The organism is Pseudomonas sp. X10, from assembly GCF_054889225.1.
The window spans coordinates 3,695,001-3,750,198 of sequence record NZ_CM142677.1 but is presented as its reverse complement, the minus strand read 5'-3'; the positions used below and the strand labels follow the sequence as shown (position 1 = coordinate 3,750,198).

Here is a 55,198-nt window from a genome sequence, read left to right as displayed (position 1 = left end):
TGTGCCAGCGCGTGCAGGCCGTGCTGCATGGGCGTACCTTCCGTGTCTACGCCAGTGCCGATCGATTTGGTGTAGAGCTGGGTGGCGCGCTGAAGAACGTCTACGCCATCATGGCTGGCATGGCTGCGGCCATGGGGATGGGTGAGAACACCAAGAGCATGCTCGTTACCCGGGCCTTGGCCGAGATGACCCGGTTCGCCGTCAGCCAGGGCGCCAACCCGATGACCTTTCTCGGGTTGGCCGGGGTCGGTGACTTGATCGTCACCTGCTCCTCGCCCAAGAGCCGCAATTACCAGGTTGGCCATGCCCTTGGGCAGGGGCTGAGCCTGGAAGAGGCAGTCAACCGCCTGGGTGAGGTGGCCGAAGGGGTCAACACCCTCAAGGTGCTCAAGGCCAAGGCCCAGGAACTGCAGGTGTACATGCCCCTGGTGGCGGGCCTGCATGCCATTCTCTTCGAGGGCCGCACCTTGAACCAGGTGATCGAGTTATTGATGCGCGCCGAGCCGAAGACTGATATCGACTTCATCCCCACCAGCGGTTTCAACTGACGTACAGGAGCAACACATGAGCGACTCCCCGAACCGCGCCCAGCGCGAATCGATCATCTTGCGCGTCCTGTGGATGCTGGTGTTCCTGGTGGTCTGGCAACTGGCCGAGCTGCTGCTCGGCGGCCTGGTGCTGGTGCAGTTGATCTATCGCCTGGTCTATGGCGCGCCGAGTGCCAGCCTGATGAACTTCGGCGACAGTCTCAGCCAGTTCCTCGCTCAGATCGGCCGGTTCGGCAGCTTCCACACCGATCAGAAGCCTTGGCCCTTCGCTGACTGGCCGACCCCGCGTACGCCTGAAGGCGAGGCGCCGCACCGCGTGGCCCCGGCCGAGCACCCGGTGCGTGACGAGGAGCCCAAGCTGTGAAGCTTTGGGTATTGCGCCACGGCGAGGCCGAACCGCATGCCAATAGCGATGCACAACGGCGCCTGACCGCCCACGGCCGCGAGCAGGTGCTGCGCAGTGCAGCACGCCTGCTCGGCCAGCCCTTGCAAGCGATCGTCGCTAGCCCCTACGTGCGCGCCCAGCAGACCGCCGCGTTGGTGCATGAGGTGTTGGGCCTCGCCGAGCCAGTGCGTACTGTGCCGTGGCTGACCCCCGAGACCGATCCACTGCAGGTGATTGCCGAGCTGGATCGGTTGGGCCTGGAGCAGATTGTGCTGGTCAGCCACCAGCCATTGGTAGGGGCCTTGGTAGGATTCCTCGAGCACGGCCACTACCAGGCTCCTGCCGCCATGAGCACCGCCACCCTGGCGGAGCTCGAAGGCGATTGGCCGCTGGCGGGGTTGATGACACTGGCTGGTCTTTACGCGCCCTGAGCGGTCTGGCGAAGGGTGTGTGAGGGCCTGTCGTTTGACCTGATCACCCTCACCGATGGCTTATCCGGGCATTGCCGGGGTAAGCCGGCGTGCCGACAATGGGCCATCATTTCCTCATCGGACCGGACGGTCATGTCGCAGCAGATCTTCTTCGCCCATGCCAACGGCTTCCCCTCGGCCACCTACGCCAAACTGTTCGCCGCTCTGGCGCCGGACTACGAGGTCCGGCATTTGGCCCAGCATGCCCATGACCCTCGGTTTCCGGTCAACGACAACTGGCAAAGCTTGGTTGACGAACTGCTCCATCACCTGCAGCAACAGGCCGAGCCGGTCTGGGGGGTAGGGCATTCGCTCGGTGGTGTGCTGCACTTGCATGCGGCCATGCGCTGCCCCCAGTACTACCGCGGCGTGGTCATGCTCGACTCACCGGTACTGACCCGGGCCGACCAGTGGTTGATCCGTACCGCCAAGCGCTGGGGTTTCATTGACCGTCTCACCCCAGCGGGGCGCACCCTCGGGCGGCGCGAAGCGTTTCCTGATCGCGAGACCGCCCGTGCCTACTTTGCCGACAAGACCCTGTTCCGCCATTTCGACCCGGATTGTTTCGAGGCCTACCTCGAACATGGCCTGCAAACTGTCGATGACGGCCTGCGCTTGAGTTTCGACCCTGCTACCGAGATCAGCATCTACCGGAGCCTGCCCCATGTCAGCCCTGGGCCTGTGCGGCAGTTGCAGATCCCACTGGCCATGGTGCGTGGCAGCCAGAGCCGGGTGATCCGCCGACATCATGCCTACGCGGTGCGTGGCATACCCAAGGGCGAATACCACAGCCTGCCGGGCGGCCACATGTTCCCGTTGGAGCGGCCGACGGACACTGCCAGCCTTATCAAGGGCCTGTTCGACCGCTGGAGCCAAGCATGAACGCCCAAGTTGAGGAGGTGCGCCTGAGCCTTGGCCATATCGAATTGGCTGCGCACCTGTTCGGGCCGGCCGACGGCCTGCCGGTGATCGCTCTGCACGGCTGGCTGGACAATGCCAACAGCTTCGCCCGTCTGGCGCCACACCTGAAGGGGTTGCGCATCGTCGCCCTGGACCTCGCCGGGCATGGTTATTCCGAGCACAGGCCGATCGGTGCCAGCTATGCCCCGGCCGATTATGTACACGATGTGCTGCGGGTGGCCGAGCAGCTCGGTTGGCAACGCTTCGGTCTGCTCGGGCATTCGCTGGGGGCCATCATCTCGGTACTACTGGCGGGCGCCTTACCGGAGCGGATCAGCCACTTGGCATTGATCGACGGCGTGATTCCACCCACCGGCGGCCCGCAAGACGCCGCTGAGCGCATGGGCATGGCCCTGCAGGCGCAGTTGCGCCTGGATGGCAAGCGCAAGTCTGTGTACGCGACCCTGGAGGAGGGGGTGCAGGCGCGCATGAAGGGCATGGTCGCGGTCAGTCGCGAAGCCGCCGAGCTGCTCGCCCAACGCGGCCTGATGCCGGTGCCGGGCGGCTACAGCTGGCGCAGCGACAGCCGCCTGACCTTGCCGTCACCCACTCGCCTGAACGAAGACCAGGCCCTGGCTTTCGTCCGCCGGGTGAGTTGTCCGGCGTGTCTGGTGGTGGCGGCTGACGGCATGCTGGCTCGCCACACAAGCCTGCTCGAGCAGCTACCCTTTGAGCAGGTAACCCTGCCCGGTGGCCATCATCTGCACCTGAATGATGAACAGGGCGCAGCGCTTGTTGCAGACTGTTTCAATCGCTTCTTTGGCTTTTCTTGACTTGCGTCGGGCAAGTGTCGAGGCTTGGCGGGTTGAACAGGGAGACAACCGATGAACATGCCAGACACCCATGACCTTATTCTTGATGTGAGCGGCCGATGAGCATGCATGGTCCTATTCGAAATGCCATGGCCGCGTGCCTGTGCCTAGCCAGCCCGTTGCTTTGGGCTGCCAGTCTGCCTTTACCGGTCGATGCCAAAGTGGTCGACGAACGTCCTGCCGTGGAGCAGGAACGCCTCTATCCGATGGGGCCGCTGCGCAAGATCAGTGGCCGCCTGCGGCTGGAAGAGAAGGTCGAGAGCCGCGGCCAGGTCAGTTCCACTACCTATGAGCTGCCCCGTGAACGTACTGCTCGCGAGGCGTTCACCAGCGCCCGCGAAGCCTTGCAGCGAGAGGGTGGCTATCCTTTGTTCTGGTGCCAGGGGCGTGACTGCGGCGAGGCCAGCCTGTGGGCCAACGATATCTTCGGGAACGCCCGTCTCAATGGTGGCGACGAGCAGCAGGCTTTTATCCTCCTGCGCCGTTCCGGCGAGCAGAGCAATACGCTGGTGTCGCTATACAGTGTGACCCGGGGCAACAAGCGGGCGTACCTGCATGTGGAGGAGTTCGTCGCCGACAGCCCGCTGGGCACGGTGTTGCCGACAGCGGCGACCGTCCTGCGCGAGTTGCGCGACACGGGCAAACTCGACTATCCGGACCTCGCTGAACCTCAGGAGGACTGGGTGAACTTGCTCGGACGCAGCCTGAACTTGGACAGCACCTTGCGCGCCAGTCTCAGCGGCGCTCAGGCTGAAGGTTGGCGTGAGCAACTGGTTCGCACCGGGGTGCGCAGTGCTCGCCTGGAAGTGGGGGCGGTATCGACCGAAGGCCTGCATCTTGAACTGATCCCCTGAGTGAGCCCAATCATGCCCAACAATGACCGTCTGCTGGTCCAGATCATCTTGCTGGCGCTGTTGGGCGCCGGTCTGTGGGTGATGGCGCCGTTTATTTCGGCGCTGCTCTGGGCGGCGATCCTGGCCTTCGCCAGTTGGCCCCTGATGCGCCTGCTGACGCGTCTGCTCCGTGGGCGGGAGAGCCTGGCCGCGGGCCTGCTTACGGGGGTTTGGATGCTGTTGGTAGCCTTGCCGCTGGTCTGGCTGGGTTTCAACCTGGCGGATCACATTCGCGATGCCACTGCTTTCGTCCGTGATGTCCAGGTCGATGGCCTGCCCGATGCGCCAGATTGGCTGGGGGGGATTCCATTCGTGGGCGAGCGCCTGGTCGGTATGTGGAACACGCTGGACCAGCAGGGCGCGGCGTTGTTGGCCTCGGTCAAGCCCTACCTGGGCCAGGTCGGCAACTGGCTGCTGGCGCGCAGCGCGCAGATCGGCAGTGGCATCCTCGAGCTGACCCTGAGCCTGGTGTTCGTTTTTTTCTTCTACCGTGACGGGCCGCGCCTGGCGGCCTTTGTCCTGCGTCTGCTGCAGCGGCTGATGGGCGAGCGTGCCGAGTACTACCTGGGTCTGGTGGCCGCCACCGTGCAACGGGTGGTCAACGGGGTCATTGGCACCGCTGCGGCCCAGGGGCTGCTGGCACTGATTGGCTTTCTCATCGCTGGGGTGCCAGGAGCGCTGGTGCTGGGGCTGGTCACTTTCATGCTCAGCCTGATCCCCATGGGGCCGCCGTTGGTCTGGATACCGGCCACGGGCTGGCTGATCTGGAAGGGCGAGTACGGCATGGCGGTGTTCCTGGGGATCTGGGGGACTTTTATCATCAGCGGCGTGGACAACGTGCTCAAGCCGTATCTGATCAGCCGGGGCGGTAACTTGCCGTTGGTGATCGTGTTGCTTGGGGTGTTCGGGGGCTTGCTGGCGTTCGGATTCATCGGGTTGTTTATCGGGCCGACCCTGTTGGCGGTGGCTTATAGCTTGTTGCTGGATTGGAGTCGGAGTGCGGGGCCGCCGCCGGTTCAGCGATGAGGGGCTTTTGGGGTTGGCTTTACGTTGCGCAACTTCGGCTGACGCCGAAGGTGCTGCACACTAGTCCTTCCACGATACCTCCGCTCGGCCCTACTGGTTAACGGGGCGGGTGGGTCAAAAGCAAGATCAAAGGCGCAATGCGCTTCGCTGTTGCAAGAGCGAGAGAGGCAGGAGGCACCGCGTCGCTATTGCGGCGCGGTGTTGGCGCAGTCGTTGTCGAGGAATGCCGCTTCCAGTAGTTGCCGGGTGTAGGCGTGTTGTGGCGCATGGAAGATCGCTTGGGCATCGCCTTGCTCCACGACGTGACCGTGTTTGATCACCATGAGCTGGTGGCTGAGCGCTTTGACTACGGCGAGGTCATGGCTGATGAACAGGTAGGTTAGGTTGTACTTGCTCTGCAATGAACGCAGCAGTTCCACGACTTGGCGTTGTACGGTGCGGTCCAGTGCCGAGGTCGGTTCGTCGAGCAGGATCAGTGCCGGCTTGAGTACCAGGGCGCGGGCAATGGCGATGCGTTGGCGCTGGCCTCCGGAGAATTCGTGGGGGTAGCGGTGGCGGGTGCGTGGGTCGAGGCCGACTTCCTCGAGGGCGGCGATGATCGCGGCTTCCTGTTCCTGCGCTGTGCCGATGCGGTGGATGCGCAGGCCTTCACCGACGATGTCGGCCACGCACATGCGTGGGCTGAGGCTGCCAAAGGGGTCTTGGAACACCACCTGCATTTGCCGTCGCAGGGGGCGCACGTCTTTCTGGTTCAGGCTTTCCAGCGGCTGGCCCTGAAAGCGGATGCCGCCCTGGCTGGAGATCAACCGGAGGATGGCCAGGCCAAGGGTCGACTTGCCCGAGCCACTTTCACCGACGATGCCCAGGGTCTGGCCCTGGGGCAGGCTGAAGTTGATACCGTCGACCGCCTTGACGTGGTCGACGGTGCGCCGCAACAGGCCCTTTTTGATCGGGAACCAGACGCGCAGGTCGTCGACTTCGAGCAGGGGCGCACCGACCGGGTTATCGGCAGGGAGGCCGCTGGGTTCGGCGCCGATCAGCATTTGTGTGTAGGGGTGCTGGGGGCTTTGGAACAGGGCGTCGCAGTCGGCCTGTTCGACGATCTGTCCGTGTTGCATCACGCAGACGCGGTGGGCGATGCGCTTGACCAGGTTGAGGTCGTGGCTGATCAGCAGCAGGGCCATGCCCAGCCGCGCTTGCAGGTCCTTGAGCAGGTCGAGGATCTTCAGCTGTACGGTCACGTCCAGGGCTGTGGTCGGTTCGTCGGCGATCAGCAGTTCCGGCTCGTTGGCCAGGGCCATGGCGATCATCACCCGCTGGCGTTGGCCTCCGGAGAGTTCATGGGGCAGGGCCTTGAGACGCTTGCGCGGCTCAGGGATGCCAACCAGTTCCAGTAGCTCCAGGGTGCGCGCAGTGGCTTCCTTGCCGGTCAGGCCCTTGTGCAGCAGGAGGATCTCGTTGATTTGCTTCTCGATGCTGTGCAAGGGGTTCAGCGACGTCATCGGTTCCTGGAAGATCATCGCGATGCGGTTGCCACGAATGCGCTGCATGGGCTTTTCGCCCAGTTGCAGTAGGTCCTGCTTGTCGTAGTGGATGCTACCGCTGGGATGGCGGGCCAAGGGGTAGGGCAGCAGACGCAGGATCGAATGCGCGGTGACCGACTTGCCCGAGCCGCTTTCGCCGACCAGAGCCAGGGTCTCGCCCTTGCGGATGTCGAAGCTGATGCCATCGACCACGCGGTTGACCTGCTCACCAGTGACGAACTCGACCGCGAGATCACGGATTTCGATCAGGTTGTGTTCGCTCATGTCATTTCCTCGGGTCGAAGGCATCACGGGCGGATTCGCCGATGAACACCAGCAGGCTCAGCATCAGGGCCAGTACGGCGAAGGCACTGATGCCCAGCCAGGGCGCCTGCAGGTTGGACTTGCCCTGGGCCACCAGCTCACCCAGCGATGGTGCGCCTGGCGGCAGGCCGAAGCCGAGGAAGTCCAGGGCGGTCAAGGTGCCGATGGCACCGGTGAGGATGAAGGGCATGAAGGTCATGGTCGAGATCATCGCATTGGGCAGGATGTGCCGGTACATGATCGCGCCATTGCGCATGCCCAGGGCGCGGGCGGCGCGCACGTACTCCAGGTTGCGGCCGCGCAGGAACTCGGCGCGCACCACATCCACCAGGCTCATCCAGGAGAACAGCAGCATGATGCCCAGCAGCCACCAGAAGTTTGGCTGGACGAAGCTGGCGAGGATGATCAGCAGGTAGAGCACCGGCAGGCCCGACCAGACCTCCAGGAAGCGCTGGCCGACCAGGTCTACCCATCCGCCGTAGAAACCCTGCAGGGCACCTGCGATGACACCGACGATGGAGCTGAGCACGGTCAGTGTCAGGGCGAACAGCACCGACACGCGGAAACCGTAGATCACCCGGGCCAGCACGTCACGTCCCTGGTCATCGGTGCCTAGCCAGTTGTCTGCGGAGGGCGGGGCCGGGGCCGGGACTTTGAGGTCGTAGTTGATGCTTTGGTAGCTGAACGGGATCGGCGCCCAGAGCACCCAGCTGTCCTTGGCCGCGAGTAGTTCGCGGATGTAGGGACTCTTGTAGTTGGCCTCCAGGGGGAACTCGCCGCCGAAGGTGGTTTCCGGGTAGCGTTTGAACGCCGGGAAATACCATTCGCCGTCGTAGCGCACGGCGATCGGTTTGTCGTTAGCGATCAGTTCGGCCCCCAGGCTCAGCCCGAATAGGATCAGGAACAGCCAGAGCGACCACCAGCCACGCCGGTTGGCCTTGAAGCGCTCGAAGCGCCGACGGTTCAGAGGAGACAAGGCCATGTCAGTGCTCCCGGCTGGCGAAGTCGATGCGAGGATCGACCAAGGTGTAGGTCAGGTCACCGATCAGTTTCACCACCAGCCCCAGCAAGGTGAAGATGAACAGGGTCCCGAAGACCACCGGGTAATCGCGGTTTATCGCCGCTTCGAAGCTCATCAGGCCGAGGCCGTCGAGTGAGAAAATCACCTCGATCAGCAGGGAGCCGGTGAAGAAGATACCGATGAAGGCTGAGGGGAAACCGGCGATCACCAGCAGCATGGCGTTGCGGAACACGTGCCCGTAGAGCACCCGCGGCCGGCTCAGGCCCTTGGCCTTGGCGGTGACCACGTATTGCTTGTTGATCTCGTCGAGGAAGCTGTTCTTGGTCAGCAGGGTCATGGTGGCGAAGTTGCCGATGACCAGCGCGGTGACCGGCAGCACCAGGTGCCAGAAATAGTCGAGGACCTTGCCGGTGGTGCTCAGCTCGTCGAAGTTGTTCGAGGTCAGGCCGCGCAAGGGGAACCAGTCGAAGTAGCTTCCGCCGGCGAACAGTACGATCAACAGGATGGCGAAGAGGAACGCGGGGATGGCGTAGCCGACGATGATCGCCGAACTGGTCCAGACGTCGAAGTGACTACCGTGGCGCACCGCTTTGGCGATCCCCAGGGGGATCGACACCAGGTACATGATCAGGGTGCTCCACAGCCCGAGGGAAATGGATACCGGCAGCTTTTCAGCGATCAGGTCGATGACCTCGGCATCACGGAAGAAGCTTTCGCCGAAGTCCAGCTTGGCGTAGTTCTTGACCATGATCCACAGGCGTTCCGGGGGCGATTTGTCGAAGCCGTACATGCGTTCGATCTCGGCGATCAGCGCCGGATCCAGGCCTTGGGCACCACGGTAGTTGGAGCCAGCCACCGAAACCTCGGCCCCCCCACCAGCGATGCGGCTGGTGGCGCCGTCGAAGCCTTCGAGCTTGGCGATCATCTGCTCGACCGGGCCGCCGGGGGCGGCCTGGATAATGATGAAGTTGATGACCAGGATGCCGAACAGGGTCGGGATGATCAGCAGCAGGCGCCGCAGGATATAGGCGAGCATGTCAGTTCGCCTCGTCCTTGGTCGGCGCTTCTTGCGCCGGCGCCTGCGGCACCACCGGGGCTACGTCGGGCTTTATCCACCAGGTATGGATACCGATGTCGTACTTGGGTGATACCTCAGGATGGCCGATGTGGTTCCAGTAGGCTACGCGCCAAGTCTTGATGTGCCAGTTGGGAATTACGTAGTAGCCCCACAGCAGCACTCGGTCCAGTGCCCGGGTATGGGCGATCAGGCTCTGCCGCGAGTCGGCATTGATCAGGCTTTCAACCAGGCTGTCGATGGCCGGGTCGCGCAGGCCGATGAAGTTGCGGCTGCCGGGGTTGTCGGCGCTGCTGCTGGACCAGAACTCACGCTGTTCGTTGCCCGGCGAGTTGGATTGCGGGAAGCCGCCGACGATCATGTCGAAATCACGTGAACGCAGGCGGTTGATGTACTGTGAAACGTCCACCCGACGGATGTTCAGGTCGATGCCGAGGTCGGCCAGGTTGCGTTTGAAGGGCAGCAGGATGCGTTCGAATTCGGTCTGTGCGAGGAGGAATTCGATCGAGACCGGCTTGCCCTGGGTGTCGACCATCTTGTCGTCGACGATCTTCCAGCCGGCTTCTTGCAGTAGCCTGTAGGCCTTGCGCTGCTGGTCGCGGATCATGCCGCTACCGTCGCTGACCGGGTTGGCGAAGGCCTGGGTGAAGACCTGTTCGGGAATCTTGCCACGCAGGGGCTCGAGGATCTTCAACTCGTCGGCGTCCGGGAGTTCGCGGGCGGCCATCTCCGAGTTCTCGAAGTAACTGCCGGTGCGGGTGTAGGCACCATTGAACAGCTGCTTGTTGGTCCATTCGTAATCCAGCAGCAGGCTCAGTGCCTCGCGTACCCGGATGTCCTGGAACAGCGGGCGACGCAGGTTGAAGATGAAGCCCTGCATGCCGGTGGGATTGCCGTTGCGTAGCTCTTCGCGGATCAGGCGCTTCTCTCGCACCGCTGGCACGTTGTAGGCGGTGGCCCAATTCTTCGCGCTCGTTTCCAGCCAGTAGTCGAACTGGCCTGCCTTGAGCGCCTCCAGGGCGACGGTATTGTCGCGGTAGGAGTCGTAGGTCAGCACATCGAAATTATAGAAACCGCGATTCACCGGCAGGTCCTTGGCCCAGTAGTCCTTGACCCGCTCGTAGCGTATCGAGCGCCCGGCCTTGACCTGGGCCACCTTGTAGGGGCCGCTGCCCAGTGGGATTTCCAGGTTGCCGCGGCCGAAATCGCGGCCTTCCCACCAGTGTTTAGGCAGCACCGGCAACTGGCCGAGGATCAATGGCAGCTCCCGGTTGTTCTTGTGCTTGAAGGTGAACAGCACCCGCAGCGGGTCTTCGGCGACCACTTCGGCGACGTCGGCGTAATAACCGCGGAACAGCGGCGCGCCTTGCGTGATCAGGGTGTTGAAGGTGAACACTACGTCGTCGGCGCGGATCGGATGACCATCATGGAAACGCGCTTCCGGCCGCAGGTAGAAGCGTACCCAACTGTTGTCCGGGGCCTTTTCGATCTTGCCGGCGACCAAGCCGTACTCGGTAAAGGGCTCGTCCAGGCTCTGGGTCATCAGGGTGTCGTAGATCAGGACGACATCCTCTGCCGCCACACCTTTGCTGATGTATGGGTTGAGGCTGTCGAAGCCGCCGAAGCTGGATTGGCGGAAGGTGCCCCCCTTGGGGGCGTCGGGGTTGACGTAGTCGAAGTGCTTGAAGTTCGCCGGGTATTTGGGCGGCTCGTCATACAGGGTCAAGGCATGCTGCGGGGCAGCCAGCGCTGGGACGCTCAGGCAGGCGAGCAACAGGCTGCCGGCCAGACGGCGCAGTCGGTGCGTTGGCATCATTTGGCGTTCTCCGAAGTCTTGAGCCACCAGCTGTTCAGGCCCAGGGTGTAGGGCGGCGTGGTGACGAAGGCGAACCGGTTACGGTAGGCCAGGCGGTGATTATCGAGATACCAGTTGGGAATCATGTAGTACTGCCACGACAGCACCCGGTCCAGGGCGCGGGCGGCGGCGACCTGGTCGTCGCGGGTGCGAGCGGCGAGCAGGGTGTCGAGCAGGTGGTCGACGACCGGGTCTTTGATGCCAGCATAGTTCTTGCTGCCCTTGACGTCGGCCTGGCTGGAGTGGAAGTACAGCCATTGCTCCAAACCGGGGCTGATGGGCTGGTTCAGGGTCATCAGAATCATGTCGAAATCGAACTGGTCCAGGCGCTGTTTGTACTGGGCCCGGTCCACGGTGCGCAAGCGTGCGTCGATACCGATGCTGGCCAGATTCTCGACATAAGGTTGCAGGATGCGTTCGAGGTTCGGGTTGACCAGCAGTAGCTCCATCCTGAACGGGCGGCCCTTGCTGTCTTGCAGGCGCTGGCCGTTGAGCGTCCAGCCGGCCTGGGCGAACAGACCCAGTGCCTGGCGTAGGGTGTGACGGCTGATGCCGCGTCCGTCTGTGTGACTGACCTGGTAGGGCTCCTTGAACAGAACCGCGGGCAGTTGGTCACGATAGGGCGCCAGTAACAGCCACTCTTTGCCTTGCGGTAGGCTGCTGGCGGTGAACTCGCTGTTGGGGTAGTAACTGGTCGAGCGGCGGTATGCGCTGCTGAACAGGGCGCGGTTGGTCCACTCGAAATCGAACATCAGGCCGAGGGCCTGGCGCACCCGCGCATCACTGAAGTTGGCCCGGCGGCTGTTCATGAACAGGCCTTGGGTTTGGGTTGGGATCTTGTGCGGGATCTGGGCCTTGATCACCTGGCCACGGCGTATCGCCGGAAAGTTATAGCCATTGGCCCAGTTCTTCGCCTGGTGCTCGATATAGATGTCGAACTCGCCGGCCTTGAAGGCTTCGAAAGCGACCGTCGAATCTCGGTAGAACTCGTATTCGACACGGTCGTAGTTGTACTTGCCACGGTTGACTGCCAGGTTCCTGCCCCAGTAGTTCTTCACCCGCTCGAATACCAGGCTGCGCCCGGGGCGAACTTGGGTGATGCGGTATGGGCCGCTGCCCAGGGGCGGCTCGAAAGTAGTGGCCTTGAAGTCACGGCCTTGCCAGTAGTGCTTAGGCAGTACTGGCATTTCGCCCAGGCGCAGGATCAGCAGCGGGTTGCCGGCGCGCTTGAAGACAAAGCGGATGCGCAGTGGCCCGAGGACATCGACCCGTTTCACCTCCTGCAGGTTGGTGCGGTAGATCGGGTGTCCTTCCTTGAGCAGGATGTTGTAGGAAAACGCCACATCGGCGGAAGTGATCGGCTTGCCGTCATGGAAGCGGGCTTCCGGGCGCAGGTTGAAGACTACCCAGCTGCGGTCCTCGCTGTACTCCACCGAGCGGGCAATGAGGCCGTAGCTGGAGGTCGGCTCGTCGCCAGACGGGTCGTACTGGCCGGTACCGACCATCAGAGGCTCGTTCAATTCGCTGACGCCGTACTGCAGGAAGTTCGGCGTGGTCACCGGGCTGCTGCCCTTGAAGGTGTAGGGGTTGAGGGTGTCGAATGTGCCGAACGCCATGGCCCGCAAGGTGCCACCCTTGGGCGCCTGCGGGTTGACCCAGTCGAAGTGGGTGAATGTAGCCGGGTACTTGAGCGTGCCGAACTGGGCGTAACCGTGGCTTTCGCTGACCGTTGCGCCTGCGGGAAAGCTCAAGGCCAGGCTGAATGTCAGCAACAGGAGGGGACGTATCAAGTCAGTGATCCGATCCAGGCGGCTTGGGCTTTGTTCGAGCTACAGTAACAGCTTGTATCGGATGGAAAAAGAGTGCTGCGCAGGCAGTGTCGCTGGGCCTGCGCAGAGGGCATCAATGCGGCAGGTAGACGGTCAGGGTCTGGCCAGGCCTGAGGGCGTGGCCGCTGCGCGGGTTCCAGCGCTTGAGATGCTTCATTTCGACGTTGAAGCGCTTGGCCACCAGGTACAGGGAGTCGCCCTTGCGTACCTTGTACTGGGTCGAGCGCTGTTTGTTGGCGGCAAGCCTGTTGGCGCTCGCCGGGACTGTACCACCGCGCAGGGCCAGGACCTGGCCAGCCTTGATGTGGGAGCCCGAGAGGCGGTTCCAGCGTTGCAGGTCCCTGACCGAGACGCGGTGCGCCCGGGCGATGCTGCTCAGGTTGTCGCCACGCTTGACCCGGTAGCTACGGTTGCCGCGAGCCGGTGCGGAGGCTTCGGCGAGGGCGGCCTCGAACACGGCCTTTTGCGGCTGCAGGGTGAGCAGCTCTTCTGGCTTGAGGTTCGATAGGCTGCTGGACAGCAACTGGGCTTTGGCAGTTGGGACCAGCAATTGCTTTGGCCCATCCACCGTCATACGTTTCTTGAAGGCGGGGTTGAGCTGGATCAGCTCGTCTTCGTCGATCTCGGCGAAGGCGGCGACCCGCGACAGGTCGAGGCGGTCCTTGATCTCGACCGCGGCGAAGTAGGGTTCGTTGGCGATCGGGTTGAGGTTCACGCCGTAGGCTTGGGGTGTCATCACCACCTGTGACAGGGCCAGCAGTTTGGGCACGTAGTCACGGGTCTCCTGCGGCAGGGGCAGGTTCCAGTAGTCGGTGGGCAGGCCGAGCTTTTCATTGCGCTCGATGGCGCGGCTTACCGTTCCTTCACCAGCGTTGTAGGCGGCCAGGGCTAGTAGCCAGTCACCGTTGAACATATCGTGCAAGCGGGTGAGGTAGTCCAGCGCGGCATTGGTCGAGGCGGTGATGTCGCGGCGGCCATCGTAGAAGTTGGTTTGGCGCAGGTTGAAGTAGCGGCCAGTGGATGGAATGAACTGCCACAGGCCGACCGCGTGGGCGCGCGAGTAGGCCATCGGGTTGTAGGCGCTCTCGATGGCCGGGAGCAGGGCCAGTTCCAGCGGCATGTTGCGCTCTTCGAGGCGCTCGACGATGTAGTGGATGTACAGGCTGCCGCGGTCGCTGGCGTTTTCCAGGAACGATGGGTTGCTGGCGAACCACAGGCGCTGCTGCTCGATGCGCGGGTTGACGCCGATGTCATCCTGCAGGGCGAAGCCCAGGCGCATGCGTTCCCAGACGTCCTGGGGCGCCTGCTCGACCGGTTTGGCCGGGACAATGACGGGCTTGCGCTTGATCCGTACTTGCGTCTGGTAGTTGTGCGCGCGAACGCTGTCGGTTTCGTCGAGCTGACGGGTGCTCTGGCAGCCCACCAAGGTGGCGGCCAAGGCCAGGGCGCTGGCTTGGGCCAGGCGCGTCAGGGCGACGGAATGGAAGGTTCTGCGGCTAGGAGACGACATTGGCTGGGACAAAGTTCCGGGCGAAAATGTCGGGCGATTCTAGGAAGCACCCCCCGCCTGGTCAACCTTTGACCGTATGTCCAGATATATCCTGCTGTTATCAGAAGCTGTCTTTCCAGCTGCGCAAGGCAGCAAAAACAGCGCTTGGGCTGCTGCTGGAATGCCCTTTCCGTTCGTCTGCTTTTTGTTTCACTGATGTTTCAGTCGTGCGAAGAAAGGGGTTGGTGAGCTTCTCCAGGCTCAGCGTGGATGGCAAGGTGATGCGATCCTCGGCACGCAACTGGGTAACGTCGGCGAAACGCTGGGCAATGTATGGGTTGTTCGGTTCCACGGCACATGCGAAGCGCAGGTTGCTCAGTGTGTATTCATGGGTGCAGTAGACCAAGGTTGCGGCCGGTAGGGCCGCCAGGCGCTCGAGGGAGTGGTGCATCTGCTCGGGCGTTCCTTCGAACAGCCGGCCGCAGCCGGCGGCGAACAGGGTATCGCCACAGAAGAGTAGCGGAGTCGGCGTTTGCGCAGTGTAATAGGCGATATGGCCCAAGGTATGTCCGGGTACCGCCAGTACCTGGAAGACCAGGCCGAGAACACTGACTTGCTGGCCGTCGTCCAGGGCTAGGTCGCGTGCCGGGATGCGCTCGTTGGCTGGGCCGCAGACGCGGGCCCCGGTGGCACGCTTCAGGGCTTCGACGCCGCCGACATGGTCATGGTGATGATGGGTCACCAGGATGTCTTCCAGAGCCCAGCCCGGGTTCGCCTGCAGCCACGCCAGCACGGGGCCGGCATCGCCCGGATCGACCACCGCGCAACGGCGTTTGGCAGTATCCTGTAACAACCAGATGTAGTTGTCGGAGAAAGCGGGCAGGGCATCGATCTGTATCATGGTGCGAATCGCCAAGCGTGGGACATGTGGGCATCTTAGCCGCGATGGCGCGCGCAGAGAACCTTCGAGGAGAGCGCAATGACTGACAAAGCCTTCGCCCAGGCCGACCCGGATTGGGTCGAACTGATCAGCCTGGCCCGCGACTGGTTCGAAGGGCCGTTGGGGCAACTGATGCTGCAGGAAGAGCAGAAACTGCTCGAAGAGGAACTGGGCCGCTATTTCGGTGGCTTCCTGGTGCATTATGGCCCATGCGCCGAAGCGCCGCCTGGCGCGCCCCAGGTGCAGCGCAACGTGCGCCTCGGCGCGCCTCTGCCGGGGGTCGAGATCGTCTGCGAGGAACAGGCCTGGCCACTGAGCGAACACGCCGCCGACGTGGTGGTGCTGCAACATGGCCTGGACTTCAGCCTCTCGCCCCATGGCTTGTTGCGTGAAGCCGCCAGCAGTGTGCGCCCTGGTGGCCATCTGCTCATTATCGGTATCAACCCCTGGAGCAGCTGGGGTGTGCGGCATTTCTTCGGCCATGGTGCCTTGCGCAAGGCACGCTGTATCTCGGCATCGCGGGTGGGTGACTGGCTCAACCTGCTGGGTTTTGCGCTGGAGAAACGGCGGTTCGGGTGCTATCGTCCGCCGCTTGCCTCGCCGGCCTGGCAACAACGCCTGGCGGGTTGGGAGCGGGTGGCCGGGGGCTGGCAGAGCGCCGGCGGCGGTGTCTACCTGCTGGTGGCGCGCAAGATGGTGGTCGGCCTGCGGCCACTGCGCCTGGAGCGCCGCGAGCCGATGGGCAAGCTGCTGCCGCTGCCGATGGCCAAGGTCAACCGGCGCAACACCGAGTCTTGAGCTGCGCGTCAGCGAGCGATTATCTGAAGAACTGAAGGCGGTACATGAGCGATAGCGTCGAGATCTACACCGATGGTGCCTGCAAGGGCAATCCTGGCCCGGGCGGCTGGGGCGTGCTGTTGGTCTGCAAGGGCATCGAGAAGGAATTGTGGGGCGGCGAGCGCGAAACCACCAACAACCGCATGGAGCTGATGGCTGCTATCCAGGGCCTGCAGGCGCTCAAGCGCGAGTGCGAGGTGCTGCTGGTCACCGACTCGCAGTACGTGATGAAAGGCATCAACGAGTGGATGGTCAACTGGAAGAAGCGGGGCTGGAAGACCGCCGCCAAGGAGCCGGTGAAGAACGCCGACCTGTGGCAGCAGCTCGACGCGCAGGTGGGCCGGCACAAGGTGACCTGGAAGTGGGTGCGCGGGCACATCGGCCATCCCGGCAACGAACGCGCCGACCAGTTGGCCAACCGCGGTGTCGACGAGGTGCGCGGGTTGCGTTGAGCTAGGGTACAATGTCCGGCTTTGCAGAACACGTACACACGGAGACCACCGACGTGGAGCAACCCAACAGTCGCTATGTAGTCCTCGACACCGAAACCACCGGCATGCCGGTCAACGACGGCCACCGGATCATCGAGATCGGTTGCGTCGAGGTGATCGGTCGGCGCCTGACTGGGCGCAACTTCCACGTCTATCTGCAGCCTGACCGCGAAAGCGATGAAGGTGCCATTGGCGTCCATGGCATCACCGACACCTTCTTGATCGGCAAGCCGCGTTTTGCCGATGTTGCCGAAGAGTTCTTCGAATACATCCAGGGTGCGCAGCTGGTCATCCACAACGCAGCGTTCGACGTTGGCTTCATCAACAACGAGTTCGCCTTGCTTGGTCAGCACGACCGGGCCGATATCTCGCAGCACTGCACCATCCTCGACACCCTGATGATGGCCCGCGCCCGCCACCCAGGGCAGCGCAACAGCCTCGACGCCTTGTGCAAACGCTACGGCATCGACAACTCGGGCCGCGAACTGCACGGCGCCTTGCTTGACTCGGAGTTGCTGGCAGACGTCTACCTGGCCATGACCGGCGGGCAGACCAGCCTGTCGCTGGCCGGGCACGGGGCCGATGGTGACGAAGACGGTAAGGAGCGCGGTGGCAGCGAGATCCGCCGCCTGCCGGCCAGCCGTCAGCCGGGGCGGGTCATCCGCGCCACACCGGAAGAACTGGAAGCCCATGTGGCACGTCTCGAAGTTATTGCCAAGTCGGCCGGCGGCCCGGCCCTCTGGGAGGCCTTGAACTAGTGGTCATAAAGGCCGCCAGAGTCTGCTGAGGCAAAAGCGCGCGGTGCCTGCGGGCAGCTTCTACCCTGAAAGGACGGACCTGTCCCGCAGAGGAAGTGGTTGCCCATGTACAAGGACCTCAAGTTTCCCATCCTGATCGTCCATCGCGATATCAAGGCCGACAGTGTCGCCGGCGAGCGTGTGCGCGGTATCGCCCAGGAGCTCAGTCAGGATGGCTTTTCCATCCTGCCGGCGGTGGACCATGCCGAAGCCCGCCTGGTCGCCGCGACCCACCATGGGCTTGCTTGCATGCTGATCGCGGCCGAAGGTGCCGGCGAGAATACCCACCTGCTGCAGAACATGGCTGAATTGATCCGCCTGGCGCGCTTGCGCTCGCCGCGCCTGCCGATCTTCGCCCTAGGCGAGCAGGTGACCCTGGAGAACGCTCCCGCCGAGGCCATGGGTGAGCTGAACCAACTGCGCGGTATTCTCTATCTGTTCGAAGATACCGTGCCTTTCCTGGCCCGCCAGGTGGCGAGGGCGGCGCACAATTACCTGGATGGCTTGCTGCCGCCGTTCTTCAAGGCCCTGGTGCAGCACACCGCACAATCCAACTATTCCTGGCATACGCCCGGCCACGGGGGCGGCGTGGCCTATCGCAAGAGCCCCGTGGGGCAGGCATTCCACCAATTCTTCGGCGAGAACACCCTGCGTTCGGACCTCTCGGTATCGGTCCCTGAATTGGGCTCGCTGCTCGATCACACAGGACCGCTGGCCGAGGCCGAGGCGCGCGCTGCGCGCAATTTCGGCGCCGATCACACCTTCTTCGTCATCAATGGCACTTCCACCGCGAACAAGATTGTCTGGCACTCGATGGTCGGGCGCGACGACCTGGTGCTGGTGGACCGCAACTGCCACAAGTCGGTGGTCCACGCGATCATCATGACCGGTGCCATACCTTTGTACCTCTGCCCGGAGCGCAACGAACTGGGCATCATCGGGCCTATTCCGTTGAGCGAGTTCAGCCCCGAGTCGATCCAGGCGAAGATCCAGGCCAACCCGCTGGCCCGTGGGCGCGAGGCACGGATCAAGCTGGCGGTAGTGACCAATTCCACCTATGACGGGTTGTGCTACCACGCCGGGCAGATCAAGCAGATGCTGGGGGGCAGTGTCGAGGTGCTGCACTTCGACGAGGCATGGTTCGCCTACGCGGCCTTTCATGACTTTTTCAACGGCCGCTATGCCATGGGCACGCAGCGCAGTGCAGACAGCCCCTTGCTGTTCAGCACCCATTCGACTCACAAACTGCTGGCGGCATTCAGCCAGGCCTCGATGATCCACGTGCAGGATGGCGCTTCACGACAGTTGGACCGTGACCGTTTCAACGAAGCCTTCATGATGCACATCTCCACCTCACCGCAGTACAGCATCTTGGCCTCGCTGGACGTGGCCTCGGCGATGATGGAGGGGCCGGCGGGGCGTTCCCTGCTGCAGGAAATGTTCGATGAGGCCTTGAGCTTCCGCCGAGCCCTGGCGAACCTGCGTGAGCACATCGCGGCGGACGACTGGTGGTTCAGCATCTGGCAGCCCCCATCGACCGAAGGCATACATCGCCTGGCTGCGCAGGACTGGCTGCTGCAGCCTGGCGCCGAATGGCATGGGTTTGGCGAGGTGGGTGAGGACTATGTGCTGCTCGATCCGCTCAAGGTCACCCTGGTGATGCCGGGGCTGACAGCCGGAGGCGCGCTCGGTGAGCATGGCATTCCCGCCGCCGTGGTCAGCAAGTTCCTCTGGGAGCGTGGCTTGGTAGTGGAAAAGACCGGCCTGTACAGCTTTCTGGTGCTGTTCTCCATGGGTATCACCAAGGGGAAGTGGAGTACCTTGCTGACCGAGTTGCTGGAGTTCAAGCATCACTACGACAACAACACCTCGCTTGGCGAGTGCCTGCCCTGCGTGGCCGCTGTCGACCCGGTGCGTTACCTGGGCCTTGGGCTGCGTGACCTGTGCGACCAGTTGCATGCCTGCTACCGCAGCAATGCCACGGCCAAACAGCTCAAGCGTCTGTTCACGCGCTTGCCGGAGGTGGCGATGACACCGGCCCAGGCTTATGACCGGTTGGTGCGGGGCGAGGTGGAGGCGGTGCCGATCGAGCAATTGCTCGGCCGAGTCGCGGCGGTGATGTTGGTGCCCTATCCGCCGGGCATTCCCTTGATCATGCCTGGCGAGCGTTTTACTGAAGCCACGCGCTCGATCATCGACTACCTGAGTTTCGCCCGGGCCTTCGATAGTGGTTTTCCTGGCTTTGTCGCGGATGTGCATGGGCTGCAGTCCGAAGACTGTGGGCAAGGACGGGTCTACACCGTCGATTGCATCCGAACATGAAGCCGATCAGGGAATCCGGATGATTTCCACACCGCTATGGGCCAGTTCGAAACGGTCGTCACCCAAGTGGTTGACTCGGTCGCCGATAGCCAGGCGGTAACTGGTGATGGGCGCGGAAGGTGCACTACCGTCGGCCTGAAGGGTGGCTTCCTGGAACTCATGGACGGGGTAGATGCGGCCCTCGGCATCCCGTGCATGAAATTGACCGACCAGTACTGCTGTCATTTACCGTGCAACCTCTAAAAATAGAAAGGATCTGTAGGGCATAGACCACTGTATTACCTAGGAAGTTTTGGTTTGTAGGAAAAAAACTTACAACCCTGTAGGACGGTCATCTATAACTACAACGTTCATTTACCCAGCAAAGGTTGGAAATCGCCATGAGCCAGGTGTATTCGGTAGCCGTCGTCGTCGGCAGCTTGCGCAAGGACTCCTACAACCGCAAGGTCGCCCACGTCCTAGGGGAGTTGGCGCCGTCCAGCTTGTCCCTGAAGATCGTCGAGATCGGGGACTTGCCACTGTATAACGAGGACATCGACGTCGATCCGCCGGAGGCCTACACGCGTTTTCGCGAGCAGCTTCGTGGCAGTGACGCGGTGTTGTTCGTCACGCCCGAGTACAACCGTTCGGTGCCAGGGGTGCTGAAGAACGCTATCGACGTGGGTTCCCGGCCCTATGGGCAGAGCGCCTGGAGTGGCAAGCCGGGAGCGGTGATCAGTGTGTCGCCGGGGGCTATCGGTGGGTTCGGTGCTAACCACCACCTACGCCAGTCACTGGTGTTCCTCGATGTGCCCTGCATGCAGATGCCCGAAGCCTATATTGGTGGTGCGGCCAGCCTGTTCGACGAATCGGGCAAGCTGAGCGAGAAGAGCCGCCCGTTCCTGCAGACCTTCATCGACAAGTTCGCGGCCTGGGTGAAGCTGAACAAAGGGGCGTAAGACCAATCACGACAAGGTCGCACTGGATCTTGCGGCCAACGCCATAGGCAGAAGCCAGCGTCAGCTGGCTCCTGCTTTTCTGTGAGCGTTGACGAGGCCTGCGATCACACGGCTTGCGGCATCTCGCCACGCGCCAGGCGCTTGTTGATATCGGCAATGACTTCGGGCAGCTCGTTGATCGTGTCGATCAGGTAGTGTGGTCGCGAGCCTTCGAATAGCGCGTGGATGCGTTGGCGTTCGCTGGCCAGCTTCTCTGCGCTCAGTGCCTGGTAGCCTTCCCAGGTCAGGCCCAGGGCGTTGCCCGAGCAGACCAGAGCCACGGTCCACATGCCGGCGCGGCGGCCTTCGAGGATGCCGGGCACGGTGTCGTCGACCTTGACGCAAGCCGCCACGTCATCGATCCCCAGCGCAATCACGTTGGCCAGTGCCTGGGCCGGCCATGGGCGGCCATTCGGGGTTTCGTCGGTGGCCACCACGTGGTCGGCGACATAGCCGTTCTTGGCGGCCAGCTCGACGACCTTGTCCATCACCACTTTCGGGTACCCGGAGCAGGAGCCGATCTTCAGGCCATTCTTGCGCAGCCCGGTGAGGGTCTCCAGGGCTCCGGGGATCAGTGCCGAGTGCACGGCGATCTTCTCGATCTGCAGAGGCATGAAGCGGTTGTAGATAGCGGTGACATCATCGTCGGTCGGAGTGCGACCGAACACCTTGCGGTAGCGCTCGGCGATTTCCGGTTGGTCGCACAGGGTGCGGATGTGGTCCCACTTGCCCATGCCCATTGGGCCACGGGCTTCCTCGATGGAGACTTCGACGTCGAACTCGGCGAAGGCCTCGACGAAGATCTGGGTTGGGGCGAAGGAGCCGAAATCCACCACGGTACCGGCCCAGTCGAGGATGGCGGCTTGCAGTTGCGTCGGGTTGCTGTAGTTCATGTCCAGTGGTCCTTGAAAAAGAGTCTCAGGCAGTTTGCGCGTTCAGATTTCCAGCACTTCCATTTCTCGCAGCACTTCGGCCACGGCATTCACGGCGGCCTGCATGCCGTCCGGCCCGACGACGCCGATGCAGCCGACGCGGAAGGTCTCGACCTGGGTCAGCTTGCCCGGGTAAAGGATGAAACCCTTGGCTTTTACCCGCTCGTAGAAGTCCTTGAACTGATAGCGGGTATCGCTGGGGGCGTGGAAGGTGACGATGATCGGTGCCTGGATCTCGGCCGGCAGGAAGCTGCGCAGGCCCAGGGCCGCCATGCCGTCGAGCAAGGTCTTGCAGTTGTCTGCGTAGCGCTGGTGACGGGCAGGCAGGCCGCCTTCCTCGTTGTACTGCAGCAGTGCCTCGTGCAGGGCGGCGACCACATGGGTCGGCGGAGTGAAGCGCCACTGGCCGGTCTTGGCCATGTAAGCATGCTGGTCATGCAGGTCCATGGCCAGGGAATGGGCGTTGCCTTCGGCGATGGCCAGGGCGTTCTTTTCGGCGAAGACGAAGCCCATGCCAGGCACGCCTTCCAGGCATTTGCCGGACGCGGCGATCAGGGCGGTGAACGGGACTTCGCTGGCGTCGATCGGCAAGGCGCCGAAGGAGCTCATGGCGTCGATGATCAGGTGTTTGCCATGACGGGCGACGACCTGAGCGATCTCGGGCAGCGGATTGAGAATGCCGGTGCTGGTTTCACAGTGGATCAGCGCCACATGGGTGATGCTGCTGTCGGCGGCCAGCAATCCTTCGACGTCATCGGCGGTGGTTGGCTGGTCTTCGGCGGTTTCGAAGGTGCTGTAGGCGCGGCCCAGGACCTTGCAGATCTTCGCCAGGCGTTGGCCGTAGGCGCCGTTGATCAGTACCAGGACCTTGCCATCACGCGGCACCAGGGTGCCGATGGCTGCTTCCACGGCGAAGGTGCCGCTGCCTTGCAGAGGCACGCAGTGGTGGCTGGTGCTGCCATTGATGATTGCCAGCAGTTGTTCGCAGACGCTGGCGGTCAGTTGGTTGAAATCCTGGTCCCAGGAGCCCCAGTCCACCAGCATGGCTTGGCGGGTACGGGACGAGGTGGTCAGGGGGCCAGGGGTCAGAAGGATCGGGGCGTTGCTCATTCCGGTATTCCTCAACAAGCGGTGGGCTGAAACTACGGTGCCTAAGTTGCAATTCGGCGCGCTATCAATCAAATTGTTTGTTGTTATTCCAGCCATAAGTCAGGCCGATAGATATGAACCTGTTCCAGTTACGCGCCTTCGATGCCGTGGCCCGCGAGGGCAGTTTCACCCGAGCCGCCGCGCGGCTGTTCATCAGCCAGCCGGCCGTTACCGGGCACGTCAAGGCCTTGGAGGAGCACTACCAGATCACCCTGTTGCGGCGGACCGCGCGGCGGGTCGAGCTGACGGAAGAGGGCACCCGTCTGGCTGCCATCACCCGCGCCATGTTCGGCCTGGCCGAAGAGGCCCAGGCCATGCTCGAGGCCAACCGCCAACTGCTCACCGGACGCCTGGAGGTGGCCGCCGATGGTCCGCACCGGGTAATGCCGATGCTTGCCCAGTTGCGTGCGCGCTATCCCGGTATCACCGTCAATCTGCGCCTGGGCAATGCCCAGGAAACCCTGGCGGCGTTGTTGTCGGAGCATGCCGACGTCGCAGTGCTGACCGAAGTCGAGGCGCGCAAGGGCCTTTACCTGCAGCGTCTGGGTGAATCGAGGCTCTGCGCCCTGTTACCTGTAGGGCACCCCTGGGCGGCTGAAGAGGGTGAGTTGGCGATCAGCGCCCTGGACCGGCAGATCATGGTTCTGCGTGAACCCAGCTCCATCACCCGGCGCACCTTCGACCAGGCTTGTGGACTGGCGCAGGTCCAGCCGCGGGTGCTGCTGGAGTTGGACAGCCGCGAAGCGGTCACCGAGGCGGTGGCGGCCGAACTGGGCATCGGCATTGTTTCTTCGGTGGAGGTGGCACATGACCCGCGCGTGGTGGCGCGCCCCATCGCCGGTGAAGCGCTGGTCAACCAGCATATGATCGGTTGCCTGGAGCGGCGCCGCGAATTGCGGCTGATACAGGCGTTCCTCAGCTTGGCGGCAGGCCTCTGATGCAGGGCTGGCGTTTTTTCGACAGCGGCCTAAGATGGCCGCCTGAGAGACCACGGGCGCTGGATGGCCGATGAGCGAGAAAGACACCATTTCCATGCAACTGGTGCGCGAGGCCCTGTTGCAAACCTGTCCGGCGGGCGCGCCTGACACCGCTTTGCTGGCGCGTGCGGGCATCGAAGCGGGCCTGCTCGACCAAGTCGATGCCCGGGTCAGTGCCACGGCCTATGCACAGCTCTGGCGCCTGTTGGCGCGACGTTGCAACGACGAGTTCTTCGGCATGGATCCGCGTGGCCTGCGCAGCGGCAGCCTGGCCTTCCTCTGCCGTGCGGCCATGGCCCAGCCAACCCTTGGGGCCGGCCTGGACACGGCCCTGGCGTTCTTGTCGCTGATGCTCGAAGACCTGCAACCGAGCCTGGTGCGCCAACAGAGCCTGGCCGAGCTCGTTATCGGCGAGCCCCGCGAGCAACCGCGCCGTGCCTTCACCTACTTCACCTTCTGGATGATCGTCCACGGCGTGGCCTGCTGGCTGGCCGGGCGGCGCATTCCGATCCTGGCCATCGAGCTGCGCTGCGCCGAGCCGCCATTTTGTGACGACTACCGGGTGATGTTCTCGGAAAACCTGCAGTTCGACCGGCCACGCACGCGCATGATCATCGCTGCTGACAATCTGGATTTGCCCCTCAAACGCACCGCTGAGGAGCTGGAGCGCTTCCTCGCCGAGGCACCAGGCAACATTTTGGTCAAGTATCGCGACCCGGCAAGCCTGGCTCGGCGCATTCGTCAGGATCTGCGGCAACTGGACCCCGGCCAGTGGCCGGACGCCGACAGCCTGGCCAGGCACCTGTGCCTGTCCGCCTCGACTTTGCGCCGGCGCCTGGCCGAGGAGGGCCAGACCTACCAGGGCCTCAAGGACAGCGTGCGTCGCGAGCTGGCCATTGCCTGGCTGGCCGAGGAAGCACTGAGCTTCGTCGAGATCGCCGAGCGCCTGGGCTTTGCCGACAGCAGTTCGTTCTACAAGGCGTTCCGCAAATGGTTCGGTTGCAATCCCGGGCACTATCGGACGTTGATCGTCCAGGGCGGCACCTCGGAATGAAGGACGGGTCTCTTTCCGTCTGTTAGTGATTCATGCGTTCTCCAGCTTGCTGTAGGCGCCAGGACCGTCAATGCCACGGATGACTTCATCCGTTCTGGGAATGCCTGGACGTACTGGAGGGTCGTGACTACCTGCAGTAGATCGGACAGTTGCTCAGCGCTGGTGAACAGGTGCTGAAGGACCTAGTGGTGCAACTGGCCGCGAAGTGAGGCCGGGAGCGGCCAAACCGGTCATCCAGATTGACAGCTTTGGCCATTGTCCCAGGCGGTCTGCGGCGCGACTATCTCAAGACCTATGGTTCTACTCCAACAATAAGAAGCCAGGAGTCTGACGATGCGCGATTATTCCGTCGCCTTGAGCACGTTCAATTACCCGCAGGCCGCCGCCGCGGCCCTGCATGGCTCGCTCGAGGCGCTGAACGCCTGTATCGAATGTTGCGACCGGCATGCTGGCAGCGACAAGGTCGCCCTGAACTGGGAGGACCGGGACGGCAACAGCGCGGCCTACAGCTTCGAACAGTTACAGCGCATGGCCGCGCGTTTCGCCAACGTCCTCAAAACCCAGGGTGTTGCGCCGGGTGACCGGGTCGCCGGCCTGCTGCCTCGTACGCCAGAGCTGTTGGTGACAGTCTTGGCCACTTGGCGCTTGGGCGCCGTCTACCAACCTTTGTTCACTGCCTTCGGGCCCAAGGCCATCGAGCACCGACTCGAGCAGTCTGGAGCACGTGTGGTGGTCACCGACCGGAACAACCGGAGCAAGCTGGACGAAGTGCCTGGTTGCCCGGCTGTCATCACGGTCGGCGCCGAGGCCGGTTCCGGTGATATTTCGTTCCATTATGCCCTCGAAGCTGCGGCCAGTGATTGCGATCCGGTGCTGTTGCCTGGCGATGCACCCTTCTTGCTGATGTTCACCTCCGGTACGACAGGCGCGGCCAAGCCCCTGGAAGTACCGCTGCGTGCCATCGTCGCTTTCCAGGGTTATATGCGCGATGCCATCGACCTGCGTGAAGACGACAACTTCTGGAACTTGGCCGATCCAGGCTGGGCCTATGGCCTCTATTATGCGGTTACCGGGCCCTTGGCGCTCGGCCATGCCACCACCTTCTACGATGGTCCGTTCAGCGTTGAAAGCTGCTGCCGGGTGATCAACAAGTACGGCATCAGCAACCTGGCCGGTTCGCCCACCGCCTATCGCATGCTGATCGCTGCCGGGCACGAGTTCGCCGCACCGATCAAGGGCCGCCTGCGGGTGGTCAGCAGTGCTGGCGAGCCGCTCAACCCCGAAGTGATCCGCTGGTTTGCCGACGAACTGGGCGTGACCATCCACGATCATTACGGCCAGACCGAGCTGGGCATGGTTTTGTGCAACCACCATGGGCTGGCCCATCCGGTACACCTGGGGTCGGCCGGTTTCGCCATCCCCGGGCACCGCATCGTGGTCCTCGATGAGCACAACAACGAGCTGCCAGCCGGGCAACCGGGCATCCTGGCGGTGGACCGCGAGCAGTCTCCGCTGTGCTGGTTCGGGGGCTATCACGGCTTGCCAACCAAGTCCTTCGTTGGCAAGTACTACCTCAGCGGCGATACCGTCGAACTCAACGAGGATGGCAGCATCAGTTTCGTCGGGCGCAGTGACGACGTGATCACCACCTCCGGCTACCGGGTCGGCCCCTTCGATGTGGAAAGCGCCCTGATCGAACACCCCGCTGTGGTCGAGGCCGCAGTGATCGGCAAGCCGGATCCTGAGCGCACAGAACTGATCAAGGCGTTCGTGGTCCTGGCCGCAGGCCATGCCGCCAGCCCCGAACTGGAGGAAGCGTTGCGCCAGCACGTTCGCCAACGGCTGTACGCCCATGCCTACCCACGGGAAATCGAATTCGTCAGCGAGCTGCCCAAGACTCCGAGCGGCAAGCTGCAACGCTTCATCCTGCGCAATCAGGAAATCGCCAGACAACAAGCCGCGCTAGCCCAGTCCGCCAGCGCCTGAAGGATAATTATCATGCAGATAGCCAACAGCAACTTCATCGTCAGCGGCGCGGCCTCGGGCCTTGGTGCCGCCACCGCCCAGATGCTCATCGAGGCCGGCGCCCAAGTGATGCTGGTCGACCTCAACGCCGAGGCCGTGGCGGCCAAGGCCCAGGCGCTGGGCAGCAAGGCTCGCTACGCGGTGGCCGACATCAGTGACGAGACCGCCGCCAAGGCTGCGGTCGATGCGGCCGTCAGCGCCTTTGGCAGCCTGCACGGGTTGGTCAACTGTGCCGGCATCGTCGGTGCCGAGAAGGTCCTGGGCAAGCAAGGGCCCCATGGCCTGGACAGCTTCGCCCGGGTCATCAACGTCAACCTGATCGGCAGTTTCAACCTGCTGCGCCTGGCTGCCGCGGCCATGGCCGAGAGCGCGGCGGGTGAGGGCGGCGAACGGGGGGTGATCATCAACACGGCCTCCATTGCCGCCTTTGATGGCCAGATCGGCCAGGCGGCCTATGCTGCCTCCAAAGGCGCGATCGCCAGCCTGACCCTGCCGGTGGCCCGCGAGCTGGCGCGTTTTGGCATCCGTGTGATGACCATTGCTCCAGGCATTTTCGAAACCCCGATGATGGCCGGCATGACCCAGGAGGTACGCGATTCGTTGGCCGCCGGCGTACCGTTCCCGCCACGTCTGGGGCGTCCGCAGGAATACGCTGCGCTGGCCCGCCATATCATCGAAAACAGCATGCTCAACGGCGAGGTGATCCGTCTCGACGGCGCCTTGCGCATGGCCGCCAAGTAAGTGCAGGAGAATACGATCATGACCCTCGCCAATGACCCCATCGTTATCGTCAGTGCCGTGCGCACGCCCATGGGCGGCCTGCAGGGCGACCTGAAAAGCCTCACCGCCCCCCAACTGGGCGCAGCTGCCATCCGGGCCGCCGTCGAGCGTGCCGGTGTCAGTGCCGACAGCGTCGAACAGGTGCTGTTCGGCTGCGTGTTGCCCGCAGGCCTCGGTCAGGCCCCGGCGCGCCAGGCAGCCCTGGGGGCGGGTTTGAACAAGAGCACCACCTGCACCACCCTGAACAAAATGTGCGGCTCGGGCATGCAGGCCGCGATCATGGCCCATGACCTGCTGCTGGCCGGCAGCGCCGAGGTTGTCGTCGCCGGTGGCATGGAGAGCATGTCCAACGCGCCGTACCTGCTGGACAAGGCGCGCAGCGGCTACCGCATGGGACACGGCAAGATTATCGACCATATGTTCTTCGATGGTCTGGAGGATGCCTACGATAAGGGCCGGTTGATGGGCACCTTCGCCGAAGATTGCGCCGAAGCCAATGGCTTCAGCCGCCAGGCTCAGGATGATTTCGCCATCGCCTCGCTGACACGCGCCCAGCAAGCGATCAAGGATGGCAGCTTTGCCGCCGAGATCGTCCCGGTCGAAGTGAAGGATGGCAAGACGCAGCGCCTGATCACTGATGACGAGCAGCCGCCGAAGGCGCGGTTGGACAAGATTCCCCAACTCAAGCCGGCCTTCCGCGAGGGCGGTACGGTCACTGCCGCCAACGCCAGTTCGATCTCCGATGGCGCCGCCGCGCTGGTGCTGATGCGCCGCTCCCAGGCCGAACAACGCGGCCTCAAGCCGTTGGCCGTGATCCATGGTCATGCGGCCTTTGCCGATGCGCCGTCGTTGTTCCCCACTGCACCGATCGGCGCCATCGATAAGTTGTTGCAACGCACAGGCTGGAACCTGGGTGACATCGACTTGTTCGAGATCAACGAAGCCTTCGCCGTGGTTACCCTGGCGGCGATGAAGCACCTGGACTTGCCCCACGACAAGGTCAACGTGCACGGCGGCGCTTGCGCCCTGGGCCATCCGATCGGTGCTTCCGGGGCGCGGATCCTGGTCACCCTGCTGTCCGCCCTGCGTCAGAAAAACCTGCGCCGTGGTGTGGCGGCCATCTGCATTGGCGGTGGCGAGGCCACGGCCATGGCTGTCGAGTGTCTGTACTGAGGTGTCCCATGCTAGTCAATGAAGAACAGCAGCAGATCAGCGACGCGGTTCGGGCCTTCGCCCAGGAGCGCCTGAAGCCTTTCGCCGAACAATGGGACCGCGAACACCGCTTCCCTAGGGAGGCTATCCAGGAGATGGCCGAGCTGGGCCTGTTCGGCATGTTGGTGCCGGAGCAGTGGGGTGGCAGCGATACTGGTTATGTCGCCTATGCCATGGCCCTGGAGGAGATCGCTGCCGGGGATGGCGCATGCTCGACCATCATGAGCGTGCACAACTCGGTGGGCTGCATGCCGATCCTCAGGTTCGGCAGCGAGCAGCAGAAGCAACAGTTCCTCACGCCTTTGGCCAGCGGTGCGATGCTCGGCGCCTTTGCCCTCACAGAGCCGCAGGCTGGCTCCGACGCTAGCAGCTTGAAGACCCGCGCGCGGCTGGATGGCGACCACTACGTGCTCAATGGCAGTAAGCAGTTCATCACCTCCGGGCAGAATGCCGGGGTGGTGATCGTCTTCGCGGTGACCGACCCCGACGCCGGCAAGCGCGGGATCAGTGCCTTCATCGTGCCGACCGATGCGCCGGGTTACCAAGTGGCCCGGGTCGAGGACAAGCTGGGCCAGCATGCCTCCGACACCTGCCAGATCGTCTTCGAGAATGTGCAGGTGCCGGTGGCCAACCGCTTGGGCGAGGAGGGTGAAGGCTACAAGATTGCCTTGGCCAATCTTGAAGGCGGACGCATCGGCATTGCTGCCCAGTCGGTGGGTATGGCCCGGGCTGCCTTCGAGGCGGCGCGCGACTATGCCCGTGAGCGCCAGAGTTTCGGTAAACCCTTGATCGAGCACCAGGCGGTGGCCTTCCGCTTGGCCGACATGGCCACGCGCATCGCTGTCGCCCGGCAGATGGTGCTGCACGCCGCTGCCTTGCGTGATGCGGGGCGTCCAGCGCTGGTGGAAGCCTCGATGGCCAAGCTGTTCGCCTCGGAAATGGCCGAGAAGGTCTGCTCCGATGCCTTGCAGACCCTCGGCGGATATGGCTATCTGAGCGACTTCCCGCTGGAGCGCATCTACCGCGATGTGCGGGTTTGCCAGATCTACGAAGGCACCAGCGATATTCAGCGCATGGTCATTGCGCGCAATCTTTGAAGGAGCAACCTGCATGGCATTCGAAACCATTCTGTTGGACATCCACGGCAAGGTCGGCCTGATCACCCTCAACCGGCCCCAGGCCTTGAATGCGTTGAACGCGCAGATCGTCAGCGAGATCAACCAGGCCTTGGACCAACTGGAAAAGGACCCGAACATCGGCTGCGTGGTGCTCACCGGCTCTGCCAAAGCCTTCGCTGCAGGGGCCGACATCAAGGAAATGGCCGAACTTGCGTATCCGCAGATCTACGTGGACGACTTGTTCAGCGACGCCGACCGCATCGCCAACCGGCGCAAACCGATCATTGCCGCAGTGTCCGGCTTTGCCCTGGGGGGCGGCTGCGAACTGGCGATGATGTGCGACTTCATCCTTGCTGCTGACAATGCCAAGTTCGGCCAGCCGGAAATCAACTTGGGCGTGCTGCCAGGCATGGGCGGCACCCAGCGCCTGACGCGTGCGGTGGGCAAGGCCAAGGCCATGGAACTGTGCCTGAGTGGTCGCCTGATGGGCGCCGAGGAAGCCGAACGCGCCGGCCTGGTGGCCCGCGTGGTGCCCCAGGCGGAACTGCTGGAGGAAGCCTTGAAAGTGGCGGCGAGCATTGCCAGCAAGTCGGTGCCCGTGAGCATGATGGTCAAGGAAAGCGTGAACCGGGCGTTCGAGGTCACCCTCAGCGAGGGCGTGCGCTTCGAGCGCCGAGTCTTCCATGCGGCTTTCGCCACCGAAGACCAGAAGGAAGGCATGGCCGCGTTCATCGCCAAGCGCGAAGCGCAGTTCAAGGATCGCTGACAGTAATGGGCGCTGCCAGGGGCTGCTGAGGTTTCTTGCACCGACGCGGTCGGGAATGAAACCTCAACAGAACCTAGGCAACGTCAAGGCTTAGTCGCCTGCTACAACCCGCCCGTAGCTGGTTCCTGTCGCTACCAAGGAATCAGCCGAATGCTTCCAATGGGCCATTCGTTTGTCGCGTATCGGCGCATACGATCCTGTCACCGCCCATCATTGCGAAGGGCCCGAGCATTCGAGGGTTTAACGATGATTTATGCTGCTCCTGGCACAGCAGGTGCCCTGGTCGAATTCCAGTCACGCTATGGCAATTACATCGGTGGCGAGTTCGTTCCGCCTATCAAGGGGGAATACTTCACTGCCATCTCACCGGTGAACGGCCAGCCGATCGCCGAATTCCCCCGTTCCACCGCCGAAGACATCGAGAAGGCCCTGGACGCCGCCCATGCCGCTGCCGATGCCTGGGGCAGCACCTCGGTGCAGGCGCGTTCGCTGATCCTGCTGAAGATCGCCGACCGCATCGAGGCCAACCTGGAAACCCTGGCTATCACCGAAACCTGGGACAACGGCAAGGCCATCCGCGAAACCCTCAACGCCGACATCCCGCTGGCGGCGGACCACTTCCGTTACTTCGCCGGCTGCCTGCGCGCCCAGGAAGGCAGTGCCGCGGAGATCGATGGCAACACCGTGGCCTACCACATCCATGAGCCCCTGGGCGTGGTCGGCCAGATCATCCCGTGGAACTTCCCGATCCTGATGGCCGCCTGGAAGCTGGCCCCGGCCCTGGCCGCCGGCAACTGCGTGGTGCTCAAGCCGGCCGAGCAGACGCCGCTGGGCATCACCGTGCTGGTCGAGCTGATCGGCGACCTGCTACCGCCAGGCGTGCTCAACGTGGTGCAAGGCTATGGCCGCGAAGCGGGCGAAGCCCTGGCCACCAGCAAGCGCATCGCCAAGATCGCCTTCACCGGCTCCACCCCGGTCGGCTCGCACATCATGAAATGCGCCGCCGAGAACATCATCCCGTCCACCGTGGAGCTGGGCGGCAAGTCACCGAACATCTTCTTCGAAGACATCATGCAGGCCGAGCCGGCCTTCATCGAGAAAGCCGCCGAAGGCCTGGTGCTGGCGTTCTTCAACCAGGGCGAGGTCTGCACCTGCCCGTCGCGGGCGCTGGTGCAGGAGTCGATCTACCCGGCGTTCATGCAAGAGGTGCTGAAGAAGATCAAGCAGATCAAGCGCGGCGACCCGCTGGACACCGACACCATGGTCGGCGCCCAGGCCTCCGAACAGCAGTTCGACAAGATCCTCTCCTACCTGGAGATCGCCGAGAAGGAAGGTGCCGAGCTGCTCACCGGCGGCAAGGTCGAGAAGCTCGAAGGCAGCCTGGCCAGCGGCTATTACATCCAGCCGACCCTGCTCAAGGGCACCAACCAGATGCGCGTGTTCCAGGAAGAAATCTTCGGCCCGGTGGTCAGCGTCACCACCTTCAAAGACGAAGCCGAAGCCCTGGCCATCGCCAACGACACCGAGTTCGGCCTCGGCGCCGGCGTCTGGACCCGCGATATCAACCGCGCCTACCGCATGGGCCGCGGTATCAAGGCCGGCCGCGTGTGGACCAACTGCTACCACCTGTACCCGGCGCATGCCGCGTTCGGTGGCTACAAAAAGTCCGGCGTCGGCCGCGAGACCCACAAGATGATGCTCGACCACTACCAGCAGACCAAGAACCTGCTGGTCAGCTACGACATCAATCCGCTGGGTTTCTTTTGACCGGAAGTCGTGTCGGACCGGTCCTAAAGTAGCAGTAGACCCGCACCGGCAACGGTGTATTAATAGGTGCACCGCAATCTCGTGGTGCCAGAGGAGGATGAACCTATGTGGAAAAAACCTGCGTTCACTGATCTGCGTATCGGTTTCGAAGTGACTATGTATTTTGCCAATCGCTGATCATATTGCTTGTCGCAACAGCCGCCGGCGCCGGCCATTGTATGCAGTGGTCGGCGCCGGCGCCGTTTCTGCCTGATGGTCTGATTGCAAACCCGGTAGGATGATTTAGGCTGACGCTCTTACTCCTAGAACAACAAGAATAGGCGTTGAATGAGCCCCAACCTGAGTCAGTTGCGCAAGTTCGTTTCCCCGGAAATCATCTTCGGTGCCGGTTGCAGGCACCATGTTGCCAACTACGCTCGGACCTTCGGGGCGCGCAAGGTGCTGCTGGTCAGTGACCCCGGTGTGATCGCCGCTGGCTGGGTGGCCGACATAGAGGCCAGCCTGCAAGGCCAGGGCATCGACTACTGCCTGTATACCGAGGTCTCGCCCAATCCCCGGGTCGAGGAGGTCATGGCGGGCGCCGAGTGCTATCGCAGCGAGCAATGTGACGTAATCGTCGCCGTCGGCGGGGGCAGTCCCATGGATTGCGCCAAGGGCATCGGTATTGTGGTCGCCCATGGCCGGCATATCCTCGAGTTCGAAGGGGTCGACACCATTCGCGTGCCGAGCCCACCACTGATCCTGATTCCAACCACCGCCGGCACTTCGGCGGATGTCTCGCAGTTCGTGATCATCTCCAACCAGCAGGAACGCATGAAGTTTTCCATCGTCAGCAAGGCGGTGGTGCCGGATGTGTCGCTGATCGACCCGGAAACCACCCTGAGCATGGATCCGTTCCTGTCCGCTTGCACCGGTATCGATGCGTTGGTGCATGCCATCGAGGCCTTCGTCTCCACTGGCCACGGCCCGCTGACCGACCCCCATGCCCTCGAAGCCATGCGCCTGATCAACGGGCACTTGGTGGAGATGATCGCCAACCCGCAGGATATCGCCCTGCGCGAGAAGATCATGCTTGGCAGCATGCAGGCCGGCTTGGCGTTCTCCAATGCCATCCTCGGTGCCGTGCACGCTATGTCCCACAGCCTGGGCGGTTTTCTTGACCTGCCCCATGGCCTGTGCAACGCCGTGTTGGTCGAACATGTGGTGGCCTTCAACTACAGCGCTGCGCCGGAGCGCTTCAAAGTCATCGCCCAGACCCTGGGCATCGACTGCCGTGGCCTGAACCATGAACAGGTGCGTCGGCGCCTGGTCGAGCATCTGATCGCTCTCAAGCAGGCCGTGGGGTTTCACGAGACGTTGGGCCTGCATGGTGTCGGCTGTAGTGACATTCCCTTCCTGTCCCGCCATGCCATGGACGACCCGTGCATCCTGACCAATCCGCGCAGTTCCAGCCAGCGCGATGTCGAGGTGGTCTATGGCGAGGCCCTCTGAGCCAGGCGCCGACGCCCTGGCGGGCTTGCTGGGGCTGAGCAACCACACGGTCCGCAAAAGCCACTACCCGGAGCTTGCTGCGCGCCTAGATGAGCTGGAGGCCGAGCGCAATCGCTACAAGTGGCTGTTCGAGCACGCGGTGCATGGCATTTTCCAAGCCAGCCTGGAGGAAGGCATGCGGGCGGCCAACCCGGCTTTGGCGCGCATGCTCGGCTACCCGGACACCCTGGCGGTAATGTTCTCGCCCAGCGACCTGGCCAGCCAACTGTTCGTCGGTGGGGCAGGCGAACTGCTGGCGATCGTCCAGGTGCTGCAGCGTGAGCGTGCCCTGCTGGGGTACGAGACCCGCCTGCGAAGGCGCGACGGAAGCAGCATCGATGTGCTGATGAACCTGTTGTTGCGCCCGGATGAGGAGGGGGTGGTCGAAGGCTTCGTTGCCGATATTACCGAGCGTAAGCAGGCACAGGAGCGGTTGCAGCAGCTCAATGACGAACTGGAGCAGCGGGTTGCCGAACGCACCAACGAGCTGATCGAGGCCCGTGATGCGGCACAGGCCGCCAATCTGAGCAAGGACAAGTACCTGGCAGCCGCCAGCCATGATCTGTTGCAGCCACTCAATGCCGCGCGCCTGCTGATCTCGACCCTGCGCGAGCGGTCGCTAGCCGAGGCCGAGCAAGTGCTGGTGGAGCGAGCGCACCAGGCCCTGGAAGGTGCCGAGGACCTGTTGACCGATCTGCTGGACATCTCGCGCCTGGACCAGGCCGCGATCAAGCCCGACCTGGATCTTTATCGTTTGGACGAGGTATTGCGGCCGCTGGGTTCGGAATTCCAGCCGGTAGCCGAGGCCGCGGGGCTTGGACTGCGTGTCCGTGGCGGCGAGCGCGTGTTGTACACCGACCTGCGCCTGCTGACGCGGATCCTGCGCAATTTCCTGAGCAATGCCTGCCGCTATACAGAACATGGGCGGGTACTGCTTGGCTGGCGCCAGCGCGCAAGCACCTTGCGCATCGAGGTCTGGGACACGGGCCGGGGCATCGCCGAGGACCGCTTGGCCTCGATCTTCCTCGAGTTCAACCAGATTGAAGTCAGCCGTGCTGCAGACCGCAAGGGTGTGGGGCTGGGTTTGGCGATCGTCGAACGCATCGCTCGTATCCTCGACTACCGCATTCGGGTGCGCTCCTGGCCGGGGCGGGGTTCGGTGTTCAGCATCGATGTGCCGCTGTCCACCGAGCAGCCCGCCCGAGCCGTGCCGTTGTTGCCCCTGGCCAGTGTGGGCGACCCGCTGCCGGGCCGGCGTCTGCTGGTGCTCGACAATGAACTGAGCATCCGCCAGAGCATGGCTTCGTTGCTTACCCAGTGGGGCTGCGAGGTGCTGACCGCCAGCGATCTGGAAGATGCCCTGGCGGTGCTGCAGGGCCGACCGCCGGAACTGGTGCTGGCGGACTTCCACCTGGACGATGGCCTGACCGGTTGCCATGTGGTGCGCGACTTGCGGGCGCATTTCGCTTGCGCGATCCCGGCGGTGATGATCACCGCCGACCGCAGCGAGCAGAGCCGTCGGGCCATGCAGCGGCTCAAGGCGCCCTTGCTGAACAAACCGGTCAAACCAGGCAAGTTGCGGGCGGTGCTGAGTCAACTGCTGGGCTGACAGAACGGTGTTTGTTAGCCCATAGTAAGAACTTCCCGGATAAATCACTGACAAAGCTGCGTATCAGGAAGGTATCGGCCCGTCTCGGTATAGCCGATAAGCGGAATTCAGGCCGTTTCAGTCAATTGCCCTGTCATTTCTGTTGCCCGCTGCGACGCGGCACCTTAGACTGCCGCCCCCTGTAAATAGAGCGCCGGATGGTGCTTGAAGAATTCCGTTGCCGGCGAGCTGTCGCCGGTGGCATCTGATTCGCCTAAATGCACGAATTTTTTCATAGAGAAATCGATGACCAAGGAAAAGTTGCTGGCCATGCCGGCCGATGACTACATGAACGCCGAGCAACTGGCGTTCTTCACCGAGTTGCTGCAGTCGATGAAAGTCGAGACTCAGGAGCGCATCGAGCAGAGCCGCATGACCATCGAGAGCCTGGACAGCCCGGCCGACCCGGCTGACGCTGCCTCCGTCGAGGAGGAGCGCCACTGGCTGGTCAACGCCATTGAGCGCGACCAGCGCTTGCTGCCGCAGTTGGAGATGGCCCTGGGCCGGATCGCTGACGAAAGCTTTGGCTGGTGTGACGACAGCGGCGAGCCGATCGGCCTGCAGCGCCTGCTGATCAGCCCGACCACCAAGTACTGCATCGAGGCCCAGGAACGCCACGAACAGCTCGACAGGCACCAGCGCCAGGTCTGACCGGCAAGGGTGATTGATGAGGCCCCGTGGATAAGGTCCACGGGGCCTCATGCATTTCTTGTCTTGCATCAAGGTTTGCCGGCTTACATCCAAGGAAGTATGGATAGTGGCGTTATAGTGGCGTTTAATGTCGCCACAATAACGATAATCCGGATGGAGCCACGACATGATGCAAGAAGGATCTCTGTCGATTAGCGAGATCTCCCGGGACGCGACAGCGCCTGCAAAGCTCAGCGGCATGATCGCATTACTGCAGGGCACGGCGCTGTGTGTCGTGCTGGCGGCTGTGGCCTACGCCCAGTTGGCTTTCTACTTGGCGCTGCCTCTGGCCCTGCTGGTACTCTGGCTGCCGCTTTGGCGGCGCAAGCCGGTTGAGTCGGTGGTCGAGAAGGCACCGGCACAGGTGCTGGCCCGCGACCTTGCCCGCAGCACCAGCCAGAACGCCCTGTCCGCGGCCGCGGTGGCGTTCTCTGTGCAACAACTGGCGGATCGGTTGCAATCGCAACTGGCCGCAGCCGAGCAGATCGTCAGCAGTGCCGAGGTCATGATCGGTACTGAGCACGCCACGGCCCAGCTCAGCCAGCAGGCACTGGAGGCGGCACGCTCTGCCCACGGCAACAGCGCCGCAGGCCGTGGGGTGCTGGCTGAGTCCATCGAGCGCATGCATCAGCTCAGTGCCAGGGCTTCGGCCAGTCGTGAGCTGATCGAGGCCTTGCACCAGCGCAGCGAGGACATCGCTCGTGTCACCCTGGTCATCCAGTCCATCGCCAGCCAGACCAACCTGCTGGCACTCAATGCCGCTATCGAGGCCGCCAGGGCTGGGGAACATGGCCGCGGCTTTGCCGTGGTGGCCGATGAGGTCCGAGGACTGGCAGGGCGCACGGCCAGCGCCACCGAGGAGGTCGGCCAGATGGTGGCTGATATCCAGCAGCGCACGGCGCAAGTGGTTGGCCAGATTCGCGAGCTGTCGGATGACCTGTGCAGTGGCGTCGAACAGGTCGAGCACACCGGCGAGCAACTGTCGCTGATCGCTGGCCTGGCTGCACGGGTAGAGCAGCAGATCGGCGAAATCGCCGTCGGTACGCAAACCAACCAAGAGCAACTCGACAACCTGTTCCAGGCGGTGGCGCGGGTACGAGGAGACCTGGAGGTCAGCGACCAGCAGACCCGCCGTCTGGCCCAGGCAGCCGTGCAGATGGAGGGGCAGGCCGAAAGCATCAGCGAGCGCTTGGCCGAGGTCGGCCTGGATGACTATCACCAACGTGTCTATGACCTGGCGCGTCAAGGCGCACAACAGATTACCGCACAGTTCGAGGCGGACATCGCCCAAGGGCGCATCAGCCTCGACGATTTGTTTGACCGACACTACCAGCAGATATCCAATACCGTTCCGTTGCGTTACCGCACACGCTTCGACCCTTACACCGACCAGGTGTTGCCCGGTATCCAAGAGCCGTTGTTGCAGCAGCATGAGGGGCTGGTGTATGCCATTGCCTGTACCCAGCAAGGCTATGTGCCTACGCACAACACCGCTTTCAACCAGCCGCTGAAAGGCGATGAAGCTTGGGATACAGCGCACAATCGTAGTAAGCGCAAGTTCGATGACCGTACCGGCATTCGGTGTGGCAGTCATCAGCAGCCTGTCCTGCTGCAGACCTACACCCGTGATACCGGGGAGCTCATGCATGATCTTTCCGTGCCGATCTTCATTCACGGTCGCCATTGGGGCGGCTTGCGCCTAGGTTACCGGCCTCAGCAAACGCTCTCCTGAGTGGGTTTGTTGCTGCGGGTGTAATACAGCTGTTCCAGCAATGGCTTTTTCCGGAGGAAGGGCGGGCGTATCATGCGCACATCGTTAGGTTGCTAATTAAATTCCGGAGGGGATGATGGATAGCCGAGTCGATGTGGCCGTGATGATTGGGAGTGGTGTTCCCGCTATCTTGCAAGCTATGGGCAAGCGTGTGTGCTGGGTGGTGTTGGTCAATGGCGAGCGGCGTGGCACCGCCTTTGCCAGCCGCTCTGAAGCAGTTGAATGCCAGGTTGCCTGGCTTGAGCAATTGCAAGGGGCAAAACGGCCTGAGGCAGTGCGTCAGGCCGTATGATGGGTCAGCTTTCGAGCGTACGGGCCAGTGCGCAGGCGTCGCTGTGCCTGCGGCGGAAGCCCTTGACCTGGCCTGTGGCACAATCGGTGATGTGGAAGAAGCTGATACCTGCCGGGACTACGATATAGCGCGGCCTGTTTTGGTCCCTACCTTTGCTTCTACCATTGAGGTAAGAAATGTTCTTAGCCTCTCGACGGATTTCGGTGTTTTCGTGCATATTCGCTTCCTTGTAATGTGCAGATGAATACCGGGGCCCGTTCTGCCGAGGGGCCTGACCTCATCTATCGCATTTTTTCTGGCAGTTTTGATGTCAGATTTTACGGCTCCCTTGACGGAAATCTGCCGAAAGTCTGTCGCGAGGCCTTGGCCTGCAAGATAGTGTGATGATTCCTGCGCACTTCTTCACTCATCTGCACAGACGTGTCGTGGATGTACCTATTAGTCTTTCAGACTTTGACTTTGTAGTGCCCGTTGCCTTCGCGGAGCAATGCTGTCCGCGCCATAGCGGGATGTAATCGGTTTGAGGAATTTTTCATTGGCAGTCAGCACTCTGGATACCCATGCCCTGTTTGCCCTGGGCGATCTGCGGGCCAAGTTGGTCAAGCAGTTTCAAGGGCGTTTCGTCTATGTCACCGAGCAGAATGCAGAAGGCCTGTACATGGCCGAGATCGACACCGAAAGTGCTTTGGTGGTCGATGACAAGCAGCGTCTCGAGTTGAAAGTGGGCGACCACTTCCGCGCCGCGGTGCTACCCAGCCGAGAGGGCGGCAAGCTGGAGATCCGTTTTCGTGATATCAAGCTCAACGTATATGGCGTGGGCGATTATGCGTTTGTCTCGGCCCCGGAAGGTGACGGCATCGTGTTTCGTGAAGGCCAAGGCGTGATGCTGGTGTTCGCGGCTCACCAGCAGTTGCAGGAGGGTCTGGGCAAGGTGCTCAAGGCCGTCACAGGCAAGGTGGCCAAATGGCGCAAGGGTGAATTGACCACCTTCAAGGCCAGCGAATGAGCGCCGAGGGCGATGCGCCTGGCGGGCGGGCCGAGTTCCACCGCCACCACCAGGCCCAGGCCGTGGCCGAGCAACTGTTGGCGCAGCGAGCACAGATGCAAGGGGCTTGGCTTGACTGGGTCGCTGGCCAGCTTTACCAGCTCACACCGCCCGAGTACGCGGCGATGGTTCGGCGAGAGTTGCAGCGCTTGAGCCAGGAATGACGAGCGATCGCGGGACAGGCCCCCATGATGATGGGGCCTGTCCCGCGATTGTTCAATTTCCGCGGTGATGGCCGCTGCTCACTTCCTCGGGTACGTCATCGCCGGATACACGTTTGCGAAACAGCGCAGCCCTGGCCAGCAGCAAGGTCGTGACCGGCACGGTGATCGACAGCAGGATGGGAATCAGCCAGGCATGCAGCACCGGCCCTTCCTTGAGTACGGAAAAATACAGGATCGAGGCCAGGGAAACGCACCAGGCACCGATGGTCGATGCCAGTGCGGGCGGGTGCATGCGCTGGAAGAAATCTTTCAGGCGTACCAGGCCCAGGGCCCCGATCAGGGCGAACACGCTGCTGGTCAGCAGCAGTGCGGCCGTCACCAGCTCCAGCCAGAAGGGCAGTTGGATGGTTGGGTTCATTCGATCACCTCGCCGCGCAGGAGGAACTTGGCCAGTGCAAAGGAGCCGACGAAGCCGAACAGGGCGATCAGCAGGGCACCTTCGAAATAGGTGTCGCTGGCGTACCGAATGCCCAGTACCAGCATCATCAGCATGGCCAGGATGTACAAGTAGTCCAGGGCCAGGACCCGGTCCTGGGCCGAAGGGCCGCGAAACAGCCTGACCAGCGCCAGGGCCATGGCGAGGGCGAAGATGAACAGGCTGGCGAGTATGGCATTGGCGAGCAGGCCAGTCATTCGAAGATCTCCATCAGCGGATGTTCATAGGTCTGCTTGAAGTGCTCGATGAAGGAGGCTTCATCCTCCAGATCGAACACATGCAGCAGCAGGACACTGCGGTCCAGAGCCAGCTCCGACCAGATGGTGCCGGGGATCACCGTGGTGATCATCGACAGGGCCGCCAGGCCGTGGGCATCGCGTAGTTCCAGGGGGATGTGCACGAAGTGCGGACGTGGCGGATATCGTCGGGCGCTCAGGATCCCGCGAGCGACTTGCAGATTGGACACCACCACATCGGCGCCGACCTTGAGGATTAGACGGATGATGGTGCCGGGGCGGCGGATGTGTGCGACCTGTGGCCGCAAGGGGGCCATCAGCACCGGCGTGAGCACGGCCAGTATCGCCGCGAGCAGGAGGTCGCCTGGGCTCACGGACAGGTTCAACACCAGCCACAGGACGAACAGCGACAGAGACAGCAGCGGGGCAGGGAAGAGTCGGCTCATGGCTGCACCTGTGCGTTGAGAGTGGTGGGGCCAGGGATGGGTCGGGTGCCCATGACTGCTTTGATGTAGGCGTCGGGCGCCTGCAGGCTGGCAGCGGTGTCCTGGGTGTAGCGCAGCAATGGCTCGGCTTTGAGGCTGAGGATGATGCACAGGCCGAGCAGGATGACGATCGGCAGGCACTCGTAGCGGCGCAGCAGGGGGGAGGGGCGCTCCTGGGGCTTCCAGAAGCGCTGGATGCCAACCCGGCCAAGCGCGATCAGCGAGGCCATGCCGGACAGGATCAGCAACGCCACCAGGCCCCAGCCTTCCGTCGACAGGGGTTGTTCGGGCGTTACGCCCAGCCCCTGCGGGTTGAACAGCGCGCTGATCAGGCTCAGCTTGCCGATGAAGCCTGACAGCGGCGGCATGCCAATGATCAACAGGGCGCAGGCGATGAAGCTCAAGCCAAGGAACGCCATGGTCCAAGGGATGATCTGTCCGATCACGGCCTTCTGCTCGTCGTCCAGGTTGATGCCCTTGGGCGGATGCAGGGACTCCAGCGGGGACGGCATGCCGTCACCTTCGTCATCCAGCGGCGCCTCATTGGCTGAACGAGAGCGTTCGATCAGTTCGGCGAGCAGGAACAGCGCGCATAGGGCCAGGGTGGAGCTCACCAGGTAGAACAGGGCGCCACCGGTCAGGGCCGGCTGGCCGAAACCGATCGCTGCCAGCAGGGTCCCGGCGGACATCAGGATGCTCAGGGCAGCCATGCGCTCCAAGCGCTGCGCGGCGAGTATGGACACGGCCGCGATAGCCAGGGTGGCCAGGCCTCCGTAGATTAGCCATTGGCCGCCGAAGAAAGCCGAGGCCCCGGCTTGCCCGGAAAACAGCAAGGTCCACAGGCGCAAGACAGCATACAGGCCAACCTTGGTCATGATGGCGAAGAGTGCGGCCACCGGCGCGCTCGCCGACGCATAGGCCGGCACAAGCCAGAAGTTGAGCGGCCAGATGCCCGCTTTGACCAGGAACGCCATGGCCAGTATCGCCGCTCCGGCATGCAGCAGGCCGCGATCGGCCTCTGGTACCAGCGGGATCTTCAAGGCCAGGTCTGCCATGTTCAAGGTGCCGGTCACGCCATAGAGCATGGCGGCGCCGACTAGGAACAGGGACGAAGCGAACAGGTTGATGGCGATATAGTGCAGGCCGGCCTTGACCCGTGCGCGCCCGGAACCATGCAGCAGCAGGCCATAGGATGCTGCCAGCAATACCTCGAAGAAGACGAACAGGTTGAATAGGTCAGCCGTCAGAAAGGCCCCATACAGCCCCATCAGTTGCAACTGGAACAGCGCATGGAAGCTGGCCCCGGCGCCGTCCCAACGGGCTCTGGCGAAGATCAGGGCGCTGACACCGATGATACCCGTCAGTGTCAGCAGCAGTGCCGAAAGGTGGTCCACAACCAGCACGATGCCGAACGGAGCCGGCCAGTTGCCCGGCAGGTAGACACCGATCGATTCGGCCTGGCCCTGGTTGCGCACCCACAGCAACAGGCTAATGGCTACACCCAGGCCCAGCAGGCTGGACAGCAGGTTCAGGCGGCTTTTGAGCGGGCGGCGCTTTTCGCCCAGCACCAGCATCAGTGCTGCCGTCAGCAGGGGCAGAAGGATGGGGGCGACGATCAATTGGTTCATCAGGTTCATTCGTCACGCTCCCGGCCATCGACGTGGTCGGTGCCGGTCAGGCCGCGCGAGGCCAGCAGCACCACCAGGAACAATGCGGTCATGGCGAAGCTGATGACGATGGCGGTCAGAACCAAGGCCTGGGGCAGTGGGTCGGTGTAGTTGAGCAGGTCTTGGGGCACGCCGTCCTTGATGATCGGCTCCTTGCCGATGAACAGGCTGCCCATGCTGAAGATGAACAGGTTGACGCCGTAGGAGAGCAGGCACAGGCCCATGATCACCTGGTAGGTACGTGGGCGCAGGATCAGCCAGACCCCCGAGGCGGCCAGGACGCCGATGGCGATTGCAATGACTTCTTCCATCAGGCGGCTCCTGCTTGGCTGGGTTTCGGGTGGGCGGCCGGGCGGGCGCGCACTGACTGATGCGCCAGGGCGGTGAGGATCAGCAAGGTCGCACCAACCACCACGGTGAACACGCCGATGTCGAAGAACAGCGCGCTGGCCACATGGATGTCACCCAGCAGCGGCAGATGCAGGTGCGCGGTGTGCGTGGTCAGGAACGGATAGCCCAGGACCATGGCGCCGATCCCGGTCAGGGTGGCGCAGAGCAGCCCGGTTCCCATCCAACGCAGGGGACGCAGGCTCATCTGTGCCTCGACCCACTGGGTGCCGGCCACCATGAACTGGAGGATGAAGGCGACCGACATGACCAGGCCGGCGACGAACCCGCCGCCTGGCTGATTGTGCCCACGCATGAACAGGTACATGGACACCAGCAGGGCGATCGGCAGCAGCAGGCGCACCAGGACGGCGGGCACCATCATGAAGCCCAAGGCGGTGTCGGGGGCGTGTCGCGGATTGATCAGGTCGGTGACCACGTCCGGTGCCAACTGACGCTGCTGGGCTGGCAACTGCATGCTTTCCTTGGGTGGACGGAAGCGGCGCAGCAGGGCGAATACGGTCAGGGCAACGGCCACCAGTACGGTGATCTCGCCCAAGGTATCGAAGCCACGGAAGTCCACCAGCATGACGTTGACCACGTTGGTGCCACCGCCCTCGGGTAGGGCCCGGCTCAGGTAGAAGGAGGAGATGTCGTTGGGGGTCGGCCGGGTCAGCATGGCGTAGGACATCAAGGCCATGCCGCCACCGACCAGTACCGCCAGCAACAGGTCGCGCAAGCGACGCAGGCGTGCTCGGTCCTGGCTGCCCGGCAGTGACGAGACACCCTCGATCCGCCTTGGCAGCCAGCGCAGGCCGAGTAGGATCAGCACGGTGGTGACCACTTCGACCACGAGTTGGGTCAGGGCCAGGTCGGGCGCCGAGAACCAGACGAAGGTGATACAGGTCATCAGGCCGCAGACACTGACCATGATCAACGCCGCCAGGCGGTGGTACTTGGCTTGCCAGGCAGCACCAATGGCACAGGCAATGGCGATCAACCAGAGCGCGACGAACACGCCTGACCCTGGAATCTTCGGTCGGTCGCCCCAGGTCAAGCCGCTGTACAGCAAGGGCATCAGCCCGGCTAGGAAGGCCGCGAGGACGAGCATGAACAGTTGCTTCTGCAGGCGTCGGGTGGTCAGCAATTGCTCGATGCCTCGGGCCAGACGCATCAGGTGCACCTGGCCACGCTCGAACAGGCGCTTGCCATTGAAACGTTCGATCAGTGGCGGATAGGGGAAGCGCCCGAGCCGCAGTTGTTTGCGCAACAGCAGGTAGAGCACGATGCCACCGCACATGGCGATCAGGCTCATGATCAGCGGTGCGTTCCAGCCGTGCCAGATGGCCAGGCTGTATTCCGGCAGGGTGCCGCCGACTACCGGCAGCGCCGCCGCGGCTAGCAGGGGGCCGACCGACTGGGCCGGGAAGATACCGACCACCAGGCAGGTCAATACCAGTAGTTCGACCGGGGCGCGCATCCAGCGCGGTGGCTCGTGCGGGACGTGTGGCAGGTCCTGGGCGGTCGGGCCGAAGAAGACATCGACCGTGAAGCGCAGCGCATAGGCCACGCTGAACGTAGCGGCCAGGGTGGCGATCACCGGCAGTGTCGCCTCGACCCAGGTGCTGGAGGTAATGAACACGGTCTCGGCGAAGAACATCTCCTTGGACAGGAAACCGTTCATCAGTGGCACGCCGGCCATCGACGCACTGGCCACCATGGCCAGGGTCGCGGTAAAGGGCACCAAGCGGAACAGGCCGCTCAGGCGCCGGATGTCGCGGGTACCGCTTTCATGGTCGATGATCCCCGCGGCCATGAACAGCGAGGCCTTGAAGGTGGCGTGGTTGAGGATGTGGAACACGGCGGCCACTGCGGCCAGGGGGCTGTTCAGGCCCAGCAGCAGTGTGATCAGGCCCAGGTGGCTGATGGTCGAATAGGCCAGCAGGCCCTTGAGGTCGTTCTGGAACATGGCGGCGAAGGCGCCCAGCAGCAAGGTGCAGGCACCGGCGCCGCCGACGATCCAGAACCATTCCTCGGTGCCGGAGAGCACCGGCCAGAGCCGCGCCAGCAGGAACACTCCGGCCTTGACCATGGTCGCCGAGTGCAGGTAAGCCGAGACTGGAGTAGGCGCCGCCATGGCATGGGGCAGCCAGAACTGGAAGGGAAACTGCGCGCTCTTGCTCAGGGCGCCGATCAGGATAAGGGGCAGTAGGACGGGGTAGAGGGCATGTTGGCGAATCTGTTCGCCGGCAGCCAGGACCTTGTCCAGGTCATAGCTGCCGACCACATGGCCGAGCAGCAGCGCCCCCACCAGCAGGCACAAGCCTCCGGCGCCAGTGACCATCAGTGCCATGTAGGCGCCACGACGGGCATCGCTGCGGTGATGCCAGTAGCCGATCAGCAGGAAGGAGAAGAGGCTGGTCAGTTCCCAGAAGAACACGATCTGGATCAGGTTGCCGGAAATCACCAGGCCGAGCATGGCACCCATGAAGGCCAGGAAGAACGCGAAGAAGCGCGGCACTGGGTCTTGCGGCGACATGTAGTAGCGCGCATACAGCGACACCAGAGTGCCGATGCCCAGGACCAGCAGGGAAAACAGCCAGGCGAAGCCATCCATGCGCAGGACCAGGTTCAGCCCGAGGCTGGGCAACCAGAGGAATTCTTCGCGAATGACGCCGCCGTGGGCGACTTGTGGGTACAGCAGCGCCACCTGAACGGTGCCAACCAGGGCCACGAGACCGGCCAGCAACGACTCGGTGTTACGTGCGTTGTGCGGCAGGACAGCCGCCAGGCAACTGCCGATGAACGGCAGAAGCAATAGCACTATCAATGACATAGAGTTCTAATCTGCAGAAGTTTGCCAAGGATCATACGTGGCGTACGGTTGATCACCAACACGGAAGCTGTCGCAGAATCCTACAAATGTGGAGTGACAAGCTGTTTTTTTATAACAGTTTTTTTCAAAGGATAGTCATTAATCGCGACTTCACAGGCCAGGTTCGCGTTCGCGACCCCCATGTTCCTCTAGCGTCTGCCGCTCTTCTCTCGGGCGTTTGAACTTCAGTTCGCTGACCACTACGGCGATCACGATCAGCAGGCCGCCGATCAGGGCCACGCCCGGCAGGCGGTCGCCGGCAAGGCGTCCGACGATGCCAGCCCAGACCGGTTCGCCGGCGTAGATCAAGGTGGCACGGGTAGGAGACACTGACTTCTGTGCCCAGTTCATCGCCATCTGGATCACCGCGCTCATGGCGCCAAGCCCGAGGGCGCTGAGCACCAGCAGCCAGGAAAAGTCCGGCAGGCGCTCCTGAGTTGGCACGATCATGAGGAAGGACAATGCCGAAGCGGTGGCCAATTGCACCACGGTCACCCGGCGCACATCGACCTTGCCGGCGTAGCGGCTGATCAGGATGATTTCGCCGGCAATGGCCACGGCACTGAGCAATGTGACGAGCTCGCCCTCGCTGAATTGCAGCGAGCCGCCTTGCGGGCCAGCCAGGAGCATCAGGCCGACGAAGGCCAGGACGATGCCCAGGCTTGGCATCAGACCTGGACGGCGTCCCAGGATCACCCACTGCAGCAGTGGCACGAAAGGCACATACAATGCGGTGATGAAGGCCGACTGGCTGCTGCTGATGGTCTGCAGGCCCATTGTCTGTAAACCGTAGCCCAGCATGATGGAGACGCCGATCAACAGACCGGCCTTGAGCTCGGTGGCGGTCAGCCCCGACAAGGCGCGTGCCGATACTAGGCCGACGAACAGCGTTGCGGCGGCAAAACGCAGGCCGACGAAGAACATCGGCCCGCTGACGGTCATGACGTTGTGCACCAGCAGAAAGGTACCGCCCCAGAGCATGGTGATGAACACCAGCACCAGTTCGGCCTTGCTCAACCGAAAGGAAACGGAAGAGCGTTCTGTGGTATCGCTTCGGGTCATGGTCTTGCACACTCGGAGGGGGCGACGCACAATTGGCCGCAAAGTGGGCAGTATACTGCGCAACCCCTACCAGTGAGCAATATAGTGCACAAAGATTCCGGCCACCGTGCATCGGTGCTGCAACATGTCAGTCAGAACATCCGCCGCTTGCGCAATGCTGCTGGCCTGAGCCAGAGCGCCTTGGCAGAGCGCTCTGGGGTCAGCCGGCGCATGTTGGTGGCGATAGAGGCTGGCGAAAAGAATGTCAGCCTGACGACCCTGGACCTGATTGCCGAAGCCCTGGGAGTCGCTTTCAGTTACCTGATCCAGGCTCCGGACCAGCGCGACCCCAGCCGCATCAACGAGCTGGCTTGGGCTGGCGAGCATCCCGGCAGCAAGGCCGTGTTGCTCGCCAGTTGTCCTGCCAGCCGTGAGGTCGAACTCTGGGAGTGGCGCCTGGAGCCCGGTGAGCACTACCCCAGCGACGTCGATGCCGACGGTTGGAGCGAGCAGGTCTATGTATTCGAAGGTTGCCTCACTTTGCTGATCGAAGAGCGCGAGCACCGTTTGCAGGCTGGCGAATTCTTCGCGTTCGCCAGCAACTGCCGGCATGCCTACCGCAATGACGGTACGGTGGCCACGCGCTTCGTCCGCAATGTGGTGATCTGAGCTTCGGGGGCGCTCAGTAGTTGAGTAGGCAGGCCTCGGTGCTCTCCACCTGCGCATAGGCAAAGGCCAGCGCCGCCATGGCTGCGGCCTGCGCTTGCGCCGCCGGTACCTCCACCCCTTCGAATGTCAGCGGCAGGGTCGCGCAGGCATCGTGGGCCACGGTCACGTTGTAGCCAAAGTCCACCGCAGCACGGGTGCCTGCGTCGACGCACATGTGGCTCATGCTGCCGACGATGGTCAAGTCCTTCACCCCATGCTCTTCCAGCAGCGCTTTGAGCCCGGTGCCTTGGAACATATTGACCTTGTGCTTGAGCACCACGGGCTCGCCCTCGGCAGGCGCCACCTTGTCGTGAATGCGTGCGCCAGGGGAGCCCGGTGTGAAGAAGGGGGCGTCGGCGCTCTCGAATTCATGACGCACATGCACCACCAGATCACCGCGTTCGCGAGCGGCGGCCAGCAGGCGGGCGGCGTTATCAGCAGCGATGTCGGCGCCGTCGAGGGGCCATTTGCCGCCAGGGAAGTAGTCATTCTGGATGTCGATCAGGATCAGAGCGGGTTTGCTCATGGTGGATGCTCCTTTGGCAGTGGTCGGTTCGTAGCGATAGTTATAGGCTTGGGCGTCCTCCTTGTGGATTGGCGCGACCGACAAAATGGCGGGAAAAACTGACACACGTGAAAGCCTGGAAATCGGCCTGCTGATATACCCCGGTGCGCAGAGCGCAGCCGTGGATGGCTTGACCGACCTGTTTACCGTGGCCAACCGTCTGGTGCTGGAGCTGGGGGCACAGGCGTTGCCGTTGTTACGCATCACTCATTGGCAGGCCGGAGAAGATGGTCAACTGCAGGTGGCTTATGACACTTATCCGCTGGCGGCCCATGACGTGCGCGCCCTGATCATTCCTCCAAGCTTGAGCGCTGTCCCTGACCCCGAACTGCTCAAGCGCTACCGTAACGCGCTGCGCCAGTGGCATCGCCAGGGCACGGTGCTGGCCTCGGTCTGCATCGGCGTTTTCTTCATCGCGGCCAGCGGCTTGCTCGATGGCCGCGCAGCGACCAGTCACTGGAACTACGTCCAGTCCCTGGCTGATCGTTTTCCTAGGGTGGAGGTGGAGACCAACCTGCCACTGCTCGACGATGGAGACATCATGACCTCCGCCGGCCTCATGGCCTGGACCGAGTTGGGGTTGCGCCTCATTGAGCGCTTTCTGGGACAGACTCTGGCGCGTGAAACCGCGCGCTTCATGGCGGTGAAACCGGTCGCGACGCCTTTGCCGGGTACTGTTTTCAGCCCGCGTCTGGACCACGGCGACGAAGCGGTGCTCAGGGTGCAACACTGGCTGCAGGGGAGTGGAGCGCGGGAGGCGAGCCTGACCGCGATGGCTGTCTGTGCCGGGCTTGAAGAGCGGACCTTCCTGCGCCGTTTTCGCGCTGCCACCGGGTTGCGACCGACCGAGTACTGCCAGCAGGTGCGTGTCGGGCGTGCGTGCCGCCTGCTGGAGTTCACCCGGCGCAGCATCGAGCAGATTGCCTGGGGTGTCGGCTACCAGGACCCAGGCGCATTCCGCAAGGTGTTCCACAAGGTCACCGGCCTGGCCCCGAGCGATTATCGGCGACGCTTTGCCGTGGTCGCCGACTGACTCCTCCTTTGGTACCGACCGGCTGCATTGTCCTGCCAGCTGCGCTTATGATCCACAGCACGAACCTGTGGAGAATCCCATGAGTAGCCGAGATCGGCTCGATGCCGACATCCTCATCATCGGCGGTGGTCTGAGCGGCAATATGCTGGCCGCCCAACTGCTGCGCCAGCCTGGGCAGCGTCGCTTGCTGATTATCGAGCCGCGTGCCGAACTGGGACGGGGCGAGGCCTACAGTGCGACGGAGCTGGGGCATACCCTCAATGGCAATGCGGCACGCATGAGTGTCGATCCGGATAATGCCAATGACCTGACCGACTGGCTCGAGCAGTACATCGGTGCGGGTGGCTGGCCTGAGTCGGCTGAGCAGCACGTGCCGGTGGCCGAGTTGTTTCCGCCCCGAGGGCTGTTCGGGTGCTATGCGCGCCAACGGCTGGCGGAGGCGGAAATCCTGGGGGCCGGACAGGGCTCGGAGCTGCTGCATGTGCAGGCCGAGGCCGTTGATGTGCAGGTGGATGGGGAGGGTGTGCAGGTGCAACTGGCAGATGGGCGCTGCTGCCGCGCGCGGCGGGCGGTCCTGGCCACGGGTATGTTCACAGCCGCACACACCGCGCGTTTGGCAGACAACGGCTTGAACGCACAGGCGGTCGATCCTTGGGATGTCGAGGGTATGAAACGCCTGGAAGCCGATGGTACCGTGCTGATCATCGGCTCTGGCCTGACTATGGTCGATGCCCTGGTGTCCCTGCAACAGGCCGGCCACCGAGGCCTGATCGAAGTATTTTCGAGGCACGGTTTGCTGCCTCATATACGTCGTCAGCCGCCAGCCTGGGATGATTTCCTGGCTGCCGACCCAAGCCTGCGTAGCCCGTTGCAGTTAAGTCGCGCGCTCCGCGAGCAGTGCCGTCAGGCGCAGTCGATGGGTATCGACTGGCAGGCGCCTCTGGACACCGTCAGGGTCCATATCGCCCGCTTGTGGAGCCAGGCCAGCGACCGTCATCGTCGCCAGTTCGTCCGTCATCTGCGGCCCTGGTGGGAGAGTCATCATCATCGTTCGCCACCCCAGGGCGCGGCGTTGGTCGAGCGCTTGCTGGCAGAAGGTCGGTTGCAGGTGAGGGCCGCGACGCTGTTGGGGGTGGGCTGCAGCCCTCTCGGCCGACCGGAGATTCGCCTGCGCCTGCGTGGTGAGGACGGGCAAATACGTCGCACAGGTTGTGCGCTGATCAACTCGACGGGGATCGAATATGACTGGCGTCGGGTCGACCATCCCTTGCCGCGTAACCTGTTGGCGCGGCAACTGATCCGTCCTGGCCCGCTGGCCCTGGGCATCGCCGCGGATGCCGGTGGGGCGCTGATCGATGGGCAAGGGTGTGTCGGTGAGGATCTGTTCGCTCTGGGGCCGCCGTTGCGCGGCCTTTGGTGGGAAAGCACGGCGGTCACCGATGTCGCGCTGCAGGCCAAGGCTCTGGCCCTGCGCCTGGTGGCCTTGGCCGAGGAGGCGGTGCCAGACCGTCACTAGAGATGTGCTGGCGGCTCGGGCGGGTGGGGGCCTGGCCCCTGGTCGCCCAAGCGGTCGTGGTAGTTGCGCAGCGGGCACTCCTTCAGCGATAGGCAGCCACACCCGATGCAGCCATCCAACTGGTCGCGCAGCATCAACAGCTCGTCGATACGCTGGGTCAGGTTGTCGCGCCATTGGGCGGACAGGTGTTGCCAATCTTCGGCTGTTGGGGGGTGGTCTTTCGGCAGGGTGCTCAAGGCCACGGCGATATCCGCCAACGCAATCCCCAGGCGCTGGGCCATCTTGATCACCGCGACCCGACGCAGCATTGCCCTGTCATAGCGGCGCTGGTTGCCGGCGTTGCGCGTGCTGTATATCAAGCCCTTGCTTTCATAGAAGTGCAGCGCAGTGACGGCAACGCCGCTGCGTGCAGCCAACTGCCCGACGCTCAGGAGCTTGGCCTGGGACGTGGGTTTTTGCTCGGACATGGCATTCACCTCTTGACCTCGAGTTAACTCGAGGTTTTACCCTGCTGACCGTCCCATCGCAAGTCCCAGGCGCAAGGAGAATGCCCATGAAGGCTACTGTTGGTTCCCTGTGGTTCACCCAGATGATCGAATATGAAGTACTTCCCGGCCATCAGCAGGCGCTCGCCGACGCGCTGGTGCTGCGCAGTGAGCAAGTGGCCGAGCACTGCGAGGGCTTGCTGGGTGTCAGTGTCCAGGCCAGTGATGATGGTTGCCGTGTGTTGCAATACCTGCAATGGCAGTCACGTCGCGAATGGGTGGCCGCGGCCGAGCGTTTCATGGAGGAGCCCTTCCTCGATCTGTTACGCCGGCATCAGGCCCGGGGCGTGAACTTCTCTGCTTACCAGACTGTGCGTAGCTTGGTGCGTGGGATCGATGGCGGCCTGCATTGCCAGGTTGGTGGGGGTCAAGCGTACCAAGGGGCGTAGTGCGGATAACGGTCGAGGCGCGCACCTATGACCATTTCGCTGATCCAGGCGCCGAGTATCGAGCTGTAGGCCTTCTGGTTCTCTTCGCTGGACAGGGCATGGTCGGCACCATCGACGATCCGGTGCGTGAGCGAATGGGCATTGATGAACGCTGAGCGATAGCTCATCAGTGTGTTGTGCGGCACATAGTCATCCTGCTCGGACTCCACCAGCAGGACGTCGCCGCGGAAGTCTACGCAGGCCGCCAAGGCTCGGTTGTCGCCGGGGCCGAGAATGCGCTGGCGGTAGGCCGACAAGCGCTCCCGGTCCAGGGCCTGCTTGGGGACCTGCCACTCATCGTCCCAATACAGCGCCGGGACTCGCAAGGCCAGCCATTTCACTGGCCGTAAGGTAGTGAGCAAGGTGGCCAGGTAGCCGCCGTAACTGCTGCCGATCAAGGCGATGGCGCTGCTGTCCACCGCCGGGTGGCTGACCAGCCGATCATAGGCGGCGAGCAGGTCGCTCAGGTTCTGTTCGCGAGTCACACTCAGGCGCTGGCTGGCGGTTTTCTCGTGGCCGCGCAGGTCAAAGGTCATGCACACGCAACCGAGCCCGGTGATCTGTCTGGCACGGGCCAAGTCGCGCTGCTGGCTGCCACCCCAACCGTGGACGAAGAGAATGCCCGGCATCTTGCTGCCGGGGCTGACCAGGGTGCCGGCGATGCTGTCGCCTTCGACCTTGAGTTCCACCGTTTCGCTATGGATGGTCATAGTCGCGAATCCGTGCATATTTGCTGAGTTGTCCGAGTTCACTGTCTTGTCCCTGATAAAAGAGTATGGCGTCGGCGGGCAGGGTTGGCGTGCCGAAGACTTCATGACTGGAGGCGCGTACCCGAGCCAGCGCCGGGTTGTCGGCAAAGGCCTGCAAGGCCAGGAGCTCGGCACTGCTGGCACCGCCCAGGCGCCAGGACTGTTCGAGCACGCCACTGCGCAGGTGCTGGCCCTGGTCGAGGCCGCGGGCAATGTCATAGTTGCGCCGCGACGCGATAAAGCCGGGGAAGTGCTGCTCCGCCGCCTGTTCGTAAGCCATGGCCTGGATGATTGCCAGGCGCTGGTGATCCTCCAGCGGGAGCTGCAGCAAGGCTTGGTAGCCGCCACGCACCACCACCAGATCGGAGCCGCCATAGACCTGTTCGCCCTGATGGTCGCGGGTCAGTTGCTGGGTCCCGTAGTAACTGCACATCAGCCCGGCGACCCGCACTTGGCCTACGCTGAAGGTTTCCACCTCGCTGAGATCTTCCTCCAGTACAAGGCCCCAGAGGCCGAGTGCCTGGTCGTCCATATTTGCGAGCAGCGACTCCAGTTCGGCCTGCTCCTCGATGACCTGTTGTCCGCGACCGGCGCAGGCGAGTACTGGCTTGATCCGCAGTGGGCCGAGCTGCAGCAGCAATTCGGCAGCGCGGCGAGCATCGGCCTTACTGAACACTGTGTAACCGCGCAGCAGGGCGTCGCTCGCCTGGCGGGCGAACGCATCGGTCCAGCCGGGGGGGAAGCAGGCATTGGCGGGTAGCGGGTGGGAAATGGCCTTGGTTGCCATGTAGGGATGGCTGACCAGCCCGCCGAACAAATCCTGTTCGCTGACGATACCCATGGGGCGGTAGCGCGCAGGGTCGATCAGCGTTTCTGTCGGCAGGTAGTAGAAGTTATCGCTGGTGGTGGGCGAATGATCGAGCTCGGCTCGTGTGGTGCCCAGCAACCGGGCCAGGCAGTCGGCAAGCTTGAGATGGGTTGCATGATCATGGTCCGGTGTCTGTTCGCGGCTATCGAGCAACACCACAGCGGCTTTCTGGTCGGATGAGCGAGGCATGGTCGGGCGCTTGTCCGCAAAAAGAATGTACAGGTTGTGAAGTCAGTGGCGGCGGGAAGTTCAGTGGGATGGATAGATGGCGCCCGGAGAGGCCCGCAGTTCCGGCAATCGATGTGCTGTGTTGGGCGCGGCCCTGCCGGTGGTTGCCGGGTGCTGACACCTGCTCCATTATCTGCGGCTAGTCACAATCAATGGCGTGCCAGCAGGAGTTCGCATGAACAGTCAATCTTTAACACAGGGAACCGTGCCGTCGCGTCTGGTGCGCGTGCGCGAGGTCATGGTCAGGGAGGGAGTCGACGCCTTGCTGGTGCCTTCGGCCGATCCGCACCTGTCCGAGTACCTGCCGGGTTACTGGCAGGGGCGCCAATGGCTTTCCGGTTTCCATGGCTCGGTGGGTACCTTGGTGGTGACCGCCGGGTTCGCTGGCCTTTGGGCGGATAGCCGTTATTGGGAGCAGGCCGAGAATGAACTGTCTGGCAGTGGCATCCAGTTGATGAAACTGCTGCGAGGGCAACCCGGTCCGCTGGACTGGCTGGCCGAGCACGTGGTCGAGCAGGGCGCAGTCGCGGTGGATGGCGCGGTCATGGCCCTGGCGGCGGCTCGTCAGTTGGGCGAGCGTTTGAAAGCACGTGGTGTGCGGTTGCTGACCCACTTGGACCTGCTCGCTCAGGTATGGGAAGGGCGTCCGGCGCTGCCGGACAATCCGGTCTACCAACACCTGCCGCCGGAGGCGACGGTCTGTCGCGCCGAGAAGCTGGCCGACCTGCGCCGGACTTTGCAGAGCAAGGGGGTCGATTGGCACTTCATTGCCACGCTCGACGATATTGCCTGGCTCTTCAACCTGCGCGGGAGTGATGTTTCCTACAATCCGGTGTTCGTGTCCTTCGCCTTGATCAGTCAGGAGCAGGCGACGCTGTTCGTTGCCCTGAACAAGGTCGATGATCATTTGCGCCAGGTGCTGGCACTTGATGGCATTCAGTTGCGCGACTACGCCGAGATCGGCCAGGCGCTGGCGGCTATCCCGGCGGGCAGCCGCCTGCTGGTCGATCCAGCGCGGGTCACCTGCGGTCTGCTGGATAACCTAGGCGAGCAGGTGCAACTGGTCGAAGGGCTCAATCCCACCACCCTGAGCAAATCGCGCAAGAGCGAAGAGGATTTGGTGCACATCCGCCAGGTCATGGAGCAGGATGGAGCAGCCTTGTGTGAGTTTTTCGCCTGGTTCGAAGCGCGTCAGGGGCGGGAGGTTATCACCGAACTGACCGTAGACGAGCAGTTGAGCGCTGCTCGGGCCCGGCGTCCCGGATTCGTGTCGCTCAGTTTCTCGACCATTGCAGCCTTCAATGCCAATGGTGCCATGCCGCATTACCGAGCCACTGAACAGGCTCATGCCCGGATCGAGGGCGATGGCCTGTTGCTGATCGACTCCGGCGGCCAGTATCTGGGTGGTACCACCGATATTACCCGGATGGTGCCGGTGGGAACGCCAAGCCTTGCGCAGAAGCAGGATTGCACGAGGGTACTAAAGGGTGTGATCGCCCTGTCGCGGGCCCGCTTTCCGCGGGGTATCTTCTCGCCCTTGCTCGATGCGATCGCACGAGCGCCGATCTGGGCGGACCAGGTCGACTACGGGCACGGTACCGGGCACGGGGTCGGTTACTTCATGAATGTGCACGAGGGGCCGCAAGTCATCGCCTATCAGGCCGCTACTACGCCACAGACCGCCATGCAGGCTGGAATGATCACTTCGATCGAGCCGGGAACCTATCGTCCCGGGCTGTGGGGTGTGCGGATCGAGAACCTGGTCGTCAACCGCGAAGCGGGGCACAGCGCCTTTGGGGATTTCCTCGCGTTCGAGACGCTTACGCTTTGCCCGATCGATACCCGTTGCCTGCTGCCGGAGCTACTGAGCCAGGAGG

General features: G+C 63.0%; 55 protein-coding genes (2 of these 55 only partly in view). 33 read left to right on the top strand and 22 right to left on the bottom strand.

What is annotated here, in order from left to right:
- The 7 genes from ACYU03_RS17195 to ACYU03_RS17165 form a co-directional block, all read left to right on the top strand.
- On the top strand, positions 1–548 hold the 3' portion of the coding sequence (locus ACYU03_RS17195) for an NAD(P)H-dependent glycerol-3-phosphate dehydrogenase (protein ID WP_461885839.1). 478 nt of this gene lie to the left of the window's left edge; 548 of the gene's 1,026 nt are visible here — the last part of the coding sequence; the start codon falls outside the window, past its left edge; it ends in the stop codon at positions 546–548.
- Positions 549–564: 16 nt separating this feature from the next.
- Positions 565–912 (top strand): DUF4389 domain-containing protein, encoded by a 348-nt coding sequence (locus tag ACYU03_RS17190; protein WP_461885838.1) that lies wholly within the window; start codon positions 565–567, stop codon positions 910–912.
- Positions 909–1,364: a phosphohistidine phosphatase SixA gene (gene sixA, locus ACYU03_RS17185; protein WP_461885837.1), complete on the top strand. Its 456-nt coding sequence runs from the start codon at positions 909–911 to the stop codon at positions 1,362–1,364. Before ACYU03_RS17190 ends, sixA begins: the two co-directional genes overlap by 4 nt.
- A 132-nt stretch (positions 1,365–1,496) precedes the next feature.
- Positions 1,497–2,285 carry an alpha/beta fold hydrolase gene (locus ACYU03_RS17180; RefSeq protein ID WP_461885836.1) on the top strand — a complete coding sequence of 263 codons (789 nt, stop codon included), beginning with the start codon at positions 1,497–1,499 and terminating at the stop codon, positions 2,283–2,285.
- Positions 2,282–3,136 (top strand): alpha/beta hydrolase, encoded by an 855-nt coding sequence (locus ACYU03_RS17175; protein WP_461885835.1) that lies wholly within the window; start codon positions 2,282–2,284, stop codon positions 3,134–3,136. The genes ACYU03_RS17180 and ACYU03_RS17175 overlap by 4 nt, the downstream gene beginning before the upstream one ends.
- Before the next feature lie 104 nt (positions 3,137–3,240).
- The gene (locus tag ACYU03_RS17170) at positions 3,241–4,029 is read left to right on the top strand and encodes a DUF4892 domain-containing protein (protein WP_461891490.1); all 789 of its coding nucleotides are present in this window, start codon (positions 3,241–3,243) and stop codon (positions 4,027–4,029) included.
- 12 nt (positions 4,030–4,041) lie between these two features.
- Complete coding sequence (locus ACYU03_RS17165; protein WP_461885834.1) at positions 4,042–5,094, top strand: AI-2E family transporter; 1,053 nt, start codon at positions 4,042–4,044, stop codon at positions 5,092–5,094.
- A 185-nt stretch (positions 5,095–5,279) separates the two neighbouring features.
- On the opposite strand, the gene ACYU03_RS17160 is transcribed toward ACYU03_RS17165, so the two are convergent.
- The 7 genes from ACYU03_RS17160 to gloB all read right to left on the bottom strand — a co-directional run bounded on the left by ACYU03_RS17160 (position 5,280) and on the right by gloB (position 15,111).
- Positions 5,280–6,902: an ABC transporter ATP-binding protein gene (locus tag ACYU03_RS17160; protein ID WP_461885833.1), complete on the bottom strand. Its 1,623-nt coding sequence runs from the start codon at positions 6,900–6,902 to the stop codon at positions 5,280–5,282.
- Position 6,903: 1 nt separating this feature from the next.
- Positions 6,904–7,923: an ABC transporter permease gene (locus tag ACYU03_RS17155; protein ID WP_461885832.1), complete on the bottom strand. Its 1,020-nt coding sequence runs from the start codon at positions 7,921–7,923 to the stop codon at positions 6,904–6,906.
- 1 nt (position 7,924) lies between these two features.
- Positions 7,925–8,998: a microcin C ABC transporter permease YejB gene (locus ACYU03_RS17150; RefSeq protein ID WP_461885831.1), complete on the bottom strand. Its 1,074-nt coding sequence runs from the start codon at positions 8,996–8,998 to the stop codon at positions 7,925–7,927.
- A 1-nt stretch (position 8,999) separates the two neighbouring features.
- On the bottom strand, positions 9,000–10,853 hold the full coding sequence (locus ACYU03_RS17145) for an extracellular solute-binding protein (protein ID WP_461885830.1): 1,854 nt from the start codon (positions 10,851–10,853) through the stop codon (positions 9,000–9,002).
- Positions 10,850–12,682 carry an extracellular solute-binding protein gene (locus tag ACYU03_RS17140; RefSeq protein WP_461885829.1) on the bottom strand — a complete coding sequence of 611 codons (1,833 nt, stop codon included), beginning with the start codon at positions 12,680–12,682 and terminating at the stop codon, positions 10,850–10,852. The genes ACYU03_RS17145 and ACYU03_RS17140 overlap by 4 nt, the downstream gene beginning before the upstream one ends.
- A gap of 112 nt (positions 12,683–12,794) precedes the next feature.
- Complete coding sequence (locus tag ACYU03_RS17135; RefSeq protein WP_461885828.1) at positions 12,795–14,231, bottom strand: transglycosylase SLT domain-containing protein; 1,437 nt, start codon at positions 14,229–14,231, stop codon at positions 12,795–12,797.
- Between the two features lie 100 nt (positions 14,232–14,331).
- Complete coding sequence (gene gloB / locus ACYU03_RS17130; RefSeq protein ID WP_461885827.1) at positions 14,332–15,111, bottom strand: hydroxyacylglutathione hydrolase; 780 nt, start codon at positions 15,109–15,111, stop codon at positions 14,332–14,334.
- A 78-nt stretch (positions 15,112–15,189) separates the two neighbouring features.
- Here gloB and ACYU03_RS17125 point away from each other — a divergent pair, with 78 nt between their 5' ends.
- The 4 genes from ACYU03_RS17125 (at position 15,190) to ACYU03_RS17110 (ending at position 19,597) form a co-directional block, all read left to right on the top strand.
- Entirely contained in the window at positions 15,190–15,948 is a 759-nt protein-coding gene (locus ACYU03_RS17125; RefSeq protein ID WP_461885826.1) for a methyltransferase domain-containing protein, read from the top strand.
- A 44-nt stretch (positions 15,949–15,992) separates the two neighbouring features.
- A complete protein-coding gene (gene rnhA, locus ACYU03_RS17120; protein WP_461885825.1) occupies positions 15,993–16,439 on the top strand; it encodes a ribonuclease HI in 447 nt (148 codons plus the stop codon).
- 53 nt (positions 16,440–16,492) lie between these two features.
- The gene (dnaQ, locus tag ACYU03_RS17115; RefSeq protein ID WP_461885824.1) at positions 16,493–17,236 is read left to right on the top strand and encodes a DNA polymerase III subunit epsilon; all 744 of its coding nucleotides are present in this window, start codon (positions 16,493–16,495) and stop codon (positions 17,234–17,236) included.
- A gap of 105 nt (positions 17,237–17,341) precedes the next feature.
- Positions 17,342–19,597, top strand: a complete 2,256-nt coding sequence (locus tag ACYU03_RS17110) for an Orn/Lys/Arg family decarboxylase (RefSeq protein WP_461885823.1) — start codon at positions 17,342–17,344, stop codon at positions 19,595–19,597.
- Between the two features lie 6 nt (positions 19,598–19,603).
- On the opposite strand, the gene ACYU03_RS17105 is transcribed toward ACYU03_RS17110, so the two are convergent.
- Positions 19,604–19,822: a hypothetical protein gene (locus ACYU03_RS17105; RefSeq protein WP_461885822.1), complete on the bottom strand. Its 219-nt coding sequence runs from the start codon at positions 19,820–19,822 to the stop codon at positions 19,604–19,606.
- Positions 19,823–19,977: 155 nt separating this feature from the next.
- On the opposite strand from ACYU03_RS17105, the gene ACYU03_RS17100 reads away from it, so the two are divergent.
- Positions 19,978–20,535 (top strand): NADPH-dependent FMN reductase, encoded by a 558-nt coding sequence (locus ACYU03_RS17100; protein ID WP_461885821.1) that lies wholly within the window; start codon positions 19,978–19,980, stop codon positions 20,533–20,535.
- A gap of 104 nt (positions 20,536–20,639) precedes the next feature.
- On the opposite strand, the gene phnX is transcribed toward ACYU03_RS17100, so the two are convergent.
- Both phnX and ACYU03_RS17090 read right to left on the bottom strand, forming a co-directional pair.
- Positions 20,640–21,467, bottom strand: coding sequence for a phosphonoacetaldehyde hydrolase (gene phnX / locus ACYU03_RS17095; RefSeq protein WP_461885820.1), 828 nt, complete (start codon positions 21,465–21,467; stop codon positions 20,640–20,642).
- A 42-nt stretch (positions 21,468–21,509) separates the two neighbouring features.
- Positions 21,510–22,616 (bottom strand): 2-aminoethylphosphonate--pyruvate transaminase, encoded by a 1,107-nt coding sequence (locus ACYU03_RS17090; protein WP_461885819.1) that lies wholly within the window; start codon positions 22,614–22,616, stop codon positions 21,510–21,512.
- A gap of 113 nt (positions 22,617–22,729) precedes the next feature.
- Between ACYU03_RS17090 and ACYU03_RS17085 the strand changes: the two genes are divergently transcribed.
- The 14 genes from ACYU03_RS17085 (at position 22,730) to ACYU03_RS17020 (ending at position 38,285) form a co-directional block, all read left to right on the top strand.
- Positions 22,730–23,593 carry a LysR substrate-binding domain-containing protein gene (locus ACYU03_RS17085; RefSeq protein ID WP_461885818.1) on the top strand — a complete coding sequence of 288 codons (864 nt, stop codon included), beginning with the start codon at positions 22,730–22,732 and terminating at the stop codon, positions 23,591–23,593.
- Between the two features lie 70 nt (positions 23,594–23,663).
- Positions 23,664–24,686, top strand: a complete 1,023-nt coding sequence (locus tag ACYU03_RS17080) for an AraC family transcriptional regulator (RefSeq protein ID WP_461885817.1) — start codon at positions 23,664–23,666, stop codon at positions 24,684–24,686.
- Positions 24,687–25,019: 333 nt separating this feature from the next.
- Positions 25,020–26,672 (top strand): acyl-CoA synthetase, encoded by a 1,653-nt coding sequence (locus ACYU03_RS17075; protein WP_461885816.1) that lies wholly within the window; start codon positions 25,020–25,022, stop codon positions 26,670–26,672.
- 12 nt (positions 26,673–26,684) lie between these two features.
- Positions 26,685–27,452 (top strand): SDR family NAD(P)-dependent oxidoreductase, encoded by a 768-nt coding sequence (locus ACYU03_RS17070; RefSeq protein ID WP_461885815.1) that lies wholly within the window; start codon positions 26,685–26,687, stop codon positions 27,450–27,452.
- An 18-nt stretch (positions 27,453–27,470) separates the two neighbouring features.
- The gene (locus tag ACYU03_RS17065) at positions 27,471–28,664 is read left to right on the top strand and encodes an acetyl-CoA C-acyltransferase (protein ID WP_461885814.1); all 1,194 of its coding nucleotides are present in this window, start codon (positions 27,471–27,473) and stop codon (positions 28,662–28,664) included.
- Between the two features lie 8 nt (positions 28,665–28,672).
- Positions 28,673–29,800, top strand: a complete 1,128-nt coding sequence (locus ACYU03_RS17060; protein WP_461885813.1) for an acyl-CoA dehydrogenase — start codon at positions 28,673–28,675, stop codon at positions 29,798–29,800.
- A 13-nt stretch (positions 29,801–29,813) separates the two neighbouring features.
- Positions 29,814–30,587, top strand: coding sequence for an enoyl-CoA hydratase (locus ACYU03_RS17055; RefSeq protein WP_461885812.1), 774 nt, complete (start codon positions 29,814–29,816; stop codon positions 30,585–30,587).
- 246 nt (positions 30,588–30,833) lie between these two features.
- Positions 30,834–32,354: an acetaldehyde dehydrogenase ExaC gene (gene exaC / locus ACYU03_RS17050; RefSeq protein WP_461885811.1), complete on the top strand. Its 1,521-nt coding sequence runs from the start codon at positions 30,834–30,836 to the stop codon at positions 32,352–32,354.
- A gap of 105 nt (positions 32,355–32,459) precedes the next feature.
- The gene (gene pqqA / locus ACYU03_RS17045; RefSeq protein ID WP_009394664.1) at positions 32,460–32,531 is read left to right on the top strand and encodes a pyrroloquinoline quinone precursor peptide PqqA; all 72 of its coding nucleotides are present in this window, start codon (positions 32,460–32,462) and stop codon (positions 32,529–32,531) included.
- Positions 32,532–32,681: 150 nt separating this feature from the next.
- Positions 32,682–33,845: an alcohol dehydrogenase-like regulatory protein ErcA gene (ercA, locus tag ACYU03_RS17040; RefSeq protein WP_461885810.1), complete on the top strand. Its 1,164-nt coding sequence runs from the start codon at positions 32,682–32,684 to the stop codon at positions 33,843–33,845.
- Positions 33,829–35,493 (top strand): PAS domain-containing hybrid sensor histidine kinase/response regulator, encoded by a 1,665-nt coding sequence (locus ACYU03_RS17035; protein WP_461885809.1) that lies wholly within the window; start codon positions 33,829–33,831, stop codon positions 35,491–35,493. Before ercA ends, ACYU03_RS17035 begins: the two co-directional genes overlap by 17 nt.
- A gap of 285 nt (positions 35,494–35,778) precedes the next feature.
- Positions 35,779–36,183 (top strand): TraR/DksA family transcriptional regulator, encoded by a 405-nt coding sequence (locus ACYU03_RS17030; protein WP_461885808.1) that lies wholly within the window; start codon positions 35,779–35,781, stop codon positions 36,181–36,183.
- Positions 36,184–36,349: 166 nt separating this feature from the next.
- Positions 36,350–37,954, top strand: a complete 1,605-nt coding sequence (locus ACYU03_RS17025; protein ID WP_461885807.1) for a methyl-accepting chemotaxis protein — start codon at positions 36,350–36,352, stop codon at positions 37,952–37,954.
- Between the two features lie 115 nt (positions 37,955–38,069).
- Complete coding sequence (locus ACYU03_RS17020) at positions 38,070–38,285, top strand: hypothetical protein (RefSeq protein ID WP_461885806.1); 216 nt, start codon at positions 38,070–38,072, stop codon at positions 38,283–38,285.
- Positions 38,286–38,289: 4 nt separating this feature from the next.
- On the opposite strand, the gene ACYU03_RS17015 is transcribed toward ACYU03_RS17020, so the two are convergent.
- Positions 38,290–38,502 (bottom strand): hypothetical protein, encoded by a 213-nt coding sequence (locus ACYU03_RS17015; RefSeq protein ID WP_461885805.1) that lies wholly within the window; start codon positions 38,500–38,502, stop codon positions 38,290–38,292.
- 318 nt (positions 38,503–38,820) lie between these two features.
- Here ACYU03_RS17015 and ACYU03_RS17010 point away from each other — a divergent pair, with 318 nt between their 5' ends.
- Positions 38,821–39,291 carry a hypothetical protein gene (locus ACYU03_RS17010; RefSeq protein WP_461885804.1) on the top strand — a complete coding sequence of 157 codons (471 nt, stop codon included), beginning with the start codon at positions 38,821–38,823 and terminating at the stop codon, positions 39,289–39,291.
- Entirely contained in the window at positions 39,288–39,494 is a 207-nt protein-coding gene (locus tag ACYU03_RS17005; RefSeq protein ID WP_461885803.1) for a hypothetical protein, read from the top strand. Before ACYU03_RS17010 ends, ACYU03_RS17005 begins: the two co-directional genes overlap by 4 nt.
- A 52-nt stretch (positions 39,495–39,546) precedes the next feature.
- Here the strand turns inward: ACYU03_RS17005 and ACYU03_RS17000 are convergent, their stop codons facing one another.
- The 7 genes from ACYU03_RS17000 to ACYU03_RS16970 form a co-directional block, all read right to left on the bottom strand.
- Entirely contained in the window at positions 39,547–39,912 is a 366-nt protein-coding gene (locus tag ACYU03_RS17000) for a Na+/H+ antiporter subunit G (protein ID WP_461885802.1), read from the bottom strand.
- Positions 39,909–40,187 (bottom strand): K+/H+ antiporter subunit F, encoded by a 279-nt coding sequence (locus ACYU03_RS16995; RefSeq protein WP_461885801.1) that lies wholly within the window; start codon positions 40,185–40,187, stop codon positions 39,909–39,911. Before ACYU03_RS16995 ends, ACYU03_RS17000 begins: the two co-directional genes overlap by 4 nt.
- On the bottom strand, positions 40,184–40,672 hold the full coding sequence (locus ACYU03_RS16990) for a Na+/H+ antiporter subunit E (RefSeq protein ID WP_461885800.1): 489 nt from the start codon (positions 40,670–40,672) through the stop codon (positions 40,184–40,186). Before ACYU03_RS16990 ends, ACYU03_RS16995 begins: the two co-directional genes overlap by 4 nt.
- Positions 40,669–42,348 (bottom strand): monovalent cation/H+ antiporter subunit D, encoded by a 1,680-nt coding sequence (locus tag ACYU03_RS16985; protein ID WP_461885799.1) that lies wholly within the window; start codon positions 42,346–42,348, stop codon positions 40,669–40,671. The genes ACYU03_RS16990 and ACYU03_RS16985 overlap by 4 nt, the downstream gene beginning before the upstream one ends.
- The gene (locus tag ACYU03_RS16980) at positions 42,345–42,689 is read right to left on the bottom strand and encodes a Na+/H+ antiporter subunit C (protein WP_461885798.1); all 345 of its coding nucleotides are present in this window, start codon (positions 42,687–42,689) and stop codon (positions 42,345–42,347) included. Before ACYU03_RS16980 ends, ACYU03_RS16985 begins: the two co-directional genes overlap by 4 nt.
- Positions 42,689–45,601 carry a monovalent cation/H+ antiporter subunit A gene (locus ACYU03_RS16975; protein ID WP_461885797.1) on the bottom strand — a complete coding sequence of 971 codons (2,913 nt, stop codon included), beginning with the start codon at positions 45,599–45,601 and terminating at the stop codon, positions 42,689–42,691. The genes ACYU03_RS16980 and ACYU03_RS16975 overlap by 1 nt, the downstream gene beginning before the upstream one ends.
- A 150-nt stretch (positions 45,602–45,751) precedes the next feature.
- A complete protein-coding gene (locus ACYU03_RS16970; protein WP_461885796.1) occupies positions 45,752–46,702 on the bottom strand; it encodes a DMT family transporter in 951 nt (316 codons plus the stop codon).
- Positions 46,703–46,786: 84 nt separating this feature from the next.
- Here ACYU03_RS16970 and ACYU03_RS16965 point away from each other — a divergent pair, with 84 nt between their 5' ends.
- The gene (locus ACYU03_RS16965; RefSeq protein WP_461885795.1) at positions 46,787–47,350 is read left to right on the top strand and encodes a helix-turn-helix domain-containing protein; all 564 of its coding nucleotides are present in this window, start codon (positions 46,787–46,789) and stop codon (positions 47,348–47,350) included.
- 13 nt (positions 47,351–47,363) lie between these two features.
- On the opposite strand, the gene ACYU03_RS16960 is transcribed toward ACYU03_RS16965, so the two are convergent.
- Positions 47,364–47,915 (bottom strand): cysteine hydrolase family protein, encoded by a 552-nt coding sequence (locus tag ACYU03_RS16960; protein WP_461885794.1) that lies wholly within the window; start codon positions 47,913–47,915, stop codon positions 47,364–47,366.
- An 85-nt stretch (positions 47,916–48,000) separates the two neighbouring features.
- On the opposite strand from ACYU03_RS16960, the gene ACYU03_RS16955 reads away from it, so the two are divergent.
- Together ACYU03_RS16955 and ACYU03_RS16950 are read left to right on the top strand one after the other, a co-directional pair.
- The gene (locus ACYU03_RS16955; protein ID WP_461885793.1) at positions 48,001–48,987 is read left to right on the top strand and encodes a GlxA family transcriptional regulator; all 987 of its coding nucleotides are present in this window, start codon (positions 48,001–48,003) and stop codon (positions 48,985–48,987) included.
- 79 nt (positions 48,988–49,066) lie between these two features.
- Positions 49,067–50,503, top strand: a complete 1,437-nt coding sequence (locus tag ACYU03_RS16950; RefSeq protein ID WP_461885792.1) for an FAD/NAD(P)-binding protein — start codon at positions 49,067–49,069, stop codon at positions 50,501–50,503.
- Here ACYU03_RS16950 and soxR read toward each other — a convergent pair.
- A complete protein-coding gene (gene soxR, locus ACYU03_RS16945; RefSeq protein ID WP_461885791.1) occupies positions 50,500–50,970 on the bottom strand; it encodes a redox-sensitive transcriptional activator SoxR in 471 nt (156 codons plus the stop codon). The two genes, ACYU03_RS16950 and soxR, sit on opposite strands and share 4 nt — an antisense overlap.
- 86 nt (positions 50,971–51,056) lie before the next feature.
- Here soxR and ACYU03_RS16940 point away from each other — a divergent pair, with 86 nt between their 5' ends.
- Positions 51,057–51,437: an antibiotic biosynthesis monooxygenase gene (locus tag ACYU03_RS16940; RefSeq protein ID WP_461885790.1), complete on the top strand. Its 381-nt coding sequence runs from the start codon at positions 51,057–51,059 to the stop codon at positions 51,435–51,437.
- On the opposite strand, the gene ACYU03_RS16935 is transcribed toward ACYU03_RS16940, so the two are convergent.
- Both ACYU03_RS16935 and ACYU03_RS16930 read right to left on the bottom strand, forming a co-directional pair.
- On the bottom strand, positions 51,416–52,186 hold the full coding sequence (locus ACYU03_RS16935; RefSeq protein WP_461885789.1) for an alpha/beta hydrolase family protein: 771 nt from the start codon (positions 52,184–52,186) through the stop codon (positions 51,416–51,418). The two genes, ACYU03_RS16940 and ACYU03_RS16935, sit on opposite strands and share 22 nt — an antisense overlap.
- Positions 52,173–53,282 carry a DUF3182 family protein gene (locus ACYU03_RS16930; protein ID WP_461885788.1) on the bottom strand — a complete coding sequence of 370 codons (1,110 nt, stop codon included), beginning with the start codon at positions 53,280–53,282 and terminating at the stop codon, positions 52,173–52,175. The genes ACYU03_RS16935 and ACYU03_RS16930 overlap by 14 nt, the downstream gene beginning before the upstream one ends.
- Before the next feature lie 214 nt (positions 53,283–53,496).
- On the opposite strand from ACYU03_RS16930, the gene ACYU03_RS16925 reads away from it, so the two are divergent.
- On the top strand, positions 53,497–55,198 hold the 5' portion of the coding sequence (locus ACYU03_RS16925) for an aminopeptidase P family protein (RefSeq protein ID WP_461885787.1). 107 nt of this gene lie beyond the right edge of the window; the window shows 1,702 of its 1,809 coding nt (coding positions 1–1,702); the start codon lies at positions 53,497–53,499; its stop codon lies beyond the right edge, outside the window.

Excerpts from the sequence above, each read along its gene's own strand:
- ACYU03_RS17060 (WP_461885813.1), top strand. The coding sequence starts at position 28,673 with ATGCTAGTCAATGAAGAACAGCAGCAGATCAGCGACGCGGTTCGGGCC.
- ACYU03_RS17165 (WP_461885834.1), top strand. The coding sequence starts at position 4,042 with ATGCCCAACAATGACCGTCTGCTGGTCCAGATCATCTTGCTGGCGCTG.
- ACYU03_RS17025 (WP_461885807.1), top strand. The coding sequence starts at position 36,350 with ATGATGCAAGAAGGATCTCTGTCGATTAGCGAGATCTCCCGGGACGCG.
- ACYU03_RS17000 (WP_461885802.1), bottom strand. The coding sequence starts at position 39,912 with ATGAACCCAACCATCCAACTGCCCTTCTGGCTGGAGCTGGTGACGGCC.
- ACYU03_RS17125 (WP_461885826.1), top strand. The coding sequence starts at position 15,190 with ATGACTGACAAAGCCTTCGCCCAGGCCGACCCGGATTGGGTCGAACTG.
- ACYU03_RS17160 (WP_461885833.1), bottom strand. The coding sequence starts at position 6,902 with ATGAGCGAACACAACCTGATCGAAATCCGTGATCTCGCGGTCGAGTTC.
- phnX (WP_461885820.1), bottom strand. The coding sequence starts at position 21,467 with ATGAACTACAGCAACCCGACGCAACTGCAAGCCGCCATCCTCGACTGG.
- ACYU03_RS17150 (WP_461885831.1), bottom strand. The coding sequence starts at position 8,998 with ATGCTCGCCTATATCCTGCGGCGCCTGCTGCTGATCATCCCGACCCTG.
- ACYU03_RS17065 (WP_461885814.1), top strand. The coding sequence starts at position 27,471 with ATGACCCTCGCCAATGACCCCATCGTTATCGTCAGTGCCGTGCGCACG.
- ACYU03_RS17035 (WP_461885809.1), top strand. The coding sequence starts at position 33,829 with ATGGCGAGGCCCTCTGAGCCAGGCGCCGACGCCCTGGCGGGCTTGCTG.
- ACYU03_RS16970 (WP_461885796.1), bottom strand. The coding sequence starts at position 46,702 with ATGACCCGAAGCGATACCACAGAACGCTCTTCCGTTTCCTTTCGGTTG.
- ACYU03_RS17070 (WP_461885815.1), top strand. The coding sequence starts at position 26,685 with ATGCAGATAGCCAACAGCAACTTCATCGTCAGCGGCGCGGCCTCGGGC.
- ACYU03_RS17135 (WP_461885828.1), bottom strand. The coding sequence starts at position 14,231 with ATGTCGTCTCCTAGCCGCAGAACCTTCCATTCCGTCGCCCTGACGCGC.
- ACYU03_RS17180 (WP_461885836.1), top strand. The coding sequence starts at position 1,497 with ATGTCGCAGCAGATCTTCTTCGCCCATGCCAACGGCTTCCCCTCGGCC.
- soxR (WP_461885791.1), bottom strand. The coding sequence starts at position 50,970 with ATGTCCGAGCAAAAACCCACGTCCCAGGCCAAGCTCCTGAGCGTCGGG.
- ACYU03_RS17085 (WP_461885818.1), top strand. The coding sequence starts at position 22,730 with ATGAACCTGTTCCAGTTACGCGCCTTCGATGCCGTGGCCCGCGAGGGC.
- ACYU03_RS17030 (WP_461885808.1), top strand. The coding sequence starts at position 35,779 with ATGACCAAGGAAAAGTTGCTGGCCATGCCGGCCGATGACTACATGAAC.
- ACYU03_RS17020 (WP_461885806.1), top strand. The coding sequence starts at position 38,070 with ATGGATAGCCGAGTCGATGTGGCCGTGATGATTGGGAGTGGTGTTCCC.
- ACYU03_RS17100 (WP_461885821.1), top strand. The coding sequence starts at position 19,978 with ATGAGCCAGGTGTATTCGGTAGCCGTCGTCGTCGGCAGCTTGCGCAAG.
- ercA (WP_461885810.1), top strand. The coding sequence starts at position 32,682 with ATGAGCCCCAACCTGAGTCAGTTGCGCAAGTTCGTTTCCCCGGAAATC.
- exaC (WP_461885811.1), top strand. The coding sequence starts at position 30,834 with ATGATTTATGCTGCTCCTGGCACAGCAGGTGCCCTGGTCGAATTCCAG.
- gloB (WP_461885827.1), bottom strand. The coding sequence starts at position 15,111 with ATGATACAGATCGATGCCCTGCCCGCTTTCTCCGACAACTACATCTGG.
- ACYU03_RS16975 (WP_461885797.1), bottom strand. The coding sequence starts at position 45,601 with ATGTCATTGATAGTGCTATTGCTTCTGCCGTTCATCGGCAGTTGCCTG.
- ACYU03_RS16980 (WP_461885798.1), bottom strand. The coding sequence starts at position 42,689 with ATGGAAGAAGTCATTGCAATCGCCATCGGCGTCCTGGCCGCCTCGGGG.
- ACYU03_RS17090 (WP_461885819.1), bottom strand. The coding sequence starts at position 22,616 with ATGAGCAACGCCCCGATCCTTCTGACCCCTGGCCCCCTGACCACCTCG.
- ACYU03_RS17155 (WP_461885832.1), bottom strand. The coding sequence starts at position 7,923 with ATGGCCTTGTCTCCTCTGAACCGTCGGCGCTTCGAGCGCTTCAAGGCC.
- ACYU03_RS16940 (WP_461885790.1), top strand. The coding sequence starts at position 51,057 with ATGAAGGCTACTGTTGGTTCCCTGTGGTTCACCCAGATGATCGAATAT.
- ACYU03_RS16930 (WP_461885788.1), bottom strand. The coding sequence starts at position 53,282 with ATGCCTCGCTCATCCGACCAGAAAGCCGCTGTGGTGTTGCTCGATAGC.
- ACYU03_RS17015 (WP_461885805.1), bottom strand. The coding sequence starts at position 38,502 with ATGCACGAAAACACCGAAATCCGTCGAGAGGCTAAGAACATTTCTTAC.
- ACYU03_RS17145 (WP_461885830.1), bottom strand. The coding sequence starts at position 10,853 with ATGATGCCAACGCACCGACTGCGCCGTCTGGCCGGCAGCCTGTTGCTC.
- ACYU03_RS16990 (WP_461885800.1), bottom strand. The coding sequence starts at position 40,672 with ATGAGCCGACTCTTCCCTGCCCCGCTGCTGTCTCTGTCGCTGTTCGTC.
- ACYU03_RS16935 (WP_461885789.1), bottom strand. The coding sequence starts at position 52,186 with ATGACCATCCATAGCGAAACGGTGGAACTCAAGGTCGAAGGCGACAGC.
- ACYU03_RS16950 (WP_461885792.1), top strand. The coding sequence starts at position 49,067 with ATGAGTAGCCGAGATCGGCTCGATGCCGACATCCTCATCATCGGCGGT.
- rnhA (WP_461885825.1), top strand. The coding sequence starts at position 15,993 with ATGAGCGATAGCGTCGAGATCTACACCGATGGTGCCTGCAAGGGCAAT.
- ACYU03_RS16955 (WP_461885793.1), top strand. The coding sequence starts at position 48,001 with ATGGCGGGAAAAACTGACACACGTGAAAGCCTGGAAATCGGCCTGCTG.
- ACYU03_RS16985 (WP_461885799.1), bottom strand. The coding sequence starts at position 42,348 with ATGAACCTGATGAACCAATTGATCGTCGCCCCCATCCTTCTGCCCCTG.
- ACYU03_RS17055 (WP_461885812.1), top strand. The coding sequence starts at position 29,814 with ATGGCATTCGAAACCATTCTGTTGGACATCCACGGCAAGGTCGGCCTG.
- ACYU03_RS17170 (WP_461891490.1), top strand. The coding sequence starts at position 3,241 with ATGCATGGTCCTATTCGAAATGCCATGGCCGCGTGCCTGTGCCTAGCC.
- ACYU03_RS17110 (WP_461885823.1), top strand. The coding sequence starts at position 17,342 with ATGTACAAGGACCTCAAGTTTCCCATCCTGATCGTCCATCGCGATATC.
- ACYU03_RS17190 (WP_461885838.1), top strand. The coding sequence starts at position 565 with ATGAGCGACTCCCCGAACCGCGCCCAGCGCGAATCGATCATCTTGCGC.
- ACYU03_RS17105 (WP_461885822.1), bottom strand. The coding sequence starts at position 19,822 with ATGACAGCAGTACTGGTCGGTCAATTTCATGCACGGGATGCCGAGGGC.
- ACYU03_RS17075 (WP_461885816.1), top strand. The coding sequence starts at position 25,020 with ATGCGCGATTATTCCGTCGCCTTGAGCACGTTCAATTACCCGCAGGCC.
- ACYU03_RS16960 (WP_461885794.1), bottom strand. The coding sequence starts at position 47,915 with ATGAGCAAACCCGCTCTGATCCTGATCGACATCCAGAATGACTACTTC.
- ACYU03_RS17175 (WP_461885835.1), top strand. The coding sequence starts at position 2,282 with ATGAACGCCCAAGTTGAGGAGGTGCGCCTGAGCCTTGGCCATATCGAA.
- ACYU03_RS17080 (WP_461885817.1), top strand. The coding sequence starts at position 23,664 with ATGAGCGAGAAAGACACCATTTCCATGCAACTGGTGCGCGAGGCCCTG.
- ACYU03_RS17005 (WP_461885803.1), top strand. The coding sequence starts at position 39,288 with ATGAGCGCCGAGGGCGATGCGCCTGGCGGGCGGGCCGAGTTCCACCGC.
- ACYU03_RS16995 (WP_461885801.1), bottom strand. The coding sequence starts at position 40,187 with ATGACTGGCCTGCTCGCCAATGCCATACTCGCCAGCCTGTTCATCTTC.